General features: G+C 35.3%; 56 protein-coding genes, 1 tRNA gene, 1 pseudogene and 1 other annotated feature (2 of these 59 running past the window's edge). Of the genes and pseudogenes, 11 read left to right on the top strand and 47 right to left on the bottom strand.

Annotation, left to right across the window (positions count from 1 at the left end; all coding sequences use genetic code 11):
* On the bottom strand, window positions 1-1,465 hold the 5' portion of the coding sequence (ilvB, locus tag TX86_RS01265) for an acetolactate synthase large subunit (protein WP_042345529.1). The gene continues 257 nt to the left of window position 1, outside the view; the window shows 1,465 of its 1,722 coding nt (coding positions 1-1,465); the start codon lies at window positions 1,463-1,465; its stop codon lies beyond the left edge, outside the window.
* A gap of 118 nt (window positions 1,466-1,583) precedes the next feature.
* Window positions 1,584-1,824, bottom strand: a binding site (T-box leader).
* 262 nt (window positions 1,825-2,086) lie between these two features.
* On the opposite strand from ilvB, the gene TX86_RS01260 reads away from it, so the two are divergent.
* Window positions 2,087-3,040 carry a bile acid:sodium symporter family protein gene (locus tag TX86_RS01260; RefSeq protein ID WP_042345528.1) on the top strand — a complete coding sequence of 318 codons (954 nt, stop codon included), beginning with the start codon at window positions 2,087-2,089 and terminating at the stop codon, window positions 3,038-3,040.
* Between the two features lie 252 nt (window positions 3,041-3,292).
* On the opposite strand, the gene TX86_RS01255 is transcribed toward TX86_RS01260, so the two are convergent.
* Window positions 3,293-4,483, bottom strand: a complete 1,191-nt coding sequence (locus tag TX86_RS01255) for a saccharopine dehydrogenase family protein (protein WP_042345524.1) — start codon at window positions 4,481-4,483, stop codon at window positions 3,293-3,295.
* A 464-nt stretch (window positions 4,484-4,947) separates the two neighbouring features.
* Here TX86_RS01255 and TX86_RS01250 point away from each other — a divergent pair, with 464 nt between their 5' ends.
* The gene (locus TX86_RS01250; protein ID WP_081707519.1) at window positions 4,948-6,270 is read left to right on the top strand and encodes an MFS transporter; all 1,323 of its coding nucleotides are present in this window, start codon (window positions 4,948-4,950) and stop codon (window positions 6,268-6,270) included.
* A gap of 226 nt (window positions 6,271-6,496) precedes the next feature.
* On the opposite strand, the gene TX86_RS01245 is transcribed toward TX86_RS01250, so the two are convergent.
* From TX86_RS01245 to trpB, 15 genes and pseudogenes are all read right to left on the bottom strand, one after another.
* A complete protein-coding gene (locus tag TX86_RS01245; RefSeq protein ID WP_042350009.1) occupies window positions 6,497-6,964 on the bottom strand; it encodes an MgtC/SapB family protein in 468 nt (155 codons plus the stop codon).
* A gap of 110 nt (window positions 6,965-7,074) precedes the next feature.
* Window positions 7,075-7,863, bottom strand: a complete 789-nt coding sequence (locus TX86_RS01240; protein ID WP_042345522.1) for a DeoR/GlpR family DNA-binding transcription regulator — start codon at window positions 7,861-7,863, stop codon at window positions 7,075-7,077.
* Window positions 7,864-7,988: 125 nt separating this feature from the next.
* On the bottom strand, window positions 7,989-9,113 hold the full coding sequence (phnW, locus tag TX86_RS01235; RefSeq protein ID WP_042345520.1) for a 2-aminoethylphosphonate--pyruvate transaminase: 1,125 nt from the start codon (window positions 9,111-9,113) through the stop codon (window positions 7,989-7,991).
* Window positions 9,114-9,115: 2 nt separating this feature from the next.
* The gene (locus TX86_RS26535) at window positions 9,116-9,286 is read right to left on the bottom strand and encodes a hypothetical protein (RefSeq protein ID WP_154663028.1); all 171 of its coding nucleotides are present in this window, start codon (window positions 9,284-9,286) and stop codon (window positions 9,116-9,118) included.
* Between the two features lie 60 nt (window positions 9,287-9,346).
* Complete coding sequence (locus TX86_RS01230) at window positions 9,347-9,613, bottom strand: EutN/CcmL family microcompartment protein (RefSeq protein ID WP_042345517.1); 267 nt, start codon at window positions 9,611-9,613, stop codon at window positions 9,347-9,349.
* Between the two features lie 11 nt (window positions 9,614-9,624).
* The gene (locus TX86_RS01225; RefSeq protein ID WP_042345515.1) at window positions 9,625-10,425 is read right to left on the bottom strand and encodes a hypothetical protein; all 801 of its coding nucleotides are present in this window, start codon (window positions 10,423-10,425) and stop codon (window positions 9,625-9,627) included.
* Between the two features lie 34 nt (window positions 10,426-10,459).
* A complete protein-coding gene (pduL, locus tag TX86_RS01220; protein WP_439096716.1) occupies window positions 10,460-11,176 on the bottom strand; it encodes a phosphate propanoyltransferase in 717 nt (238 codons plus the stop codon).
* Between the two features lie 48 nt (window positions 11,177-11,224).
* Window positions 11,225-11,509, bottom strand: coding sequence for a BMC domain-containing protein (locus tag TX86_RS01215; RefSeq protein ID WP_042345511.1), 285 nt, complete (start codon window positions 11,507-11,509; stop codon window positions 11,225-11,227).
* 13 nt (window positions 11,510-11,522) lie between these two features.
* A pseudogene (locus TX86_RS01210) lies at window positions 11,523-13,000 on the bottom strand (acetaldehyde dehydrogenase (acetylating)).
* On the bottom strand, window positions 12,997-13,494 hold the full coding sequence (locus tag TX86_RS01205) for a BMC domain-containing protein (protein WP_042345509.1): 498 nt from the start codon (window positions 13,492-13,494) through the stop codon (window positions 12,997-12,999). Before TX86_RS01205 ends, TX86_RS01210 begins: the two are co-directional and overlap by 4 nt.
* Before the next feature lie 50 nt (window positions 13,495-13,544).
* A complete protein-coding gene (gene phnX, locus TX86_RS01200) occupies window positions 13,545-14,360 on the bottom strand; it encodes a phosphonoacetaldehyde hydrolase (protein WP_042345507.1) in 816 nt (271 codons plus the stop codon).
* A gap of 300 nt (window positions 14,361-14,660) precedes the next feature.
* On the bottom strand, window positions 14,661-15,458 hold the full coding sequence (locus tag TX86_RS01195) for a DeoR/GlpR family DNA-binding transcription regulator (RefSeq protein ID WP_042345505.1): 798 nt from the start codon (window positions 15,456-15,458) through the stop codon (window positions 14,661-14,663).
* Between the two features lie 80 nt (window positions 15,459-15,538).
* The gene (locus TX86_RS01190) at window positions 15,539-16,420 is read right to left on the bottom strand and encodes a LysR family transcriptional regulator (protein ID WP_042345501.1); all 882 of its coding nucleotides are present in this window, start codon (window positions 16,418-16,420) and stop codon (window positions 15,539-15,541) included.
* An 84-nt stretch (window positions 16,421-16,504) separates the two neighbouring features.
* Window positions 16,505-16,705: a cold-shock protein gene (locus TX86_RS01185; RefSeq protein ID WP_042345500.1), complete on the bottom strand. Its 201-nt coding sequence runs from the start codon at window positions 16,703-16,705 to the stop codon at window positions 16,505-16,507.
* Window positions 16,706-16,859: 154 nt separating this feature from the next.
* Window positions 16,860-18,026 carry a tryptophan synthase subunit beta gene (gene trpB, locus TX86_RS01180; protein ID WP_042345499.1) on the bottom strand — a complete coding sequence of 389 codons (1,167 nt, stop codon included), beginning with the start codon at window positions 18,024-18,026 and terminating at the stop codon, window positions 16,860-16,862.
* 258 nt (window positions 18,027-18,284) lie between these two features.
* Between trpB and TX86_RS01175 the strand changes: the two genes are divergently transcribed.
* Both TX86_RS01175 and TX86_RS01170 read left to right on the top strand, forming a co-directional pair.
* Entirely contained in the window at window positions 18,285-18,836 is a 552-nt protein-coding gene (locus tag TX86_RS01175; RefSeq protein ID WP_042345498.1) for a cysteine hydrolase family protein, read from the top strand.
* Window positions 18,837-19,224: 388 nt separating this feature from the next.
* Window positions 19,225-20,397: a C40 family peptidase gene (locus TX86_RS01170; RefSeq protein ID WP_042345496.1), complete on the top strand. Its 1,173-nt coding sequence runs from the start codon at window positions 19,225-19,227 to the stop codon at window positions 20,395-20,397.
* 119 nt (window positions 20,398-20,516) lie between these two features.
* Here the strand turns inward: TX86_RS01170 and TX86_RS01165 are convergent, their stop codons facing one another.
* Window positions 20,517-20,789, bottom strand: a complete 273-nt coding sequence (locus TX86_RS01165; protein ID WP_042345495.1) for a phage holin — start codon at window positions 20,787-20,789, stop codon at window positions 20,517-20,519.
* A gap of 296 nt (window positions 20,790-21,085) precedes the next feature.
* Here TX86_RS01165 and TX86_RS01160 point away from each other — a divergent pair, with 296 nt between their 5' ends.
* Window positions 21,086-21,466 (top strand): VOC family protein, encoded by a 381-nt coding sequence (locus TX86_RS01160; RefSeq protein ID WP_042345494.1) that lies wholly within the window; start codon window positions 21,086-21,088, stop codon window positions 21,464-21,466.
* A 173-nt stretch (window positions 21,467-21,639) separates the two neighbouring features.
* Here the strand turns inward: TX86_RS01160 and TX86_RS01155 are convergent, their stop codons facing one another.
* From TX86_RS01155 to TX86_RS01145, 3 genes are all read right to left on the bottom strand, one after another.
* Window positions 21,640-21,843, bottom strand: a complete 204-nt coding sequence (locus tag TX86_RS01155) for a hypothetical protein (protein WP_042345493.1) — start codon at window positions 21,841-21,843, stop codon at window positions 21,640-21,642.
* A gap of 190 nt (window positions 21,844-22,033) precedes the next feature.
* Window positions 22,034-22,843 carry a GH25 family lysozyme gene (locus tag TX86_RS01150; RefSeq protein WP_042345491.1) on the bottom strand — a complete coding sequence of 270 codons (810 nt, stop codon included), beginning with the start codon at window positions 22,841-22,843 and terminating at the stop codon, window positions 22,034-22,036.
* A 211-nt stretch (window positions 22,844-23,054) separates the two neighbouring features.
* Complete coding sequence (locus TX86_RS01145; protein ID WP_042345490.1) at window positions 23,055-25,013, bottom strand: oxidoreductase; 1,959 nt, start codon at window positions 25,011-25,013, stop codon at window positions 23,055-23,057.
* Window positions 25,014-25,373: 360 nt separating this feature from the next.
* Here TX86_RS01145 and TX86_RS01140 point away from each other — a divergent pair, with 360 nt between their 5' ends.
* The 3 genes from TX86_RS01140 to TX86_RS01135 all read left to right on the top strand — a co-directional run bounded on the left by TX86_RS01140 (window position 25,374) and on the right by TX86_RS01135 (window position 28,988).
* Window positions 25,374-27,137, top strand: a complete 1,764-nt coding sequence (locus tag TX86_RS01140) for a sigma 54-interacting transcriptional regulator (protein WP_052343495.1) — start codon at window positions 25,374-25,376, stop codon at window positions 27,135-27,137.
* 99 nt (window positions 27,138-27,236) lie between these two features.
* A complete protein-coding gene (locus TX86_RS26530; RefSeq protein WP_154663027.1) occupies window positions 27,237-27,389 on the top strand; it encodes a hypothetical protein in 153 nt (50 codons plus the stop codon).
* Window positions 27,390-28,988, top strand: coding sequence for a sodium:solute symporter family protein (locus TX86_RS01135; RefSeq protein ID WP_042345488.1), 1,599 nt, complete (start codon window positions 27,390-27,392; stop codon window positions 28,986-28,988).
* Window positions 28,989-29,137: 149 nt separating this feature from the next.
* On the opposite strand, the gene TX86_RS01130 is transcribed toward TX86_RS01135, so the two are convergent.
* The 12 genes from TX86_RS01130 to TX86_RS01075 form a co-directional block, all read right to left on the bottom strand.
* Window positions 29,138-29,211, bottom strand: a tRNA-Arg gene (locus TX86_RS01130).
* 153 nt (window positions 29,212-29,364) lie between these two features.
* A complete protein-coding gene (locus tag TX86_RS01125) occupies window positions 29,365-29,880 on the bottom strand; it encodes a YfcE family phosphodiesterase (protein WP_042345486.1) in 516 nt (171 codons plus the stop codon).
* Window positions 29,881-29,896: 16 nt separating this feature from the next.
* Entirely contained in the window at window positions 29,897-30,490 is a 594-nt protein-coding gene (locus TX86_RS01120) for an XTP/dITP diphosphatase (RefSeq protein ID WP_042345484.1), read from the bottom strand.
* Window positions 30,491-30,492: 2 nt separating this feature from the next.
* The gene (rph, locus tag TX86_RS01115; protein WP_042345482.1) at window positions 30,493-31,245 is read right to left on the bottom strand and encodes a ribonuclease PH; all 753 of its coding nucleotides are present in this window, start codon (window positions 31,243-31,245) and stop codon (window positions 30,493-30,495) included.
* 118 nt (window positions 31,246-31,363) lie between these two features.
* On the bottom strand, window positions 31,364-32,425 hold the full coding sequence (locus TX86_RS01110; RefSeq protein ID WP_042345480.1) for a GerMN domain-containing protein: 1,062 nt from the start codon (window positions 32,423-32,425) through the stop codon (window positions 31,364-31,366).
* Between the two features lie 238 nt (window positions 32,426-32,663).
* Window positions 32,664-33,458, bottom strand: a complete 795-nt coding sequence (racE, locus tag TX86_RS01105) for a glutamate racemase (protein WP_042345478.1) — start codon at window positions 33,456-33,458, stop codon at window positions 32,664-32,666.
* An 11-nt stretch (window positions 33,459-33,469) separates the two neighbouring features.
* Entirely contained in the window at window positions 33,470-33,913 is a 444-nt protein-coding gene (locus TX86_RS01100; RefSeq protein WP_042345477.1) for a MarR family winged helix-turn-helix transcriptional regulator, read from the bottom strand.
* A 238-nt stretch (window positions 33,914-34,151) separates the two neighbouring features.
* A complete protein-coding gene (locus TX86_RS01095) occupies window positions 34,152-34,376 on the bottom strand; it encodes a helix-turn-helix domain-containing protein (RefSeq protein ID WP_042345475.1) in 225 nt (74 codons plus the stop codon).
* Between the two features lie 151 nt (window positions 34,377-34,527).
* Window positions 34,528-34,980 carry an acyl-CoA thioesterase gene (locus TX86_RS01090; protein ID WP_042345473.1) on the bottom strand — a complete coding sequence of 151 codons (453 nt, stop codon included), beginning with the start codon at window positions 34,978-34,980 and terminating at the stop codon, window positions 34,528-34,530.
* A 131-nt stretch (window positions 34,981-35,111) separates the two neighbouring features.
* The gene (gene sdhB, locus TX86_RS01085) at window positions 35,112-35,876 is read right to left on the bottom strand and encodes a succinate dehydrogenase iron-sulfur subunit (RefSeq protein WP_042345471.1); all 765 of its coding nucleotides are present in this window, start codon (window positions 35,874-35,876) and stop codon (window positions 35,112-35,114) included.
* A 17-nt stretch (window positions 35,877-35,893) separates the two neighbouring features.
* Window positions 35,894-37,645: a succinate dehydrogenase flavoprotein subunit gene (sdhA, locus tag TX86_RS01080; RefSeq protein ID WP_042345469.1), complete on the bottom strand. Its 1,752-nt coding sequence runs from the start codon at window positions 37,643-37,645 to the stop codon at window positions 35,894-35,896.
* A gap of 79 nt (window positions 37,646-37,724) precedes the next feature.
* A complete protein-coding gene (locus tag TX86_RS01075; protein WP_042345467.1) occupies window positions 37,725-38,336 on the bottom strand; it encodes a succinate dehydrogenase cytochrome b558 subunit in 612 nt (203 codons plus the stop codon).
* A gap of 585 nt (window positions 38,337-38,921) precedes the next feature.
* On the opposite strand from TX86_RS01075, the gene TX86_RS01070 reads away from it, so the two are divergent.
* A complete protein-coding gene (locus tag TX86_RS01070; protein ID WP_042345465.1) occupies window positions 38,922-39,383 on the top strand; it encodes a YslB family protein in 462 nt (153 codons plus the stop codon).
* Window positions 39,384-39,657: 274 nt separating this feature from the next.
* Here TX86_RS01070 and uvrC read toward each other — a convergent pair whose 3' ends face one another.
* From uvrC to zapA, 12 genes are all read right to left on the bottom strand, one after another.
* The gene (uvrC, locus tag TX86_RS01065) at window positions 39,658-41,430 is read right to left on the bottom strand and encodes an excinuclease ABC subunit UvrC (RefSeq protein WP_042345463.1); all 1,773 of its coding nucleotides are present in this window, start codon (window positions 41,428-41,430) and stop codon (window positions 39,658-39,660) included.
* Between the two features lie 333 nt (window positions 41,431-41,763).
* Window positions 41,764-42,078 (bottom strand): thioredoxin, encoded by a 315-nt coding sequence (trxA, locus tag TX86_RS01060; RefSeq protein ID WP_042345461.1) that lies wholly within the window; start codon window positions 42,076-42,078, stop codon window positions 41,764-41,766.
* A gap of 177 nt (window positions 42,079-42,255) precedes the next feature.
* The gene (locus TX86_RS01055; protein WP_042345458.1) at window positions 42,256-43,233 is read right to left on the bottom strand and encodes an electron transfer flavoprotein subunit alpha/FixB family protein; all 978 of its coding nucleotides are present in this window, start codon (window positions 43,231-43,233) and stop codon (window positions 42,256-42,258) included.
* A gap of 34 nt (window positions 43,234-43,267) precedes the next feature.
* Window positions 43,268-44,041, bottom strand: coding sequence for an electron transfer flavoprotein subunit beta/FixA family protein (locus TX86_RS01050; RefSeq protein WP_042345456.1), 774 nt, complete (start codon window positions 44,039-44,041; stop codon window positions 43,268-43,270).
* A gap of 53 nt (window positions 44,042-44,094) precedes the next feature.
* On the bottom strand, window positions 44,095-44,871 hold the full coding sequence (locus TX86_RS01045; RefSeq protein ID WP_042345454.1) for an enoyl-CoA hydratase: 777 nt from the start codon (window positions 44,869-44,871) through the stop codon (window positions 44,095-44,097).
* A gap of 123 nt (window positions 44,872-44,994) precedes the next feature.
* Entirely contained in the window at window positions 44,995-45,588 is a 594-nt protein-coding gene (gene fadR / locus TX86_RS01040; RefSeq protein ID WP_042345452.1) for a fatty acid metabolism transcriptional regulator FadR, read from the bottom strand.
* 198 nt (window positions 45,589-45,786) lie between these two features.
* Window positions 45,787-47,484, bottom strand: a complete 1,698-nt coding sequence (locus TX86_RS01035; RefSeq protein WP_042345450.1) for a long-chain-fatty-acid--CoA ligase — start codon at window positions 47,482-47,484, stop codon at window positions 45,787-45,789.
* Window positions 47,485-47,734: 250 nt separating this feature from the next.
* Window positions 47,735-48,142, bottom strand: coding sequence for a DUF350 domain-containing protein (locus TX86_RS01030; protein WP_042345448.1), 408 nt, complete (start codon window positions 48,140-48,142; stop codon window positions 47,735-47,737).
* A 29-nt stretch (window positions 48,143-48,171) separates the two neighbouring features.
* Window positions 48,172-50,523, bottom strand: coding sequence for an endonuclease MutS2 (locus TX86_RS01025; protein ID WP_042345446.1), 2,352 nt, complete (start codon window positions 50,521-50,523; stop codon window positions 48,172-48,174).
* A 40-nt stretch (window positions 50,524-50,563) separates the two neighbouring features.
* Window positions 50,564-52,279, bottom strand: coding sequence for a DNA polymerase/3'-5' exonuclease PolX (gene polX / locus TX86_RS01020; protein ID WP_042345444.1), 1,716 nt, complete (start codon window positions 52,277-52,279; stop codon window positions 50,564-50,566).
* Window positions 52,280-52,423: 144 nt separating this feature from the next.
* The gene (locus tag TX86_RS01015) at window positions 52,424-52,966 is read right to left on the bottom strand and encodes a CvpA family protein (RefSeq protein ID WP_042345443.1); all 543 of its coding nucleotides are present in this window, start codon (window positions 52,964-52,966) and stop codon (window positions 52,424-52,426) included.
* A gap of 5 nt (window positions 52,967-52,971) precedes the next feature.
* Entirely contained in the window at window positions 52,972-53,232 is a 261-nt protein-coding gene (zapA, locus tag TX86_RS01010) for a cell division protein ZapA (protein WP_042345441.1), read from the bottom strand.
* A 223-nt stretch (window positions 53,233-53,455) separates the two neighbouring features.
* On the opposite strand from zapA, the gene rnhC reads away from it, so the two are divergent.
* Window positions 53,456-54,400 carry a ribonuclease HIII gene (rnhC, locus tag TX86_RS01005; RefSeq protein WP_042345439.1) on the top strand — a complete coding sequence of 315 codons (945 nt, stop codon included), beginning with the start codon at window positions 53,456-53,458 and terminating at the stop codon, window positions 54,398-54,400.
* 203 nt (window positions 54,401-54,603) lie between these two features.
* Here rnhC and TX86_RS01000 read toward each other — a convergent pair whose 3' ends face one another.
* Both TX86_RS01000 and TX86_RS00995 read right to left on the bottom strand, forming a co-directional pair.
* A complete protein-coding gene (locus TX86_RS01000; RefSeq protein WP_042345437.1) occupies window positions 54,604-55,452 on the bottom strand; it encodes a MurR/RpiR family transcriptional regulator in 849 nt (282 codons plus the stop codon).
* 179 nt (window positions 55,453-55,631) lie between these two features.
* Window positions 55,632-57,014: an aspartate aminotransferase family protein gene (locus TX86_RS00995; protein WP_230203552.1), complete on the bottom strand. Its 1,383-nt coding sequence runs from the start codon at window positions 57,012-57,014 to the stop codon at window positions 55,632-55,634.
* A 229-nt stretch (window positions 57,015-57,243) separates the two neighbouring features.
* Here TX86_RS00995 and TX86_RS00990 point away from each other — a divergent pair, with 229 nt between their 5' ends.
* Window positions 57,244-57,671, top strand: partial view of a dicarboxylate/amino acid:cation symporter gene (locus TX86_RS00990; RefSeq protein WP_042345434.1) — the 5' end (the start) only. Its footprint extends 841 nt past the window's final position; only the first 428 of its 1,269 coding nucleotides appear in the window; its start codon is at window positions 57,244-57,246; its stop codon lies beyond the right edge, outside the window.

Below are 57,671 nucleotides of genomic sequence, written 5' to 3'. Positions count from 1 at the left end.
ATTGGCGAACCATTCCAAGCGCATTATTATTTAAGATAACTATCTTAATTGGTAAGTTCATCTCTGCCATAACACCTAGTTCTTGAGATGTCATTTGGAAACCACCGTCACCTACTACAGCAATAACTGTTTTAGAGCGATCAGCTAATTGTGCTCCAATCGCTGCCGGAACACAGAACCCCATTGTCCCTAGACCGCCTGAAGTTACCCAAGCATCTGGTTTGTTTAATTTGTAATATTGAGCTGACCACATTTGATGCTGCCCTACATCTGTAACCACAATTGCATCGCCATCAGTTAATTCATGAACTAATTCAATAACTTTTTGTGGTTTTAGCACATCTGTTTTATCTCGGTCATAATGTAGTGGATAACGTTCTTTCCAACTATCAATCGTTGCTCTCCACTCAGAAGATTCAGACTTTTTGCCGTTTTGTTTAATTAAACTAATTAATGTTTCCTTTGCATCACCAACTACCGGAATAGCTGTCGGTACATTTTTGCCAATTTCAGCAGGATCAATGTCAATGTGAGCTACTGTAGCATGTGGAGCAAATGATTGTAAGTTTCCAGTTACTCGGTCATCAAAGCGAGCTCCTATACTGATTAATAAGTCACTTTCATAAAGTGCCATGTTCGCTGCATAAACACCATGCATTCCAGCCATACCTACAAACAATGGATGTTCTGCTGGGAACCCACCTAATCCTAATAATGTATGAACAACTGGAATACCTTGTTGCTCTGCGTATTCTCTTAATTGATCTGAAGCTTTAGCATGTAGCACACCTGCACCCGCAAGAATGACAGGTTTCTTTGCTGCACTTACTGCTTCAATCAATTTTCGAATTTGTAAATAGTTCGGTTTAATCGTAGGTTGATAACCTGGTAGATTAATTTCTGGATCTTCGTTTGCTTCTGCTTTCGTTAATGCAATATCTTTCGGAATATCAATTAATACCGGTCCTGGTCTTCCTGATGAAGCGATATAGAAGGCCTCTTTAATGATACGTGGAAGATCTTCTACATTACGAACTTGATAATTATGTTTCGTAATTGGTGTCGTAATCCCTAAAACATCGGCTTCCTGGAATGCATCTGATCCAATAACTGAAGTAGCAACCTGTCCTGTAATAACTACTAAAGGTAAAGAATCAATCATGGCATCCGCCAGCCCTGTGATGATATTCGTTGCTCCCGGCCCTGAAGTTGCTATAACAACACCTGGTTTTCCAGTTATTCTGGCATATCCTTCAGCAGCGTGAATAGCTCCTTGTTCATGACGGGTTAAAATATGCTTAATACCAGCATCGTAAATTTCATCATAAATTGGTAATACTGCTCCACCCGGATAGCCAAACATCACTTCAACATTCTGCTTCTTTAAAGCACTTAGTAAAAATTGTGCTCCCGATTTTGTAGTTGTTGTTTCTTTTTGCTCTGGCGTCGCTGTTTTCTGTGACACACAACCAACCTCCCCACAATTAATCTTGTTTAATGATCCTATTTTCCCATGCATCATCTGTGGTTTGTAGCAGCAAATATAAAAACCCCTTCACCCACAGATGCCTCGTTTAACAGGCTTAAGGGGTGAAGAGGTATAATTTAACCAATCCACGGTACCACCCTTATTCGTACAAAAATTGTACGCACTAGTTCTATTTGATAACGAGTGCTGGTAACACCCGTTCAGCTCTAATCCAATAATGTTTCAAGCCGACGCTCAGAGGTGAGTTCACTTTAAATTGATCATGCTGGTTTCCACCATCCCAGCTCTCTGTGAAGTCAAAATGTAAAGCTAATTGTCCTCTTCTACACTTATACATATTTAATTTTTTAAATATTTTTTATATTTATTTGTCGCTAATATTACGCTGATTTCTGGTAACCGTCAATAGAATTTTTATGAAATATTAGATAATTTCGATTAATTAGTTTTATGCATCCGCTTACAATCCCTCTATTATCAGATTCTATATTTATGAACTTTTTTTAAGTTTTTTTGATATTTATAAATAATTACTTGATAAAAAAAAGATTTTTCTGAATAATTAAAATATCGTTTTGATTAAGAAAGGAAAATTATATGAAAACATTAGCTGAATTTTTCTCTAAACAATTAGGATTACTTATTCTGCTTGTTTCCATCGCAACTTATTTCTCACCCGTATACTGGGATGCTCCTTCTTCAGTTCCTAGAATATTTTTAGGGATGGTGATTTTCTTTACTGGATTATCTATGAATACTAATGCTCTAAAAGAAATTCGCTATAAGAAAAAAGAATTAGCTATAACAGTTTTAATGAAATGGACTATAACAATAATTATTTCAGTTGCTATCGCACATATTTTTCTCTCTTCTCACGCTGAATTAGCTGCAGGTCTCATATTAACCGGGGCAGTTCCAAGTGCAACAGCCGCTACATTATATACCTTTCTAGCCGGAGGAAATATATCATTAGTAATAGCCGCCTCACTTCTAGATGTCGTTATTAGCCCTGTAGTTGCGCCACTTGCTATGATTGGCTTAGACACAGCAACTATTTCTCTTTCGTTTATTAGTTTACTAAAATCTTTTTTAATCATCGTTATCATTCCAATTGTAGCTGGTATAACATTACAACGAGTGTTCCCACAATTGCCTCAACATTCTGGAAACGTAACAAAGTTATTATCTCCAATTTCATTATTAATCGTAATTCATACTTTAATGGGAAACGGTAAATATTATATAGCCAAAGAAATTTCCCTCTTACCTATCATTCTTTTCGCAGTGTTATTACAAACTATTATTCCAATGATCATTTGTTATTGGATTGCTAAAGTTGTATTTCAAGATGAAGCTGATGCAAGAGCAGCATTATTTCAAACATCACTATGTAATTCAGCATTAGCTGGAATTTTAGCTTCAGAATATTTCGGCGGATTAGGTGCAGTACCCGCTGTAATAAACTTAATCATTAGTCTGTCCATAGGCGCACAAATAGCCAATCGTTTCACTAAAAAACAAACGAAGTTATCAAAAAAAGCAGTAGCCTAAAAAGAGCGATCCATATGTCAAATCTGACTTTTGGTTAGTATGTACAAAAAAGAAATTCTTTAATTTTCAAGTAGCTATAGATTTTTTCATCTTGACCAAAAGCGCCATAAACCATCCATTTCAAGTAACCTAACCTAAATTACGATTAGATGTAAACAAGTACGAAGCAACTTAAAAGCGTAAAGAGGCGTTCCAAAAGTGATTGAAAATCACTTTTAGAACGCCTCTTATTATTTCATTAGTTATAATTAATTATTGTTGTGTAGCTTTTTCTCTTTGCTCTTCTACATACGTAATTTCTTCACGAATGTATATACCTCTTTTTTCCAACTCTTTAAAAATTGCACTTGGATCAAATGCTTCTTCAGGAATAATAACTCCTGTTTTTTCAACTTCCCCTTTTGCAATTATTTCAGTCGCAATCGCCATCGGAATACCTACATTTCGAATATACGCGCGTAATTTCTCCCAGCCTTTTACAGACCCATCCGATGCCGGGTGTGTGTGATATAAGATATGCTGAACGGTTTTACCATCCTTCTTACCAATCACCTCAACATGCAATGAGTAACCGTAAAGGTCCGTTTCTTGCCCTTCTTTTGATTGGAATAAATATTCTGCAACACAATCCATAATGCCCACTTCAACATTTTCAATCTTAATTTTATCATTTCTTAAAATACCCCAATCATATAGGGCACGAATTAATTGCATATTTTTTTCTGGCCATGTCCCTCGAACTTCAATTAAGTTAACACCTTTATGAGATAGTGCTTGAGCTAACGTTTTTGTTTCAGCATGTGGAATAATATATTGAACGGTTTTTCCATATGGTTCAGGTAATTGAATTTCTCTCGGTCTCGCAAATGGAGGAACTTGTATAAATTCACCGTTTTCATATACTACTCGACCAGGTAGATCAGGGTCATATTCATACGTTGTTGTTTCCGCAATTGCTCGTGAAAATGCGATTGGACGAAAAGCTCCATGGCTTACACGGATAGAATCAATTGTATCTAGCTGATTGGCAGCACACATCGCCATCATCTGTGTTACACCTGGAGTCATACCGAAACCTGGTACACATGTTTTTTGATTTGCTTTAAACATTTCATTTGCTTCTTCTTCTGCTCCAAAGCCATTCAAGTTAATACCATGACAACCAGCTTCCGCAATAGCAGCTGTTGATAAGCCATTTAACGTAATAGTTGTTCCATCCATTACAATGTCATAACCCTTCATCTTGCTCACTGTATCTTCATGATCATGCACATTCACTTTAACAAAGTCGAGTCTTGGATCATCTAATTCCTTAATAAGAGCCAAACCAATCTCTTCATTAAAGTCACCAATTGTAATTTTTTCGAAGCTAGAGTATTCGACTAAATCACGAACAGCCTCACTACAAATTCTACCTGCTCCACCTAAACAAAAAACTTTCATTTACACTCCTCCAATAAATGTGATTTTAAATTTGTCAAACGAAAATCACCAATGATGTATTTACATAAGAAGAAATCATAAGAAAATCCTAATTTAGATGTAAAGTGATGTGCGATTGAATTTTCTGGATACAAATGGAGTATAACACAAAATGACTATTTTGTTTGTTTTTATTTTCAAAATAGTTGTTTTTCATTTTATTTAATTGCTATATTTACTAGTTCTATTTTACTATCAACAAAAACAATAAAACCCACACAAAACAAAAAATAATACAAATAAATAAAAATTAAATAGTCAACATTCAAACAAGATGATATAATTACCAAAAGTGTTAATATTCTGTGAATTTACGTGGTAAGGAGGGATAAGAACATCGACTAATAAAAGCATTTTTTTCGAAAAACAGATTATGTAAGCACTTTCAACAAAAAAAGCTACTATTATATTAAAGGAGTGAAAGTATGGAAGTATCAAAAAAAGTTAGAGTAAAAGCTTTAGTTGCTAGCCTAATAGGAAGTGCTATCGAATATTATGACTACCTACTCTATGGAACAGTAGCAGCACTTATATTAAATGATTTGTTTTTCCCCACCTTTTCACCATTAGTTGGCACACTCATTGCATTAGCATCATTTGGTATACCATACTTCTTTCGTCCGCTAGGCGGCATTGTTTTCAGTCATATTGGCGACAAACTTGGACGTAAACGTTCTCTGGTGCTTACACTAAGTTTAATGGGTGGTGCAACGATGCTTATCGGACTTCTACCTACCTACGATACAATTGGCGTATGGGCTCCTATTCTACTCATTACATTACGCTTAATTCAAGGATTTGCAGTTGGAGGCGAGTGGGGTGGCGCAGTTCTACTAGCGGTAGAGTATTCCGAAAACAAAAACAAAGGATTTAGTGGTAGTGTACCAATGATGGGTTCAGCTGTCGGTCTACTATTAGGAACTGCTTCTGTATCTCTGATGAGTCTATTACCAAATGATCAATTCCTTGCTTGGGGTTGGCGCGTTCCATTTGTTCTAAGTATTTTTCTCGTTTTTATCGGTCTTTGGATTCGAAATGGCTTAGAGGAAACACCTGACTTTCAAAAAGCAAAAGATGAAGGAACCATTTCTAAACTTCCTATCGCTGACACCCTTCGCTATCACTGGAAAGAAGTTCTACTTACTGCAGGCGCAAAAGCTGTAGAAACAGCTCCCTTTTATATCTTCTCAACATTTGTTATTTCTTACGCTACGACGAATTTAAACATGAATAAAGTACCTATTCTAAACGCAATTACGATTGGTACACTAGTTGCCACAATATTAATACCTATATTCGGAACGATTTCGGATCGCGTTGGTAGAAAAGCTATATTTATGTGGGGAACAGGTGGTATGCTAATATTCGCATTTCCATACTTCTTATTCATTCAAACAAAATCTATTCTTATGGTAACAATCGCCACAATCATTGGTTTTGCACTATGGGCTATGATTACTTCCGTATTAGGAACATTATTCTCTGAAACATTTAGTGCAAATATCCGTTATACAGGTATTTCTGTAGGTTATCAACTTGGGGCCGCTTTATTTGGAGGAACAGCTCCACTTGTTGCAGTTGCATTAGTAGCCGAATTTAATAGTTGGGTACCAGTTGCCATCTATATTATCTTTATCTCTTTAATGGCCATGATCTGTATGGCAATTGTAAAAACGAAACACACAATTACTAGCGTCACTGATACGCCAGCACCATTAAATGAAACAATTACTATAAATACGAAATAAAAGAGGCAGTCCTGAAAGTGATTTTCTATCACTTTCAGGAGGCCTCTTTACTCTTTTAAGCTACTTCATACTTATTACATCTATTGGTAATTTAGAAAAGTTACTTATAGATGGTTGATTTTGGACGCTTTTGGTATAGATGATATATTTCTCATCTATACCAAAAGGAAATCTCCATGACAATACCTTTCAAGCAACTCACTTGACCACAGTTCGTGAACATCTTCTAACCTTGAATACGTTTTACCTTTTGTTCACGAACTACTTCCTTTTTCTCGAAATACTCTCTTTCCTCTAACCATTTGCTGATTTTTGCAAATAAAAAGGTGATAAACACAGAAAAGATGACAATACCATAAAAACCTGCGCCAATTCCAATTCCAACGCCACCAGCAAAGAATACCATCGCTGCAGAGGTTAGGCCTTTTACCCTTAATCCCTCTTTCATAATAAGACCTGCACCTAAAAAACCTAGCCCAGATACAATTTGCGCTGCTAAACGCATTGGATCCATCATCGTACCGCTATCAGGTTCTTTTAGCATTACGGAACTATATATAGAAATAATTGTAATTAATGAACTAGAGACCGATACATACGTATAGGTTTTTAAACCTGCAGGCTTATGATTAGATGAACGATTCCAACCTATGACTAAGCCTAAAATAGCACTAATCGTAATTCTTAAATACATTTCACCATGTTCAAACACATATTTATGATAAAAATCTATTACATAATCCAACAAAAATCCCTCCTGTTAACCACTCCTTATCCAATATTTCCACGAGATAGACGCTTCAATTATTCTTCAGCTATTATCCAATTAATTTTATTTTTTTCTAAGCAATTAACCCAATTTAGAGGAGAATGCTTATCACATATAATCGTATCAATGACACTCATATCTGCTATTCGAAAATGCGTTTCATGCCCTATTTTCGAATGATCAAGCAGAATAAACGACTTGTCAGCATGTTCAATCATTTTCCTCGTAAATAATCCCTTTGTAGAATCATAGCTTGTTATTCCTCTGTCTATAGAAAGACCGTCCGTTGCAATAAAATATTTATCTACAAAAAAGTCATCAATCATATCTAAAGTAATTGCCCCTGCTGTTCGATAATGAGTAGAATTAATTTCTCCTCCTAAAAAAATAATGCGTCCCGTGAAATACTGATGGTAGTGATTCTCCATAAGTACTGATAACGCAGTAACCGAATTTGTTATAATTGTTACATTTGATTTATTACATAAATGCTTTGCTAATTGCATTGTTGTACTACCGTCATCTATGGCAATGACTTCATTATCATTAATAAGACTAGCTGCTTTCTTTCCTATTCGTTTCTTCTCATCCGCATACAATATTTCTCTTTCAATAGCCGATGGTTCATCGTGATAAAATGATACTTTCACTGCTCCACCGTATACTTTTTTTAATTTCTCTTCTTGTGCTAATTCTTCTAAGTAACGTCGTATCGTTTCTGTTGTCACTTTCAATTTAACTGCTAACTCAGCTACTTTCGCCTTGCCTTCTTCATCTAAAATCTCTAGAATTTTCTTCTTCCTTTCCTCACCAGCAACTGACAACGAATTCACCTCTAAATAGTAGTAATAAATAATTTACAAGATAATAAAGAACAAGAATGAAAAGTGGTTGATTCACTCTTCATTCTCCAGAGGGTTGCCATCGTCTATAAATCTATAGATTCACATTAAGCATGTGTATGCCAGTACATGCTTTCTTGAACAGCATCTATTAAGTTTGCAATATTAGTCTTGTATACTTCTCCTATATTTCCTATTCTAAATGTTTGTAAATCAGTTACTTTTCCTGGATAAATAACAAACCCTTTACTTTTTAACTTTTCATAAAATAGTTGGAATGTGAAGTCTTTATTTTCTGGATAATGAAAAGCTGTAATAATCGGTGATTGGTTCTCATCAGCTAGGAGGGTCTTAAATCCAAATTCTCTCATGCCATCTACTAGATCTCTATGATTTGTTTCATAACGTTCTTGTCTCTGTTCTACTCCGCCTTCTTCCTCAAGCTCATGTAATGCTTGATAAAAAGCACGTACTGTATGTGTTGGTGATGTAAATCGCCATTTACCATTATTATTCTCCATCGTTTGCCATTGATCATATAAATCTAATGACAATGATCGAGCTTGATTATTACACTTCTCAAACTCTTCAATCTTAGCAATTACAAATCCAAACCCTGGTACACCTTGAATGCATTTATTGGCTGAACTAATTAAGTAATCAATACCCAATTGATCGATATCCATTTGAATGCCACCGAAACTACTCATAGCATCTACAATATAAATTCTATTTTGCCCTTTAACAATCTCACCGATTTGTTTAATAGGATTAAGCATACCTGTAGTTGTTTCACAATGTACAACAGCTACGTGAGTAATCGCTAAATCATCTGATAATGTTTGCTGAATGCGCTCTAAATCCGGTGATAACATTTCATCACTTTCTAGTACAACTAAAGCAATACCTAAAGTATTCGCAATTTGTGCAATTCGTTTACCATAAGCTCCGTTTGCTATAACCAACAATTTACCATCACGAGGAATAACTGTTCCAATTACAGATTCTACTGAAAAAGTACCACTACCTTGCATTAACACAGATGTATATTTCTCTGTACGCTCCGTTGCAAGAGCAACTAACTTACGTCTTATTGATTGCACGATATTATTATAGTCATCATCCCATGTACACCAATCCTTCATCATTACTTCTTTCACACTATCAGTAGTGGAAAGTGGGCCTGGCGTTAACAATAAATATGGATTATTTGAATTTGTTTTAGAATTCATTATTATATTCCTCGCTCTCTTATTTGAACTAACAATGCCATATAATCATTACAATCCTCACATAAACCCTTAAGAATCGTTTTCTTCGCATAATGCTTATAATGTGGGTTCATTTCAAATGCACCTTCCCACCATCGATCGCCACATTGTGTACATACAACTATTTGCTTCATTAATGATTCCCCCATTTAACAGAGTCGTTATATAAAGAATGATTTAATCCACTCCCATATTTAAGAACAGGAATTATTTCTTTCAAATGAGTCTACAATCCCTACAACTACTGCATCTATGGGTACATTTCGATTATTAAATAAATGATGAGCAGGTGTTCCTTGTGTAATTAGGACATCGTCACCAGCACCTGCTCCTATTCGATCAGCTGCTATGATAACAGTATCAGACCCATTCATTGGCTCTATCATTAGCAGTTTGAGATTTTCCATCCCCGATTCCTTTTGAGTAGTCCAAACACTACCAACTACTTTTCCTAGCAACATATACGTCACCTTCAATTGTTAAAATGAACAGCTATTCCCTTCTCATTTAGCAAATCATAAGCTAAAGGTGAAACAATCGTTCCTTTTGACAATGTAATCTTCTCACTTAAATCATTTCCTTGTAATGATACCCATTCGGCAGATAATAGCTTTCCTTCGAAATCGACCTGAACTGAATCCATTCCACTTGCACTTTCCAGTGTGTCTTCCTTTACATCAGTTAGTCTTTCTATGGTATTCTTCGCGAATGATTGCTGTGGTAATAAATCGATTCCTAATGCAGTAAAATTACGTAAATAATCCTGAAAGAGTTTATCATAATAAGGCGGCAGCTTAACTGTTTGTAAACATTTTCTCTCAGATCGTTTAAGACCTGGAAGCGCTTCCCCAACAAGCACAAATTTATTTGCAATTAAGGCATAATGAATAATTTCAGATTTAATAGTACCTTTAATGCCTAAAACAAGTCGCGCAGCATTCTCCAAATCTATTTCAGGAATAATAATCCCATCATAATCTTTCACTAGATCAATGGGTGCAGGTGCAAATTCATCTGTAGCAAGTACTCGATTCGCTCCACTACATTCCACTTTATGCAGTCCCAACCACGATGACGTTTCTCCATCTAGAAACAAACAATCATATACAATGTTTGCCTTTCTCAACTCAATAAACTGATCACTAAATGGTTCATGAGCGGAGCTATCACAGAAAATGAACAATACTTTTCCCTTGCACCTCTGTCGCTCTTCTTCTTTCATCGCTTGTAATACTTCGATTACAATAGATTTAACCGTCTCTTTTATATCCATTCCAATAACCTCCCATATCAGGAAAGGAAATTACTTATACTTTAACGACTTGAACATATTCTCCGGTTTTCAAATTCGCAGCATTACCTTCATCCATATCAATATGAAAATCTAAGGAGTAATTTGGATGAACACGAACTTTAACATCACTAAATACTATTGGGCGTTCTCCCAAACTTTTTAAAGTGATACTCTCACCGTCTTGGACAATAAACTTACTTGCATCATCAGGTGACATATGAACATGACATTTAGCAATTATTACTCCTTTTGAGAGAACAATATGTCCCCCAGGTCCAATCATTGTAATACCTGGGGTTTCTTCAATATCACCTGATAGTCGAATTGGTGGCTGAATACCAAGTTGAAAACTATCACTTCTAGAAATCTCCACTTGCGTACTACCTCGACAAGGCCCTAAAATTCGAACATCTTTTATAAAACCTTTCGGCCCTAATAAAGTAATCGTTTCTCTCGCTGCAAATTGTCCAGATTGTGATAGATTTTTAAACTTAGTTAATTCATATCCTTCACCAAATAATGTAAACAGGTCTTCTACAGATAGATGAATATGTCGATTCGATACACCTACTGGAATGAACTGCTCTTCGATACTTTTTTCTTGAACTACATTGGAATTGGACCATTTGATTTCAATTCCTCGTTGTCTTAAAAAATCAATTGCAGCCGGTGTAATTTTATCTTGTTTACTTATCATGTAAGGGTTAGATAAATGATCATCTTTGTGCATGGCTCTTAAAGAAGATTCAGTAATTAATGCCATTGGTTATAATAAAGTTTACGCTTCCAATTTTGGAAGAATAAGCTCAATATCAGAATGAGGACGTGGAATAACATGTACAGAAACTAACTCACCCACTTTTTCTGCAGCAGCTGCTCCCGCATCAGTTGAAGCCTTTACAGCTCCCACATCTCCACGAACCATAACCGTAACTAACCCTCCACCAACATGAACTTTACCAATTAATTGAACATTTGCAGCCTTTGCCATAGCATCTGCTGCTTCAACTGCACCTACTAATCCTTTTGTTTCAACCATTCCTAATGCGCCCATATCTGCCATTGTTTATTCCTCCTTAGTTATTACTAAATTGAATTTCTCGTAATATATTTTTCACAATTTCTGCTATATCATCTTTACTAATAGATGGTGTAGCAGCTGAAGCAACTTGCTCCACTACTTGTTGCGGAATGTTTGCTTTTGTTATTTCACGAATTCCAAATGCTACACGTTTAATATTTAATAAATGTTGCGGACCAATATTGTCAGACGTACTATTGCTGCCAAAAGATCCACAACCTAATGTAAGTGAAGGTTGAATAGCTGTAGTAGCACCAATTCCCCCAAATGTTGTTCCAGCATTAATCACAGCTCTTGAAACAGATAAGTCTGCAACAAAATCTTCAATTACAGCCTGTTCTTCACAATGAATACCTGCTGTATGACCAATGCCTCCAAGCTCTAATAACTGTTGGCATTTCTGCTTTGCTTCATTTACACTCTCAACCGTATACAAAGCTAAAATTGGAGACAGTTTTTCCACCGAAAACGGATGAGATTTTCCTACCTCTGTCTCTTCAGAAAGTATGACAGTTGTATGATTTGGAACAATAATCCCTGCTAGTTCTGCGATTTGTTGTGGTGACTTCCCAACTATTTGTGGATTCAACGCACCATTCTTCAAAATAACCGATGCTACTCGATCTTTCTCATAATCATCGATGAACGCTGCACCTTGTCGCTTCAATTCAGAAACTACTTTTCTCTTAATTTTACGGTCTACAACAATAGCTTGTTCAGAAGCGCAAATCGTACCATTATCAAACGTTTTACTTTCGATAATTTTTTGAACTGCACTACTAATTTGAGCACTAGAGTGAATGTAGACTGGGACATTCCCAGGTCCTACTCCGTATGCTGGTTTCCCTGAACTATAAGCGGCTTTCACCATTGCAGAACCGCCAGTCGCTAAGATTACATTTGTTAATTGATGTGTCATTAATTCATTTACGGCTAACATTGTTGGATAACGAAGACACGAGATAAGTCCTTGAGGAGCTCCTGCTTGTATAGCAGCTTCTTGTAAAATTCTTGCTGTTTCAAAGGTACAATTAGCAGCTGATGGATGTGGACTAAATACGATGGCGTTTCTAGCTTTAATTGCAATTAAAGATTTAAAAATTGTTGTCGAGGTGGGATTCGTAGAGGGTACTATAGCAGCAACAATTCCAACTGGATGTGCAATTTCCCATAATTTTTTTCTTCATCACGGTTAATAATGCCTACAGTTTTCATTTCTTTAATAGAATTGTAAACATCTTCAGCCGCAAATAAATTCTTAGTCATTTTATCTTCTAATTTACCAAAACCCGTTTCTTCTACAGCTAATGATGCTAATCTACTAGCCTCTTTTCTTGCAACATTTGCCATTTGATGAACGATACGATCAACTTCTTCTTGAGTCATTTTACTCATTACTTGTTGCGCTTCTTTAGCCTGTTCAAGAAATGTTCTAACATCTTGCACGGATTGTAAATCTGCGCTTAACATCATGCTTCTTCGCCACCTTTCTTCTGAGCACTATCATTCAAAAGCTTAATTAAATCATCTTTTTTCGCAGAGTTTATTTCTTGAGTAGTTAAAGGAAATGATTCTACAGCACTTGCAATCTTTCTTAATTCTTGAATATTTTTTTTCGTCATCTCATTACTTTCAACCACTTGAGCTTTCTTTTGTTTTGCTTGATCTTCCGCTTTCTTTTCTTTCATTGCTTGTAAAATCATTTTTGGAACGTTTTCATCTGGTCGAGCTATGATATGTGAATAGAGGCATGTTCCCACTTTTCTTGCTTCACTTTCACCTATTGCAACTGCAGATTGTACGGAAGACACATCTCCTATAATAAAGACTGTTACAAGTCCAGCATCGGCTCCTTGATAGGTTAAAATTTTTACATCAGCCGCTTTCCCTGCCGCATCTGCTGCAGCAATAAGAGCTGGAAAACCATACGTTTCAATCATGCCTATCGAGTAATTAAAATGATCCATCCTTATTATTCACCCCTTTCAGTTATATCTTAACAACGCTTCTTACATGGTTAATTTCCTTGTAAAGATATACGAAGGTCGATTTTTGGAATAAGTTGGTCTAAATCTCCAATTTGATCAATTACATAATGAGCACCGGCGTCTTTAAATCTTTGAGCCACCACTTCCATCTTTTCTTCAAGCAAATCTGGAGGGCATTCTCTAACTTGTTGCTCTGTCATTCCTAGCTCACTACTTCCTTTAAGTACACCTACTACCCAAGTGCCAGCATTCAAACCTTCTTTAATATCACTAATCGTATCGCCCACTTTAACGATATGATTCATCGGATAAACACCTATATTAATTGCATTCTGATAAATCATCCAAGGATATGGACGTCCATTTGGTACATCATTTGGTGTTACTAATGAATCTGGTGCATATCCTTGATTTCTAGCTTCACGCGTTACAATTTCCATCATTTCAGCCGTGTAACCAGTCGTTGAACCAATTTTAAGATTCATTCTTCTTAATCTTTCTACCAGCTCAAGCGCTCCAGGAATTAACTTGCAATACTTTGGCAAAGTTGTTAATACCAACGGCTCAAAATCTTCATAAAGTTCGTCGATATCACGCTTCTCTGGAAACCTACCAAACTTTTCTTTCCATAGATTCGCTATACGTTCCATTTGGCACATTTCATTAATATGGTCCCATTTTAATAACCCCATTGGCTTTCGAGCTTCTTCATGTGTTACCTCAATCCCTCTTTTCTTGAATACCTCAAGAAAAACTTCCAACGGTGAGAAGCAACCATAATCTACCGTAGTTCCAGCCCAATCAAAAATAACAGCTTTTACATATTGTGGCGATTGCACATCCATACTTCTGTTTCCTCCTTACTTAACTTATTTCATTTACGGAAACGTCTTTCTAAGCTGTTTTTATATTCAGAATTTTCAAATCCTTAACTTGAAATCAGTATAACACACAAACTTGGAATTAATCCACATTTTTGTTGTTCTTTTATTGGTTTTTTATTGTTTTTATTTGCAATATATTCAAATTCCTTAATACAACGCCTTTTTTTAGACGTTTTCACAACAAAAAAATGGTTTCTATAATGTAATCTCTCCTTAAGATTACTTATAGAAACCATCGAGTTATATATGTAATGAAATCAATTAATTATTCTCTGATTCTGGAACAATCCAGTTTATATTTGATTTTTTTATCGCTTCACTCCAGTTGTCAGGTGCTGGCTGATCACAAATGATAGTATCAATATCCTCTAATTCACCAATACGGAAATACTTCTCTTGGTCAATTTTCGTGTGATCAATAAGAATAATGGAGTTATATGCTTGTTGAATCATTTTCTTGGTAAAAATTCCTTTTGATGAATCATAACAAGTTACCCCGCGCTCTAAAGATATTCCATCAACTGTAATAAAATATTTATCAACATAATAATCCTCTATCATCTTTAACGAAATAGAACCGGTTGTTCGATAATGAGTACTATTAATTTCCCCACCAATAAAAATGATTTTCCCTGTAAACAATTGTTGATAATGATTTTCTATTAAAGCAGAAAGAGCCGTTACGGAATTTGTAAGAACCGTTATATTTGTTTTATTTACTAGATGCTTTGCCAACTGCATCGTGGTACTTCCATCATCAATAGCAATGACATCGTGATCATTTATTATACTGACTGCTTCTTTTCCGATTTTTTCTTTTTCATCAATACGAATAATTTCCCTTTCAACAGCAGAAGGTTCACTCTTAAAGTAAGATACTTTAACTGCACCACCGTACACCTTTTTCAACTTCTCTTCTTTATCTAATTCTTCCAGATATCTTCGTATTGTTTCAGTTGAAACACCCAGTTTACTAGCCAAGTCATTTACTTTAACTTTACCCTCAACATCTAGTATTTCAAGAATTCTTTTTTTCCTCTCTTCCCCCGCCACCGACATGCATATCCACCTCATTGTTAGACTTTAATTATCTTAAGTTTACTAGAAATATTTTTCAAATGCTATAATCAGTGATGCTTTCATACAGATTGCTTTAATAATTCAATAAACAATTCAACTGCTTTCGTTTGAAAAGAAGATTTCACTACATATGAAAAATGCCTTTTCAAATAGTAATCTTCTCCTTTTACTACCTGTAATGTTTGTAATGCTTGTTCTTTGCGGAAAGATGCTTTAGAAATAAATGTAATTCCTAAACCCGCTTCTACTGATTCTTTAATAACCTGTGTACTTCCAAATTCCATTTTGTTTTGTGGGTTTATACCTAGTTTTCGAAACATCTTATCAGTTGCTTCCCTTGTACCCGATCCACTTTCTCTAATAATCCATGTTTCATCTTCTAAGTCTTGCAATGTAACTATTTTTTTATCACATATTCCTTTACATAATGCGGAGGCCACAATAAACAAAGTATCTTCTGCAAATTGTTCTATTGTAAGCGTACGCTGATTATCCAAATCACCTTCAATAATGCCTATATCCAAACTATTATTTTTAACTAGTTCAATAATTTCTTTAGTATTGCCAATGGATATAGTTGGTTTGATACTTGGGTAGTTTTCCTTCATTGCAGCGATAACATGCGGCAAAATATACTCACCAAATGTATAGCTAGCTCCTATTGAAATCGAACCCTTTGCTTGATTCGTTAAATCCTCAATTAAATGATGCATCTTCCCATATAGTCGAAGGATTTCTTTCCCCTTTATGTATACGATTTCTCCTGCTTTTGTTAATGAAATAATTTTATTTGTTCTCTCGAGCAATTTTGTGCCAACGGACTCTTCTAATGATTGTATGTATTGACTAACTGCAGGCTGCGTCATATATAGTTCTTCAGCAGCTCTGGAAAAACTTTTCAATTCAACTACCTTTATAAAAACATGTAATTGCTGTTTCATACTCCTCCCCCCCTATATAAAAATATATTGTAAACAACAAAAAAAGCAAATCCATAAGGATTTGCTTTATTTATTAGTTAATGATTAAGCTTTAACAACGTTAGTAGCTTGTGGTCCACGTTGACCTTGTTCTACTTCAAAAGTTACGCTTTGACCTTCGTCTAAAGATTTGAAACCTTCGCTTTGGATAGCTGAGAAATGTACGAATACGTCTTCTCCACCTTCACGCTCGATGAATCCAAAACCTTTGTCTGCGTTAAACCATTTTACTTTACCTTGTTCCATGTTTGTTGCCTCCTAGTGTGCTAACCACACAATGTAATACTATCCTTGCTCAAATCTATAGACGAGCTACTAAACTTATCAATCTAAACCGAACAAAAATAATTCTTCTTAAGAATAACAGAAACGCTAAATAAATGCAACCTGATATATAAGGTTATTTCTTCAACATGTTAAATACTTGCTCAACATCCTTATCTCCACGACCAGATAAATTAACAATAATCACATCATCTGCAGATAGCTCCTTAGCTAATTTAACAGCATAAGCAACAGCATGAGAGCTTTCAAGGGCTGGGATAATCCCTTCTGTTTTAGATAACACCTGGAATGCTTCTAAAGCTTCTTCTCCCTTAATTGTTACATATTCTGCTCTTCCATTTACCTTCATATAACTATGTTCAGGTCCTACTCCAGGATAATCTAAACCTGCAGCAATGGAAAACGTAGGTTTTGGTTCACCTTGTTCATCTAACAATGTTATACATTTAAAGCCATGTAACACAGCTGGTACACCTTGAGACAAAGTTGGTGCTTCCTCTGGTTCAACTCCAATTAATCTCACATTCTCATCATCAATATAATGAGCAAATGCACCAATTGCATTACTTCCACCACCTGTACATGCTACAACTGCAGTCGGAAGTTTCCCTTCTTTCTCAAGAATTTGACGCTTAGATTCTTCACTAATAATCGCTTGAAAATGTTTTACCATTGTAGGATATGGATGTGGTCCAACAGCAGATCCTAGTAGATAAAAAGTATTTTGATAGTTTTCAACAAGATCATCTAAAGCCGCATCAACAGCATCCTTTAATCGTCCTTGACCTTTCTCTACTGGCACAACTTTAGCACCTAATAATTCCATTCGGAATACATTTAACGCTTGACGCTGTGTATCTAATTTACCCATATAAATAACACAATCCATCCCAAACATTGCACATGCAGTTGCAGTAGCAACACCATGTTGACCCGCACCTGTCTCAGCAATAATACGCTTTGCACCCATTCTCTTCGCAAGTAAAATTTGTCCAATCGCATTATTAATTTTATGAGCACCTGTATGGTTTAAATCTTCTCGTTTTAAATAAATCTTCGCTCCGCCTACTTGCTTCGTTAAATTCTCTGCAAATGTTAATGGATTTTCACGCCCAACATACTCTTTTAAATAAAACTTAAACTCTTCTTGGAAAGTTGGATCATCTTTATAACGTAAGAAATTCTCTTCAAGTATATTCATGACATGCTGAAGGTCATCTGGTATAAAGCTTCCACCAAATTCACCAAAATATCCTTTAGTTTCTGAATTTGTAATACTCATTCTCATCTCGTCTCCTCTAAACTATAATTTCACTAAGCAAAACTCGTTAATGATATTATAGTGATTTTTTTCAGTATATTCAAACTTTTAGACAACTAGTACACAGACAAATCTCCTTAATTAAAAAGTGGTTATTAAAAAAATTTTTATATGATGTATTCCTATTTAATTAGTGCCATTATGCAGGATAAAATAGGGTATTTCATATATACTTATAACAAAGAATTCACATGCCTATGGAAAAAGGAGTGTTACCTAATGAACAAAGCTTTACTTAATATTGATTATACAGTTGACTTTATTGCTGACGACGGGGCATTAACATGTGGAAAACCTGGACAAGAAATCGAAGATCGAATTGTCTCTATTACACAAGAATTTATTAATCAAGGAGATTATGTCGTATTCGCTATCGATCTTCATACTAAAGATGATCCTTTTCATCCAGAAACAAAGTTGTTTCCACCACATAACATCAAAAATACAAAAGGGCGTCACCTTTATGGTAAATTAAATGATGTTTATCAAAAAGCGCAACAAGAACAGAAGAATATTTATTGGATGGACAAAACTAGATATTCAGCATTTGCTGGAACGGATTTAGAAATTAAATTGCGTGAAAGAAATATCAATGAAGTACACTTAATTGGAGTGTGTACAGACATTTGCATTTTACATACAGCGGTGGATGCTTATAATAAAGGATTTAAAATTGTTATTCACTCTAGTGCTGTTGCTAGCTTTAATCCTACAGGTCATGATTGGGCACTAAACCATTTCAAACATTCAATTGGTGCAACTGTACTATAGAAAAAATCTTTATTACAATTACTAAATAACCGAAAGAGAACCTCAATGAAAGGTTCTCTTTTTTATTTCAATAGTTATTGAATTCCCTCTGAGAAAAATGTCAAAAACAAGATAATCAAAAAATGACAATATTCTCCTTATACTTCCTATTAAAAATCAGTTTCTTTATATAAAGCCTTTATTTAATAGGTTTTTCTTCTATTACACTATATACCTCACAGCCTAATAGATTAATCAGAAATATTACAGTAATGTTACAAAGAACATATTTACATTACATATGTCGAAACACGGGCCTAAACCCTTGTTTTTCGACAGCAATACCAATAAAATTTAGTTTAGAAATTAGAAAAAAATTAATTTACATAGAAATTGGAGATTTTAATATATGAAGAAATCAGCAATGAAGAAAGTCGCTGCATTATCATTAAGCGCAGCTCTATTATTACAAGCAGCTCCAGCTTTCGCTGCACCAGTAACTACTCCTTCTACAACACTAGCTACTTATAATACTCAAATAGAAGATTTACAAACTAAGATTCGTAAAATTGATAATGATATCATTGAATCTATGGTAAAGATTCAAAAATTAAATACACAAGTTAAAGAAGGTCAAAAAAGAGTAGAAGACTCTAAAGTTGAAATTCAAAAACTTGAAGCATCTCTTGAGCGTTCTATCGAACTATCAAAAGATCGTTTACAAAACATTCAAATGAACGGTTCAGTAGAATTTAATCTTGTAGAAATCTTATTAACATCTGAAGGTGTATCTGATTTCTTCCAAAAAACTAGCGCTGTTTTAACAATCATGGAAAGCGACAAGCAATTAACTGATTCGTTAACGAAGAAAGATGAAGAACTTAAAGAGAAGAAAGCTAAACTTGATCAAGAACTTGTAACAATCAAGAATAGACAAGAAGCAGCTACAAAAGAAAAAGCTGCTATTGAAAAACGTAAAGCAACAATTCAAACAGAACTGAAAAAAGTTCAAGAAGCAAAACAGAAAGCTGAAGAAGAAGCAAAACGCATTGCTGAACAGCAACGTCGTGAAGCAGCAGCTCGTGCAGCACGTGCTCAAAGAGCTGAATCTCAGCCATCTCAAAATCAAGTTGAAAACAATCAACAAAGCTCTTCATCTAATCAAAATAACAGCAACAACGAAAGTACTAACAAACCAAGCAATACACCAGTTGTAAATGCACCTGCTTCAGGTAGTGCATCATCAGTTATTTCTATAGCTAAACAATATCTTGGTGTACCATATGTTTGGGGTGGAACAACTCCAAGTGGTTTTGACTGCTCAGGATTTACTAGCTATGTATTTAGAGCAGTAGGTGTTAGTTTACCACGAGTTTCAAGTGCTCAACAAAACGTTGGAACTCAAGTTTCAACTAGCAGCGTACAACCTGGTGATTTAGTATTCATGGGTAAACCAGCATACCACGTTGGTATTTATATCGGTGGAGGACAATATATCCACGCGCCACAAACTGGTGACGTTGTAAAAATCTCTTCATACAACCCATCTAAATTCTCTAGCGCTACTAGAGTGTTAAATTAATAGTCTAATATATCCAAAGCAGTGGGCTTCTAAATTTAGAATCTCACTGCTTTTTTATTTATGTTAATTTACGTATTCCCTCAATTTCAAAAAACAAAACACAAATCAATAGAATATATCTAATTTGGTTGCTTATAATTCTTCGCATTTTCACTATCAGCTACACCTTTTGTTGTCGGATCAACAACTCCACCAATCCCCAAAAATGTAATAGCAATGAAGTTTACAATGCCCATAAACCCATTAATAGCATTATTAGTAATTGAAAATCCCGTTGGAGCAATATATTCATTAATAAATGCAAGAATCATCTGAGCAAGTATAATAACAGAAGGAATGCCGACAGTAACAACCCATGTTGGATTTTTAAAACGTACTTTCCAGTTAATCATAGATATCCCCCTTTCAATATTATTACTAGTAATATATTGAAGCTTCTATGAAACTGTCTCATTGTTAAGCCTATATAAAAAAGTGGAATAAGCGGATTTTGTAACTAATTGTTGAAAATCCCCCCCTCTAACCTAGAGTAATGAAATTTCAAATATGCTTCGACAAACAGAACATACATTCTTTATTATATTTCTAATAAAGGTATTATGAAATGGGAATACTATATATTAACAATTCCACAACACTTTATTTATATTTCTTTATTAAAAATAATGACCAATGGAGGTACTTACATATGATAAACAAAATCGGGAAGGTTACTATTTATGTAAATGATCAAGCAGCAGCGAAAACATTCTGGACAGAGAAAATGAATTTTGTGGTTAAATTAGAGCAGCCAATGGGTCCATCAATGACTTGGTTAGAGGTAGGTCCAAGTGAGGGTGAATTCACAACTTTTATATTATATGATAAGACTCTTATGAAACAGCAAAAGCCAGATGCAAATGTTGAACATCCTTCCATCTTATTAAGTACCACTGATATTGAAAGCGCATATACACAAATGCAGGAGAAAGGTATAGAAGTAGGGAAAATGTTGAGAATGCCTTACGGAAATATGTTTTCATTCAAAGACAATGAAGGTAACGAATATTTATTACGCGAAGATAAATAGAAAAAACGTCACCAGTCCTTTTTGATTTAGAATTTGCTTCTTTTTTAATTCTAAGCAACTAGCAGAAACATGGCAGGTGTAACGTTAATCACCACACAAAATTAGATACATTCTTATCTTTTAAAAAAGGCTGTCCAAAAAGTAATTGCAAATCACTTTTGGACAGCCTTCATTTAACAAATTTCAAAATCCCTTACTTGATCATCCGGTTGAACTTCAATACCTAGAAAAACCAATTTAGATGGATTTGTTGGAGAAGAACTCACATATCCTCGCTCTTTCAAATTAACAATGATATTTTTATTCAGCTTAATATTTTTAGGATATATTCCTTCATTATTGTAATATTCAAATACTGCTTTTTTTATAGTTTCCATAATTTCGAACCTCCATACAATTCTAAAGAACGTTTGATGTACCGATAGTATATTTCACATTTACAGCTCTAGCAACACTATTCCAAACCTGTAAGAAAGTTCTCATTTTTAGCTAAGAATTACGGCCTCATACCTTCATAGCATCACATTTATCACATAAAATCTTCAATATTTACTATGGCGCTTCGTTTTACACTTCTTTCAAATACACAACATACCCAAACTCAGTTTTAATGATTTTCATTCCTTTTTCTGCGTCAGCTTTATTAGCAAATGTTCCCGTAACTAGTCGATACACATCACCCTCTTGTTTTATATAAACAACCTTGAAATACTTTTTCAAATTAGCTTGTGCCTTTTCTACTGAAGCTTTACTACTGAAAGTACCCGTTACTAATCTATAAACCTTACTAGGTCCAACAGGTTGTTCATCAATAAACCAAGACAACGGCTTATTCCCTATCAATTTATTCAAGTCTACATACCCAGTAACACCTGCTAACTTTCCCGTATCTGTATACTGCCATATATCACATGGTATAACAGGTTCATTGTTACCGTATCTTGGAATCCAAAGAAAATCTGCTTTAACCTTGGCCATTCCATATGGTTTGTAAAAGTGATTTCCTGTATATAGACCCACTTTATATCCCGCTAATTTACAATGATCAATAAATGCTTGAGATGCTTTTTGCAAAATCTCCACTGATGGACACGTTTGCTCTTCTACATCAAGCACTAGAAATCTCGCTTCCTTAGTAGCCGTTGCTAAAAAATCTTGTGCTTCTTTAATTGCATCAGAGACACTTACAAATTGAGCATAGTGATAGAGTCCATATGGAATTTTATTGGCTCTAACACCCGCTACATTCGCTTTATAATATCGATCCGTTAAATTGCTTCCATATTTAGTACGAATGATGACTAATTCTAATTCCTGACTAGCTTTCACCCAATTAATCACTCCTTGGTGATGAGAGATATCTGCGATTTTCTTCATATTCATACTTCTCCTTCAATTCATCTTCATCGCTGACTTTGGCTTGTCTTCAGTATTAGCATATGCTTCTTCTTTATCAGCGAATGGATGAATATCTAACCTCATATGCGAATTATACGAAAAAGAAAAGCGCCTGAACAATCACAAAAAACCAAAGCTTCAACCATATAGAGCTCTATTCAAGAGCCTATGGTTAAGCTTTGGTCTTCTTTTATAAATTCATCGCAGTTAGCATACCTTCATGCGTCGCTTCTTCTATTGTGCGAGGTCCAAGGCAATCTCCAATTTGTTTAACAATTGGAACAAGATTTTTTATATTTTCATATAAATCATCATGAGGAACACGACCAACCGCCAATACAATAGAATCCCAATTCTCTAATTGGACTTTTTGCTGATTAAATAGATTACGAATCTCAACTTGATTATCACAAATACTGCCAAGGTCATAATGTGGGAGTAGTTTTACATTCAAATCATATAACTTCTTTAAATATTCATTTCTTAAATATTGATGCACTGATTCACCGATATGCAATCTTGATGTTATTAACATCACTTCATGGCCTTTTTCAGCTAAATGAAGCGCTGCCTCCATCCCAGGCCAATCCCCACCAAAATCAAAGACTATAACACGTTTACCCACTTTCGCATTTTGTTTAAATAAATCATCAATCAATATAACACGAGCATCATCAATACCATCAATTACTGGTACATACGGTCTTGAGCCTGTTGCACATATAATCGCATCTGGATTCATTTGTGCAATTGTCTCAGTATCCACAACTTCCCCTAGTTTAAGCTGTACATTACTTCGACTTAATTTACGTGAATAATTGTCAATCATCGACTCCGCTAATTCATGGCGCATTGGTGTTTTGCGCATTGTTTGAAGTAATCCACCAATTGAATTATGCTTTTCAATTAATGTAACTTCATGACCTAAAGCGTCCGCTGTAATCGCCGCTTCTAAGCCGCCTGGACCTGCCCCTATTATAACAACTTGTTTCTTCTCTCTCGGCTTCTCTAACTCTTCAAAAACCCAAGCTTCTTTACCTGTTTTCGGATTTTGCACACAACCAATTGGCAAGCCTTTATGATAGTGTCCAATACATGCTTGCAAACAGCCAATACATGCATCAATCGCATGAGCTTCTCCTTGTAAAGCTTTATTAGGCATATCTGGATCAACAATCAAGGCTCTCGTCATTCCAACCACATCCGCTTTACCTGTGGATACAATCTGCTCAGCTTCTACAGGGTCAACAATTCTTGAACCGATAAATACTGGAACTGCTCCCGCCATTCGGATTTTAAAACCATGTGCCGATAGATAAGCATGTTTCATCGGAGATGGTGGAACGATATGCGTTGAGCCCTCATACGTACTTGAATTCCCCCCCGTAACATCGACAAAATCAAGACGTACTTTATCAACAAGATATTCAACTATTTGTACAGCATCCTTTAGGGTCGTTCCATCCATCGTTAATTCATCCGCACTCATACGAATACCAACTGTGAAATCTTCTCCTACTTTCTGCCACACTCTGTCAACAATATCAACAATAAAACGCATACGATTCTCAAAGGAGCCACCATATTGATCTGTTCGTAGATTTGTTAGCGAAGACCAAAATTGAGCCGGTAAATAGCCATGTGAACAGCAAATCTCTACCCCATCCAATCCACCTTCTTTAGCTAATTTAGCGGACTCTGCATAGCCTTCAATTACCTCTTCAATATCTTCTAAACTCATTGGTTTTGGCATAATACCAAAACGCAAACTCGGGACAGCCGAAGGAGCCCAAGCTGCATTTCGATAATCACTTGAAACAACTTCTCTACCACCGTGAAATAATTGAGAAAACACTTTCGTTCCATATTTATGTAATCGATTAGATAATCCTTTATATGCATCGACAATGTTTGGATCATACCCAGCAATTGTATGTGAAGTAAGGTTTCCTGACACATGAACAGCTGCTGCCTCAAGAACAATTAAACCTACCCCACCTTTTGCTCTTGTTTCATGATAAGCAATCATATCAGATGTAGGGATACCATCCTTAACATGGTTTGTTTGATGAGCAGTGCTTAAAATACGATTTTTCAATTCCGTATTACCTATCACTAATTTGGAAAATAAATGCTTAAATTGAGTCATAAAAAGTTCACTCCCTAATATTAGATGTAAGTATTGAGAAAAGTCTAGTGGTTAAACCATCAATATCTCCTCACTATAATAAATGCAATAATTATGCCAATCATTTTAGTAAATAACGTCACTTATTATAGTAAATAAGTTCTATATTACTCATTTTTTTACTGTTTTCAAAAGGAATTAACAGAATAATCTCGAAATAAAAGAGGGGCGAACCTTTTTAGGTTCAAAATAAGTTCAAAAACGGTTCAACTCTTTTTATCTTTAAAAGGAATTAGCCTTATTTATGAAGAAAATGCTCTAGCTCCATTTTGAATAACTGTAACAAAAACGGTTCAATTTTTTATAAGAAAGGATATACATATGGAATTAAAAAAAGATGCATTCATTGTGTTTTCCGACATTTCTCTTTTAGAAATCGAGTCACTGCTCAAAATTCAAAATGCTCCTGTTTTAGTAATGAAAAACCATCTTGAAGTCTTAGGAATTATCGATGAAAATACATTTTGGAGAAAAGCTTATTTAAAAGGTTTAGGTGATACAATAACTTCCTATATCAATAATTCTTTCTGCGTGGTGAACAATCTACAGGAACTAAAAAACGATGAGCTAAACCATTATGATTACGTCGTACAATATTTTGATAATCAGTATAAATGTTTCTCCATTGAAGAAGTGAAGCTAAAAAAAGCTCAACAAGAAAGAAGCGCCTTACTGAACTTACAAGCATCTCTTCAAGAGGAACTAGACTATACAAGAAAGAAAGTAAAAGAATTAACGCAAGTATTAAATTCCTCATTCGATGAAATCTTTGTAACAGACGAAAATGGAAGAACATTATTCGTTAGTGAATCTTGCAAGAAGTTAACTGGACTACCTCCTGAAGCATATATGTATAAAAATATTCACGATTTGTCTGCAAAGGGCATGATTGTAAATTCAGTCACTAAGCAAACAATGGAGAGCAAAACGATTCAATCGGCTGAACAAACCTATCCAAATGGCGTAACCGTTTTTAGTACAGCAACTCCGATATTCGATGAAGAAGGACAGCTCTATAGAATAGTGACTAACTCTAGAGATATTACAGAATTAGTAAACATGAAAAACCAACTAACTTATGCACAAACCAACTATCCTTTAGATTCAAGTGAATCTTTACGAGCTGAAGAAACTGTAAGTATTAACAACCTTATTACTAGCTCTAAAAAGATGATTCACTTAATCGAACTAGCCAAAAAAGTAGCACCTATGGATTCTTCAATCTTTATACATGGTGAAACAGGGGTTGGCAAAGGTGTATTTGCAAGAATTATTCATGATTTTAGTCCAAGAACGAATAATAGCTTCGTTCAAGTGAACTGTGGAGCTATTCCACCAGCCTTAATAGAATCCGAATTATTCGGTTATGAAAGTGGTGCATTCACAGGAGCAAAAAAGAGTGGCAAGCAAGGTCTTGTAGAAATGGCCGAGGGAGGTACCTTATTTCTCGATGAAATAGGTGAAATGCCCTTAGATTTACAAGTTAAGATTCTTCATCTCGTTCAAGATAGAACATATATGAAGGTAGGTGGCACAAAAGAAAAGAAAGCAAATATCCGAATTATTTCAGCCACCCATAAAGATTTAAAAAAATTAATTATCGAAAACAAATTCCGAGAAGATTTATATTATCGATTGCATGTCGTACCATTACATATTCCTCCTTTAAGAGAACGTAAAGAAGATATCTTATTATTAACTGAACATTTCTTGCAAGAGTTTAATAAGAAATACAACCAATCCATTCAAATAAACGATAGTTCTAAAATATTATTACAGCTTCAGGATTACCCTGGTAATGTACGAGAATTGGAAAACCTTATTGAGCAGATTGTTGTCATGGCGCAAAAACCGATTATTTCTATAGAAGACCTCCCTTTCCAAGCAAGTAACAGTAATCTAGACATTACTGATGAGTACGAAATCATGCCATTAAAGACCGCCGTAGAAATAACAGAGAAACAATTACTATCACAGGCTCTATCAGCTTATAAAACAACAAGAAAAGTAGCTAAAGTTCTTCAAGTAAGCCAAACAACTATTATGAGAAAACTGAATAAATATCGACTTGCGTATGAGGAATAATAATTTATTCCTCTTTTTTATTTCCATCATTTAGAAAATGGTATAGAACTTGCATTATAAAATTCACAAGTATTACTAACAATCATAAGGAGGAGAAACATGGGAGAATTAATTTTTAGTTTTGCATATGGAGGTTCAATTATTATTTTAGGATGGATTACTCGTGCGTTTTTAGTAAATATGAAAAAGAAACAAGATCAAATCCAAAAACAAACAGACAATAGAAATTTGACAAAGAAAGTAGGAATGTAAATGGCTTTTGTTATTGGTATTATTGTATCTTTTTTAGTTTACATCTCGATAGGGCTATTTCTCTTTAAGAAAGTATCAAACTCGGAAGAATATTATGTTTCTGGAAGAAGCGGCAATACTTTAATGGTAACAGGAACATTGGTAGCGTCTTTCCTAAGCACTGTATCCTTTATGGGTGAAGCTGGATTTTCATATGATGGCTATCCAGTTCTTCTTTTAATACTTGTTATTTTTAATGCAAGCGGATACATTCTTGGTGTTTTTCTATTTGGTCGATATTTACGCCGAAGTCAATCATTAACGGTACCTGAGTATTTTGGTAATCGGTTTAATTCTAAAAAGGTTCGTTTAGCGGCAGCTATTACAACCATTCTCGGTATTTCAGCTTACTTAGTTGCCGTAACACAAGGTGCAGCTGTTTTATTGTCTGAGGTTTCCGGTGTATCATATCCGATTGCTCTTCTTATTATGTGGATTGTTTATTCCTCATTTACCATTCTTTCTGGCGCAAAAGGAGTAATGGTAAATGATACAATTATGTTCTTCCTCTTCTCAGTCGCTACATACCTTAGTTTTCCTTATATTATTAAAGCAGCTGGAGGTTTCCCAGATGCCATTACAAAAGCTGCACATTTATCTGCACGACCAGACTTATTAAGTTGGCACGGCATCACTGGTCCCGCTGCTACGATGGGAACACCAGGTGAAGCATTAGCATGGGCTGTTATTATGGGCCTAGTATGGGGAGCTGTTATAGCAGTAAGTCCATGGCAAAGTAGTCGTTATTTAATGGCCAAAAATGAACATGTAGCTATTCGATCAGGAGTATGGGCAACTGTCTCAATCTTTACGATTTATTTATTCCTTCATATTAGCATTTCGACAATCACTACAATTAAAGCTGATATTACACCTTCTGAGAAAGTGTATATATGGGCTGCAATGAACATTGTACCTAAATGGCTTGGCATCATAATTGTAAGCGGTATTATGGCAGCCGCTTTATCCTCTTGTTCTAGCTTTTTACAATTAATAGGAAGTAGCATTACAAGAGATATTATGGAACAATCTCGTAAGAAAGAATATACTGATCAACAACTTTTACGTACAAGTCGTATCTCTATGATTATTATTAGCATCATTATATTACTGATAGGTTTAATGCAACCGCCTGCTGTTATGTGGATTGGCTACTTCGCCGCAACATTATTTGCTGCATCTTGGGGTCCAGTCGCTTTCGCTAGTGTATTCTCTAAATCACTTACGAAAGAAGGCGCTTTTTGGAGCATTGTCTCTGGATTTTTAGGCGTCATTATCGGTGAAGGTATAGAAAAATCTGTTACTCTTCCAGTCTATTTCAATCCAGTTATTATCGGATTACTTTGCAGCATCATAGCTCTTATTATTGGTTCAAAATTCGGTGTCATTACGGCTGAAGAAAAAGTATTCCAGGCTAGACTTTTAAAACAACCTATCGAAGAAAACGAAAACAACGAGATGAAAATCACTTTGAGATACCCTATTTATTTAATGATTAGTGGCGTCATGATTATTGCAACTACTTTAATATTTTATTATTGGCCAACCACTTTAGGATAATTATAAAAACAGCAAATACTTCAAGCAATCAATTTAATTTTTTTGAAGTAAATAAAATTATTTCTCACCTAAACCGCTGTAAAAGGGTTTAGGTCTTTTTTTCAAAATAAAAAGACAACCTATTCAGGTTGCCTTTACGTCCTATATGACGTCCTGGGAGGGATTCGAACCCCCGACCGACGGCTTAGAAGGCCGTTGCTCTATCCAGCTGAGCTACCAGGACATATGTATAAAATATCTTTTTTTAAAAGTGAAATTATTTAAGGACATTTATAATTATAGTAAGATATGCTGGTAAAGTCAATAGCTTTAACCCTTTTTCACTTTTCTTATATAACAGGGAGAAGCTTCTCCCTGTTGTTAATTATACATGATATTAACTCATTTGATAAGTAGTTGATAATTTTTTCAATAAATTATGCTCATGATCATAAAAGTTTACCTTCACTTGCTTTCCTTCAATCTCAAGAATCACATATGTTTTTTCAACACGTCCACGTGGAAGTAAAATGCTACCTGGGTTAATATATAAGACTCCATCCGTACCTAGCATACTACCAGCGCTATGAGAATGTCCAAATAAGACAATATTAGCTTGTACTTCTTCAGCTTTATAAGAAAGGTTTTGCAATGTCATTTTAATATTATAAAGATGACCATGTGTTATGAAAAAGCAAAAACCTGCTACATCCTTTACTTGCTCCGTTACAAAATCTTGTCCATAATCACAATTGCCTTTTACATAAATGAAGTTTTTTAATGCTGGGTCATTACTATTTAATTCCGAGTCACCACAATGAAACATAGCAACCGTTTCATTTTCATATTTTTCTTTCAGCATTAATAAATCTTTTGTTTGCCCATGACTGTCACTGACAACTAGAATTTTCACAATGTCCACATCCTTTTTAGGAAAAATGGTGAAGTTCTGCTTGTAAGTTTTTCAATGCATTCGCACGGTGACTAATTGCATTCTTTTCACTTGATTGTAGCTGTGCCATTGTTCGTTCTAGTGAAGGAACATAGAAGATTGGGTCATAGCCAAAGCCATTCTCCCCTTGTCGAGCTGATGTAATAATACCTTCAACCGTACCAGCCACCGTCATCGTTTCTTTACCTGGCGCAGCAATTGCTAAAGCACAATAAAAGCGAGCCGTTCTTTCTTCTGCAGGTACATCTTCTAGTTCAGCTAAGACTTTATCAATATTTGCTTCATCACTCTTTGCTTCACCCGCATAACGTGCAGAATATACGCCTGGTCGCCCATCCAAAGCATCAATAATCAAACCAGAATCATCTGCTATTACCATCGTATTAAACTGCTCACAAAGAGCCTCTGCCTTCAGAATAGCATTTGCTTCAAATGTTGTTCCTGTTTCTTCTACATCCTTAGCGTCCTCTAAATCAAGCATCGTCAAAAATTCGTAACCTAGAGGTGAAAAGAGCGCCGCAAATTCCTTTGCTTTCCCTTGATTCTTTGTAGCTATAATAAGTTTCTTCACAATTACTTACCTTCGCTTTCCACGATTAGATTTGCAATATCTCCAAGTGCTTCTTTTTGTGCAATGAATAATTCATTAACACCTGTATTCGCAAGGTCGAGTAATTCTTGAAGCTGTTTGTACGTAAAGGTAGATTCTTCACCAGTGCCTTGAAGTTCTACAAATTCTCCCGCTCCAGTCATGATTACATTCATATCAACCTGTGCGCTTGAATCCTCAATATAATTTAAGTCTAACACAGCACCATGCTCTTCTGTAATTCCAACACTTGTTGCAGCCAAATAATCTTTAATTGGGAAAGTAGTTAGTTTCTTCTCTTTATACAATTTCTCGAACGCAAGTGTCATTGCTACAAATGCACCTGTAATAGAAGCCGTACGTGTACCACCATCTGCTTGAATAACATCACAGTCTACCCACATTGTTCTTTCACCCATCGCTTCAAGGTCTACAACAGCACGAAGCGCTCTACCGATTAAACGTTGGATTTCCATTGTACGTCCTGTAATTTTTCCTTTTGCAGCTTCACGAATATTTCGTTGTTCCGTCGCACCAGGTAACATCGAATACTCCGCTGTAATCCAGCCTTTTCCTTCTCCCCTCATGAAATGAGGAACTCTTTCATCTATAGACGCTGTACAAATCACTTTTGTATCTCCAACTGTAATTAATACTGATCCAGCAGGATGCTTAATATAACCCGTTTCAATATGTATTGGTCTTAATTCTGTTTTTTGACGTCCATCATGACGCATATGTATTCCTCCTCATGTTTTATATTAGAAGCGTGTTCTAACATAATCTACAATAAATAAGAGGCGGCTATTCAGCCAACCTCTTAACTTTATTATTTAGTATATCAAAAAAAGCCAATTACAAACTAGTACTGTTGACTTTTTCAGGTCTACTTACCGGCTCTGATAAATCTTTGCCATCTTCTGTCTTTAATGAAGCCTTCCCATTCACTTGCACTTCCACACTTTTAATGCCTTTTTGTTCAGTTAGTGACAATACAAGTGCATCTAGTAATCTTTGTGATACCGTTTGCTCTTTGAAACTTCCATAAATACTTTCGTTAAAGTTCAATACTGCCTTTCCACCCTTAATAGTTGGATCACTAATTAACGATAAATCTGACATAAATTCTGTCACTAGATTAGCAGAAGGATCTTGAGCTAACTCCTTCACAACTGCTTTTGCCACATTGTCTTCAGACGCACTGATTCGTTTTGTTACAGGAACGTAATAGTAATTATTTTCCTTACCACCTAAGTAATAGACAGTCAGAGGTGTAGTATTTGTAATATCGGAAACATTAGATGTATCCATATTAATACCACTTGCTCTAGAAAGCGTCTTAGATATAGGTGTTTTATTAACAGGCATCTCTGTTAATCTATGTCCATTGACTTGTAACTTAATATCTTTTACTACATCAAATTGTGTTAATGTCCACGTTATTGCATCTAGTATTCTTTTTTCATCTTCTGCTTTATAATTCGCAAACTCCTTTGAGAAATCTACAGTCGCTAAGCCTTTCTCATTAATATCAACATCAACTTGTGTATCAGCAGGTAAAACCGCTCTGAAACCATCTGGTAACAGATTAGAAACAGGTCCATTCGCCACTAAGTATTGCAATGCCTGTTTAGCTACTGCTTTTGAATTCGGTAATGCCATCGATTGAGGAACAACATATCCATTCTTATCAATTAAATACAGCTCAGTCATCACACTCTGATCAAGCCCTGTATCCTGAGTCTTTACTGTTTCCTTATCACTTTTATTTTCTAGTGCAGCACCATCATCAACTATTGTTTCTTTTTGCGGCGGATCAATCTCTTTCTTCCCTTCCCCAAATAACCCGCAGCCCCCTAGTAAAACAGACGATGCAAGTAATGTTGACACAATTGCCACATTTGTTTTTTTGGACATTTTTTTCCCTCCAAGAATAGTTTGTACTACTATGTATACGAGCTCTCCGCGTAAATAGACCAGTACCTAATAAAAAAAGAGGATGCCCAATAAACTATATAATTTATATATAAACAAATTATACTTCTCATACTAAGCAAAAATGAGATTTAAATGAACACGACTTCGAATGGTACAAAAAGCGTAAAAGGGCGCCCTAAAAGTGATCTTCAATTACTTTTAGGGCGCCAAAGCTTTATTAAAGCTTAATAGAATATACGTGCTTCAAATCTTGCTGTAACCAAGATGAAGCAATTCGATGAAACATATCTTTAGAACCTGTTGTATAGAAATGATGTTCTTGTCTTTTTTTACTATTATTTAATAATCCATAATGTTCTAATATGACACTTGTTTCCCGGGCTGTTTCATCTCCAGACGAAATCACCTTCACTTGTTTACCAAGTGTAGTAGATATGATTGGTCCTAATAAAGGATAATGTGTACATCCCAAAATTAACGTATCAATACCAGTCCCCTTCAAGGAATGCAATGTTTCAGCGACTACCTTCTTCGCAATTGAACTAGCATATTCTCCACTCTCTACAATCGGAACAAACTTTGGACATGCCAAACTAAGAACGTTCACATCTTCATTAATAGCTTGTAATGCTTCTTTATAAGCATTACTTTTTACAGTGCCTATCGTACCGATAACACCGATTTTCAAATTATTCGAGTGTTTAATGGCAGCTCTTGCTCCAGGTTGTATAACACCCAAAACAGGTATGTTAAGCTCCCTCTTTATGTCATCGAGTGCAGCTGCTGTTGCAGTATTACACGCAATGATTAGCATCTTAATATCCTTCTCAAGAAGAAAATTTGTCATTTCCCATGTAAATGCACGTACTTCTTCCTTTGTTCGCGGTCCATATGGACATCTTGAATTATCCCCTAAATAAATAATTTGCTCATTTGGAAGCTGACGCATTACTTCTTTTGCTACTGTTAATCCGCCAACGCCTGAATCTATTATACCTATTGGTTGTTTCAAAAAAATTCGCCTCATTCTTCCTTCATATCTTGATGTAATTTATGCAAACTATGTTTAAGAGAAGAAATATCCTCTATACTATGACTTCCTAACACTGTTTTCAAATATGCTTGACGCTTAGCAATCACTTCATCAATGATTCGCTTTCCTTCTTCAAGAAGATGTATTCGAACAACACGACGGTCATTCTCATCCTTCACGCGCAATACTAGTTGATTTTTTTCCATTCGATCAATTAAATCCGTTGTTGTACTACACGCTAAATACATTTTATTCGAAAGCTCACCAATTGTCATATCTCCATCTTCCATTAACCACTGCAAGGCTACAAATTGTGGAGGTGTAATCGTGTAATTACTAAGCAACTCTCTTCCTTTCTGCTTTACAATGGACGAGATGTACCTTAATTCTTTTTCAATAGAAGCAACCAATTGATCTTGATTCTCTGTTACCATTTTCACATCTCCAAATCATTACTTACAAATATTATGTATTATTTTCACTTAATTGAAAAGAAAATTCAAGTTATGAGCCTTTCAGTATATTCCTATCTAGCATTCATTTACATAAAAAAAGAAGCAGAAAAGTTCAACATAAAAATGGAAGCCATTCAATGTTTATTTCTGCTTCATACAAAAAGATATTTTTCAAAGAACAACCTTCTACCGTTAAACTTCAAGAAAGAAATAATTGTTATAAATGAAGTTCTCCCATACGAAGGAGCTCGACAACAGCTTGTGAACGACCTTTAACCCCTAGTTTCTGCATGGCATTCGAAATGTGATTCCGAACAGTTTTCTCGCTTATAAACAATTCACCTGCAATTTCTTTAGTTGTTTTATCTTGTACTAACAACTCGAATACTTCTTTTTCTCTTTTTGTGAGTAGTGGCTTATGAGTGAATTCATTCTCCTTCAAGTATTGTAACCCTCCTTGCATTGACCAGCTGTAACCTAGGAATGGGTATAGATTTAGTCAAAATATCTTATGTAACATGAGGGTAGGAAGTGACGAAATTCCGCACTACTTTTTATATTTTATTAATCATTCTTATCGAGTGAAATATTTATTATCTCTGTTCTTTGTAAATAGACTTAATCTCATCAGTCCAAGGGATGGATTTACCAGTGATACGCGATATTTGAACAACCATTCCTCTGCCAGTAAAGACAATTTCTCCGTTATCTCTTCTGCCCATATAGTGAAGATCCACGGATGAATTTCCAATTCTATCTGTTTTAACATATAAAGTAATTTGTTCATCATAGTACACTTGTTTTAAATAATCGCATTGAACATCAGCAACTACAATCAACGTCTCATTGTCAGTATCTAGCCATTTCTTCATTAGTCCAAGGTGATTAAAAAATTCAACTCTAGCTAACTCAAAATATGTAATCGGTACTGTATTATTTAAATGCCCAAACATATCCGTTTCCGAAAAACGGACTTTAACAGTATGAGAAAATCGAAAATCTTGCTGCCACAACTCCATGTCATCAATATAAGAAATTCTAGTCATCATAATCCTCCAGCCTACAAAGATAATTTGCTCAATTGAAATTTTCTTTCATCTTCCACCGAGCATTTAATTGAACCAGATAAATTTTTTCTTTTTAAAAGCCCCCAAGCATAGCTTGAGGGCTTTTAATATTAATAGTTATTGTCACTACCGAAGAAGTTTTTAAATGATTGAATTGTTGTATCACGATTTAGCGACGCAATTGAAGTTGTTAAAGGAATACCTTTTGGACAAGCTTGAACACAATTTTGTGAGTTACCACAGTTAGCTAATCCTCCATCTCCCATAATTGCTGCTAAACGATCTGCTTTATGCATTTCTCCAGTTGGATGCGCATTGAATAAACGCACTTGAGAAAGAGGAGCAGGTCCCATGAAACTTGAATGATCATTTACATTTGGACAAGACTCTAAACATACACCACAAGTCATACATTTAGATAATTCATACGCCCATTGACGTTTCTTCTCTGGCATACGAGGTCCTGGTCCTAAATCGTACGTACCATCGATTGGAATCCATGCTTTTACCTTTTTCAAAGAATTAAACATACGAGAACGATCGATTTGTAAATCACGAATGATTGGGAATGTACTCATTGGAGCAAGACGAATTGGTTGCTCCAATTGATCTACTAGCGCTGTACATGATTGTCTTGGTTTTCCGTTGATTACCATTGAACAAGCACCACAAACCTCTTCAAGACAGTTCATTTCCCATATAACTGGTGTTGTTTTTTCACCTTTTTTATTAACAGGATTACGTCTAATTTCCATTAATGCAGAAATTACGTTCATATTTTGACGATAAGGTACCTCAAATTCCTCTGTATAAGGGGAACTGTCCGCATTATCTTGACGAGTAATAATAAAGGTAACTGTTTTTTGATCAGCCATAATTTAGTTTCCCCCTTTTAATGAGATTTTGTATAGTCACGTTTACGTGGTTTAATTAATGAAACATCAACATCTTCATAGCTAATTTCAGGCTTCGCATTATGTCCTGTAAATCTAGCCATAGTTGTTTTTAAGAAGTCTTCATCGTTACGTTCTGGGAAGTCTGGTTTATAGTGCGCACCACGACTTTCGTTACGTCCATAAGCACCTAAAGTGATTACACGTGCAAGTTGAAGCATATTATCTAATTGACGAGTAAATGCTGCACCTTGGTTACTCCATTTAGATGTATCATTAATGTTAATTTTCTTATAACGCTCCATTAACTCTTGAATCTTATTATCAGTTTCAAGGAGTTTATCGTTATAACGAACAACAGTAACGTTAGCTGTCATCCATTCCCCAAGCTCTTTATGAAGAACATAAGCATTTTCATTACCGTCTAATTTCATAACGTTATTCCATTTTGTTTCTTGCTCTTTAACGTGACGATCATATACAGATGAAGAAACCGCATCGCTGCTCTTCTCTAATCCTTGAATGTACTTAACTGCATTTGGACCAGCAACCATACCACCATAAATAGCTGATAGTAATGAGTTCGCTCCAAGACGGTTTGCACCATGTTGAGAATAATCACATTCTCCAGCAGCAAATAATCCAGGAATATTTGTCATTTGATTATAATCAACCCATAATCCACCCATTGAGTAGTGAACAGCAGGGAAAATTTTCATTGGTAATTTACGTGGATCTTCACCTGTGAATTTTTCATAGATTTCGATAATTCCACCTAATTTAACTTCTAGTTCATGTGGATCTTTATGAGAAAGATCTAAATAAACCATGTTTTCTCCATTAATACCTAGTTTTTGATTAACACACACGTCAAAAATTTCACGTGTTGCGATATCACGAGGTACTAGGTTACCGTATGCAGGATATTTCTCTTCCAAGAAATACCAAGGTTTACCATCTTTATAAGTCCAAATACGTCCACCTTCACCACGAGCTGATTCACTCATTAGACGAAGCTTGTCATCCCCAGGAATCGCTGTTGGATGGATTTGAATCATTTCACCATTTGCATAAGCTACACCTTGTTGGTAAACAATTGAAGCTGCTGAACCAGTATTGATTACAGAGTTTGTTGATTTACCAAAGATGATACCAGGACCACCAGAAGCCATAATTACAGCATCACTTGAGAATGCTTTAATTTCCATTGTTGTTAGGTTTTGTCCAGTAATTCCTCGACAAACACCTTCATCATCAACGATTACTCCTAAGAATTCCCAACCTTCATATTTTGTTACTAGACCAAGAGATTCGTAGCGACGAACTTGTTCGTCTAACGCGTACAATAATTGCTGACCAGTTGTTGCACCAGCGAATGCTGTACGGTGATGCTGAGTTCCACCGAAACGACGGAAATCTAATAAACCTTCTTCAGTACGATTGAACATAACACCCATGCGGTCCATCATATGTATAATTGATGGAGCTGCTTCACACATCGCTTTTACAGGTGGTTGATTCGCTAAAAAGTCTCCCCCATAAACTGTATCATCAAAGTGAATCCATGGTGAATCTCCTTCACCTTTAGTATTCACGGCACCATTCATTCCGCCCTGAGCACATACTGAGTGAGATCTTTTAACAGGAACTAATGAAAATAGTTCAACTTGTTTGCCCTCTTCCGCAGCCTTGATAGTAGACATTAATCCAGCTAAGCCACCACCGACAACGATAATTTTACCTTTACTCAATCTTACTCACTCCCTTTAAGTTGCAATCTGTTTACTACTTCATGTGTTGCTGAAATTCTAGTAATACAAATCTACTAGATTATACAAACGCAAGTAGCGCCATTACGCCAACTACTGATAGTAAAACAAAGATAATCATTGTTACATACGTTGAAATTCGTTGTGAACGTGGAGATACTGTAATTCCCCATGTAATACAGAATGTCCATAAACCATTAGCAAAGTGGAAAATTGCTGAAATAACACCAACAATATAAAATGCTAGCATAGCTGGATTCGATAAGATATCAGCCATCATATTAAAGTCTAATGTTGTGTCATAAATTGCCTTCGCAAGTCTTGTCTCCCATACATGCCAAATAAGGAAAATGAATGTAAGTATTCCTGTAACACGTTGTAATAAGAACATCCAGTTACGGAAGAAGCCAAATCTTCCATTGTTAGGTTTTGCTGTAAACGCAATATACACACCATAAATTGCATGATATAAAAGTGGTAAGAAAATTAAAACTACTTCTAACACGATTAGATACGGTAAACTCTCCATAAACTCTACCGCTTTGTTAAATGCACCTTCACCTTTAGTCGCCATGAAGTTTACGGTTAAATGCACTACTAAAAACAAACCTACCGGAATGACCCCTAGTAAAGAGTGCAGCTTGCGTTTTGCAAACTCATTATTCCCTGCCATCATGTACCCCCCTTAAAGTATTAAGTCTTTTTTGTACTAACGATACGCAACATAAAACGATTGTACCGCTAGCGTATACAATTGCTAAAAACTATCTATATTAAAAAGTTATAGCCCCATGAAATTACTGCTTCTAGATCAAAACTAGACAAAAAAATCAGATAATCGCATATTTCGAGATTTTCTAACAATTGTATGACAAGTTTATTTTACCCCCTTAAAGTAGCCCCGTCAAGAAAACGGATACAGCAAAAGTTATAGAAAACAAGAAAAACTTCTATTCGCTAAAGGGTTAAATGGAAAATGCAGCACTTGAATAAAGCTATACTTATTAGACCTATCACCTATAAATATGACACAAATTTCAGAAAACTCAACTAAAAAACTCATCATACTTCCATATTTCTACATGTTTCTCTTATTACCCCTACATATCCTTATTATTATAATATTATTAATTGTGATAGTTTCTTAACTTGATAGTTATATAAAAATAGAAATCATTCTCTATGAAAAGTTGCAAAGAAACAGTTCTAGATAACACTAAAATTGTATATAATGTAACTTAGGAAAGAGGGGTACTACATGCCAAAAGATCAAATAATAGAAACTGAACAAACTAGATCATCCGAGACTGAAACTGTTTCTATTTTTAGTAAAGAAATATTAAGAGATATTGTACTTCCAGATTTATTAGGGAAAGAGCATTCCGAAATTCTTTATTGGGCTGGTAAACAATTAGCTCGGAAGTTTCCGTTAAGCAATATGGAAGAAACGATAGAATTCTTCACAAATGCTGGTTGGGGCACACTTGAAGAATTAAAAAGTTCTAAACATGAAGCAGAATATATACTACACGGCAGTTTTGTTGCTAGAAGATTTGCCCTAAACGAAGACTGTGAATTTCAATTAGAGGCTGGATTTCTAGCTCAACAACTGGCAATACAGAATAAACGCATCACAGAAGCGGCTACTGAACAAAAAAGAAAAGCTAATAGAGTAAAGTTTCTAGTAAGATGGGATACAAAAGATTCAATTGAAGAATAAGAAAAGCGTAAGCGCCCGTTTTGCGACGTATAGATTGGAGCACTTCGACTGAGATAAAGTCAACACGAAGAGGCAGTAGCCTTTTTCGTGTTGACTTATCGTAGGGAGATGGGCGAAATCTACTAGTCGCTGGGCGCTGGAGCTAGGCACCATACAAAATTTTATACTTTCTATCTGTTAAGAACAGCGTAAAAAAGCATCCATAAAGCGATTTTGAATCGCTTTATGGATGCTTTTTTACGCTTGATTCACTTATTTATCAATTACAACACAATCATTCTTGTAACTTCTTTACAAGATCCATAGCTATATTCTGTGGCATTCCCATTGAAGTAAAATCTTCAACCGTTGCTTCCTTCATAGCTTTTAATGAGCCAAAATGCTTTAAAAGCGCCGTTTTCCGCTTTGTTCCAATACCAGGGATTTCATCTAATTTTGATTGAAATGTATTTTTCCCACGTAATTGACGGTGAAAAGTAATCGCGAATCGATGGACTTCATCTTGTATTCGTTGAAGTAAATAAAACTCTTGGCTTTGCTGATCTAAAGCTGCAATCTCTAATGGATTTCCTATCAGTAAATTAGATGTACGATGCTTCTCGTCTTTTACTAAACCAGCAATTGGTATATTTAGTCCAAGCTCGTTCTCTAATACATCACGAACCGATTCAATATGACCTTTACCACCATCAATAATAACTAAATCGGGTAATGCCAAGCCTTCCTTTAACGCTCTCGAATAACGTCTTCGAACTACTTCTCTCATTGACTCATAATCATCTGGACCTTCTACCGTCTTAATCTTATATTTTCGATATTGCTTCTTATCAGGTTTTCCATCGATAAATACCACCATTGCTGAAACTGGATTCGTTCCTTGAATATTTGAGTTATCGAAAGCTTCAATTCGATGTGGCGTATATATACCCAATAACTTACCTATGTTTTCAACCGCTTTAATTGTACGCTCTTCATCTTTTTCTATTAAAAAGAACTTCTCTTTAAGAGCATTTTTAGCATTTTTATTCGCTAGCTTTAATAAGTCTTTCTTTTGTCCACGTTGTGGTTGTAATATTTTTACTTGCAATAACTCTTGAGCTAAATCAGCATCCACAGAATCAGGCAATAAAACTTCCTTAGGCTTAAAATGATTTTCTTTATCATAAAATTGACCTAAAAAAGTTAAGAACTCTTCTTCTGGTTCATCATATACAGGAAACATCGAAACATCTCTTTCAATTAACTTTCCTTGTCGAATAAAGAAAACCTGTACACACATCCAGCCCTTATCGAATGCAAATCCAAATACATCTCGATCTGTGAGATCTGAACTTATCATTTTTTGTTTTTCCATTATCGTTTCTATATGAGCAATTTGATCACGATATTCCTTCGCCCTCTCAAAATCCAACTCTTCAGCAGCAGCCGACATTTTCTCTGAAAGGTCATTCTTGATCTCTTCATATCCACCATTTAAAAATTTGGTAATTTGCGTCGTTATCTCTTTGTACCGATTTTCATCAATATTTTTAACACATGGCGCTAAACATTGACCAATATGATAATATAAACAAACTTTATCAGGGAGATTCGTACACTTTCTAAGAGGATAAATACGATCTAAAAGTTTTTTTGTTTCGTTAGCAGCACTCGCATTCGGGTATGGACCAAAATATTTTCCTTTACCCTTCTTTACTTTACGTGTAATGATTAAGCGCGGATGCTTTTCATTCGTTAGATGAATAAAAGGATAGCTTTTATCATCCTTCAACATTACATTAAATTTCGGATCGTATTTCTTAATTAAATTTAACTCTAATAGCAAAGCTTCAATATTAGAAGAAGTAATAATATATTCAAAGTCTTCGATTTCATTAACGAGACGAAGTGTCTTTCCATCATGTGATCCTGTAAAATAGGAACGAACTCGGTTTTTTAGCACTTTGGCCTTACCAACATATATAACCGTTCCTTGTCGATCTTTCATGAGATAACAGCCTGGTTGATCAGGCAACAACTCAAGCTTAGCCTTTATAATCTCATTCACCCGTTTCGCTCCCCTTTTAATCTATTTAGAACTTTTGTTCTCCAATCTATTATACATCCCACAACCCAAAATCAAAACTTTGATATAAGAAAAACCGTCACCGGTCTTTTTTGATTGGTGATTACTCATCTAGTATTACCTCCAATCAAAAAAAGCCATGCGGCAGAAATAAGACGAACTGTTCTTGAAAACCTTCTTTTGGTTTTCAACACAGATTGGCTAATTTCCGAGCATGGCAGGTGTAAGGTTAGACACCAAACAAATTTTCATATTCTCTTTTCTTTTTAAAAAAAGACCACCCATTAAAAGGTAGTCTTTTAGTAGCTTCATTAATTAAGCATGTCTTTTTACTAATTCAGCAAGAGCTTCTTTAGGTTGGAAACCAACTACTTTATCAACGATTTCTCCGTCTTTTAGAAGGATTAATGTTGGGATGCTCATTACGCCGTATTTACCAGCTGTTTCTTGGTTTTCGTCTACATCCACTTTTACGATTTTCACTGCATCGCTTAATTCACCATCTAACTCCTCTAATACTGGAGCGATCATTTTACAAGGTCCGCACCATGGAGCCCAAAAGTCTGCAAGTACTAAACCTTGAGAAGTTTCATTTGAAAAAGTTTGATCCGTAGCATTAACGATTGCCATACGAATTACCTCCTAAATAATTACTAAAATTCTAATGATAGTATAACACTGTTACAATCAAAGTTACCAATGATTTGTTCAACAGAACCTTATTGTATCATACCCGTTAAACCAAATCATAATCCTTTATGTATAAAACTATCCTCCACATATTTGTGAAGGATAGTTAAAACTAAATTATGCGTTTACTTTTAATTTTTTTAATTCTTCAGTTAACATTGGAACAACTTCGAATAAGTCACCAACAATACCATAATCCGCAACTTTGAAAATATTTGCTTCTGGATCTTTGTTGATAGCAACGATTACTTTACTATTTGACATACCCGCTAAATGTTGGATAGCTCCTGAAATTCCGCACGCTATGTACAAATCAGGTGTTACAACTTTACCAGTTTGTCCAATTTGTAATGAATAGTCACAATACTCAGCATCACAAGCTCCACGAGAAGCACCTACTGCACCACCAAGTACATTAGCTAATTCTTTTAAAGGTGCGAAACCATCTTCACTTTTCACACCACGGCCACCAGCAACTACAACTTTAGCTTCTGATAAGTCAACGCCTTCAGTTGCTTTACGAACAACATCTTTAATAATTGTACGTAAATCTTTAATTTCAACTGAAACTGATGTAACATCACCTGAACGAGACTCGTCTTTTTGTAATGGTGCAATATTATTTGGACGAATTGTCGCAAATACTAAACCATCAGTAACGATTTTCTTTTCAAATGCTTTACCTGAATAAATTGGACGAACAAATACTAAATTTCCACCCTCTACTTCAAGAGCTGTTACATCTGAAATTAAGCCAGAATTTAATTTTCCAGCAATTCTAGGAGCTAAATCTTTTCCTAGAGCTGTATGACCGATAACGATCCCCTCTGGACTTTCAGCATCAACTACTTGTAATAATGCTTGAGCAAATCCATCAGAAGTATACTGTGCTAAACTAGCGTTTTCAGCTGTTACAACACGATCTGCTCCATATTGAATGAATTCATTAGCTAAAGATTGTACAGCATCACCAATTAATACACCGACAACTTCTCCACCTTCAGAAGCAACCTTTGCTGCTGCAACTGCTTCAAAAGAGACATTACGTAGAGCATTATCACGAACTTCACCTAAGACAAGAATTTTTCTAGCCATCTATTTTGACCTCCTATTAACTAACGTGTTGGATTTAAATTACTTTTGCTTCGTTGTGTAAAAGACTTACTAACTCTGAAACTTGTGCATTTAATTCACCTTCAAGAACTTTTCCGCCTTCTTTAGCAGCTGGAAGGAAAATTTCAATTGTTTTTGTTTTCGCTTCTACATCATCTTCTTCAAGATCTAAATCATCTAACTCTAATTCTTCTAATGGTTTCTTCTTCGCTTTCATGATCCCTGGTAGAGATGGATAACGAGGTTCATTTAAACCTTGTTGAGCTGTTACTAGAAGTGGAAGGCTTGTTTCAATTACTTCTGAATCACCTTCAACATCACGGACAACGCTTACATTCGTTCCATTAATATCAAGTTTTGTAATCGTAGTTACATAAGGAATGTTTAAACTCTCAGCTACGCGAGGACCAACTTGTCCAGAACCACTATCGATTGCCACGTTACCTGCGATAATAAGATCCACTTCTTTATCTTTTAAGTAAGTAGATAGGATTGTAGCTGTAGTGAATTGATCACCATCTTCTACGTCATCTTCAACATTTATTAGAACTGCTTTATCAGCTCCCATCGCTAAAGCTGTACGAAGTTGCTTCTCTGCTTCTTCATTTCCTACTGATACCACAGTTACTTCTCCACCATGTGCATCTCTTACAACAATCGCTTCTTCAACTGCATACTCATCGTATGGGTTAATGATGAACTCAGCACCCTCTTCATTGATCTTTCCGTTTGCAAGAGTAATCTTTTCTTCTGTATCAAAAGTTCTTTTTAATAAAACATAAATGTTCATTGCTTAACCTCCTGTATTGTTTATTATGAAAATTTAGATAATTCAACTCATACTTATTTCCCTATAAATTGAGGTTGTCTTTTCTCAATAAAAGCGGATATACCTTCTTTAGCATCTTCAGAAACAAATATATCACCAAATGATTCTGCTTCTTTCTGAACACCTTGATAGAATTGTTCATGCTTAGAATAGTTTAATAACTCAATAGCTTTCTTGAGTGCAAGAGGGCTTTTAGTTGCTATTTTACTAGCAAGCTTTTGGACAGCAGCTTGAAGTTCATCTTCATCAGGAAACGCTGCATTAGCTAGACCCCATTGAACAGCTTCTTTACCTGTGATTGGATCACTAGTAAATAACATTTCTGCAGCTTTAGCTGCACCTACTAATCGTGGTAAGCGCTGTGTTCCAGCAAAACCAGGAACCAGCCCTAATTGTAATTCTGGCAAACCAATCTTAGTTGTCTCCGTCACATATCGGATATGACAAGCCATTGCAAGCTCTAAGCCACCACCAAGGGCTGCTCCATGAATAGAAGCGATAATTGGTTTTGAGAACTGTTCCATTCTTTCAAATAGTTCTTGTCCTCTAGCAGCAAGCTTTGAAAATTCCTCACCTGAAGAAATAGTAGTGAATTCTTTAATATCAGCTCCTGCTGAAAAGAATCTACCTTCCCCTTGAATCACAATTACACGTACTTGGCTGTCATCTTCTAAAATATCTAGTACTGACGCCAATTCTTGTAATACTTGAGATGATAACGCATTGGCTGGCGGGCTACTTAGCTTAATCGTTGCCACATTAGCCTCAATGCTATAAGTCATTAATTGCATCCAATTCCCCCTTTATTCATAGTGCAATTCTTATTATACAATATTAAGTATATAAGTTAGTATTTAACAATACAAAACTTTTTGAAAAAAGGGCAACAATTTTTTTTGAAGCCCTTTCACATTCTATTCACTTTTTCCTTGTGAAAGCCCCGCGATAAACAGGGTATGTACCTGACGAGACAGACTTCGAAGATCATACTTTTGTTCATTCATTACCCAAGTTGTCACTACTTCATCAAGCGTACCAAAAATCATTTGTCTTGCTAGCTTATAATTTAAGTCTTCCTTAAATTCTCCACTTTCAATTCCTTCTTGAAGAATGCTGTCTACCACAACTAAATAGCGTTTTAGAACGGCATTGATTTTTAGACGAAGATCTTTACTCGATTGTCTTAATTCGAGCTGTGTCACTATGGCAAGATTTGAATCGCTTGATAAAATTTCAAAATGCTTATCTACTAAAACCGCTAGCTTTTGAGAAGCACTCTTTTTACCTTGTAATTCACCTTCGATTTTTTCAACAATCTCTCCCATTTTCTCTTGAAAAACAGAAATTAGAATGTCTTCTTTGTTCTTGAAATATAAATAAATTGTTCCATCTGCTACACCTGCTTGTTTCGCAATCTTTGAAACTTGTGCCTGATGATAGCCATGTTGAGCAATTACGATTACCGCAGCCTCAATAATTTGTTTATACTTCGGTTTATTTTTTTTCAAAATGTCCTTCCCCTTTCAGAGAAATGAATGAATAACCATTCATATTTTTATAATAGTATGCCCACATAATGAAGTCAAGCAAAATGTTGAAAGGAGAAGGCTCATTTATTCAACTGCAATCAATTATACGATGTTGTTGCAAGCATGTCCAAAATGACGTCTACGTAAGAGCCATGAATCTGCTCTTAACGATTATTTTTATGCTTGCTTCCTTTTCTCATCATCAGATTTATTCTTTTCTTCATCCACTAAAGCTCTTCGTAAAATTTTCCCTACTGCTGTTTTAGGTAATTCACTACGGAATTCATACATTCTTGGAACTTTATATGCAGCTAAATGTTTACGAGCAAATATATTCAATTCTTCTTCTGTCACACTTGTTCCTTCTTTTAAAACAACATAAGCTTTTACTGTTTCACCTCTATAAGGATCAGGAATACCAGCAACTACAGCTTCTTGTATATCTTCATGCTCATATAACACTTCTTCCACTTCTCGCGGATAAATATTATATCCTCCTGCTATAATCATATCTTTCTTACGATCTACAATATAGAAATAACCTTTCTCATCCATATACCCTAAATCACCTGTTAAAAACCAGCCATCTTTGAAAGCGTTCTCAGTTTCTTCCGGTCTATTCCAATATCCCTTCATTACTTGTGGACCTTTAATCGCAATCTCTCCCATTTCATTAGGAGGTAATGGTTCTCCCGTTTCCATCGAGAGTATCACAGAATCTGTATCAGGAATTGGTACTCCAATACTTCCCCTTACTCTTCGTCCCCATAAAAAATTATTGTGTGTAACAGGAGAAGTTTCTGTTAATCCATATCCTTCAACTAGCTTGCCCTTTGTTATATTCTCAAATTGTTCTTGTACTTCTACTGGTAAAGGCGCAGAGCCGCTCATACATGAATCTATAGAAGATAAATCATACTTCATTATATCTTTATGATTTAATAGTGCGATATATATAGTTGGTGCTCCAGGAAATAATGTCGGGCGCTGTTTATGAATGGTTTTCAAAGTGGTAGTGGCATCAAATTTAGGTAAGAGAATCATCCGATTACCTTGCATAACAGATAGAACTAGTACTGCAGTCATACCATATACATGGAAGAAGGGAAGAATACCTAGTATAGACTCTTTACCTTTTTCACATTTATACATCCATGCTTGACACATCGTTGTGTTGGAAATGAGGTTTTTGTGAGTGAGCATAACACCTTTAGGGAAGCCTGTTGTACCACCAGTATATTGTAATAATGCTAAGTCTTCTTCAACATTTACATCTAGAGGAATTTCAGTTGCACTGGATTCCTGTAAAATTCGTTTAAATAAGTGTGTTGAACCTTCATGATTCACATTTACAACGATACCATATTGTTTCTTTTGCATATAAGGATAAATCAGATTTTTTGGGAATGGTAAGTAATCTTTAATTGCGGTAACAATAATATGTTCTAAATCAGTATTGCTTTTAACCGAGGAAACCTTCGGGAATAGAATATCTAATGTAATAATGACCTTTGCTCCAGAATCTTTCATTTGATATTCAATTTCTCTCTCCATATATAGTGGATTTGTTTGAACGACAACACCACCAGCGAATAAAACACCAAAATAACCAATAACAGATTGCGGAGTATTAGGAAGCATTATTGCTACCCGATCACCTTTTTCAATACCCAACTTTTTTAAATAATTGGCTAGTTTTAACGCTGAATCATATAGTTCACGATACATCATTTCTTTCCCCATAAAATGTATAGCTGAGCTATCTGGTTGTTTTGTGGCCGCTTCTTTTAAATAATTCTGTAGTGGCTCTGTGCCATAATCCAATGTTTTTGGAATCTCATCAGGATACTGATCCAACCAAGGTTTATCCCTCATTCAAACGCCCCCTTTAAATTTTCTGAACATTCTCTTTAATTATAGTATATGGAAGTTTTTGTTACAATAAAATAAAAAAGAGCAATCCGTATCGTAACGAATTACTCTCTCCTCTTAAACACCTACAATGAGAAAAACTACCCCAATTAATATAAAACATGAAGCAACCGCAATTAAAACCTTTGCTAAAGTCTCCACATGTATTCTCCCCTTTGCACACATTCACAATCGGTGGATTAAAAGTTTCCTTTTAGGAAATCCCTGCTCCAATCACGTAAGAAAACCCGATAGAAATGACCATTGATATTAAGCCAACTGCACGGTTATCATTTTTAATCTCTTCGTCAATCTTAAATCCTGGAGTAAGAAACTCAAAAATGAAATAACCAGCAACTAATACAACAAATCCGAATACTCCCCAATAAATCATATCTAGAAGGCTATCGTGCTGCATAATGGAGTGTCTAAAAATATTTGCAATCCCAAAGATTTTTCCGCCTGTTGCCATAGCAACAGCCACATTTCCTTTTTTTATTTCTTCCCAATTACGATATTTCGTGACTAGTTCAAATAATGCTAGGAATACAACTGCACAAAGAACGACTACACTACAATAGGCAGCAATATATACATACTCATTTGACCAAAATGCATTCATATGTCATTCTCCCAGCTCTAAATTTAACATTACTTAAATTCAACAATTGTAACCCCACTTCCACCTTCACCTGCTTCACCAAAGCGAATACCTTTAACAGATCGATGGTTCTTTAAATATTCTTGTACTCCAGTTCTAAGTGCACCGGTACCTTTTCCATGAATAATTGATACGCGTGGATACCCTGCTAATAAAGCATCATCGATATATTTTTCAACACGTATAAGTGCATTTTCATATCTTTCGCCTCGTAAATCTAGTTCTAAGCTAACATGAAAGTCTTTTCCTTTTACAATTGCTAACGGCTTCGTTTCTACTACTTTCTGTGGCTTAATATATTCCATATCTTTTTCTTTTACTTTCATTTTCAAGATACCGATTTGTACAAGCCATTCTTTCTTGCCCGTTTGTTCCAGTAAAGTTCCTTTTCCGTTCAGACTCAGCACCTTCACTTCATCGCCAGCTTCAAAAACATGGTCTTGTTTTGGCAATGGTTGAACTTTCTTAGATAGCGTCGGAGCTGCATTTTCTAACTTCTTGCGTGCCTCAATTAGTTCATGCTCTTTGACATCAGCTAATTTATGCAATCTTAAATCACGAAGCTCAGAAATGACTTCTTCCGCTTCTAGTTTGGCTTTTTCTACGATTTTCTGTGCTTTTACCTTAGCAGCTTCTATTTCAGCATCTTTTTCCTCATAGAACTGTACTAATTCTTTTTGTAAATCACTATGAAGCTTTTCAGCACTACGTAAATAGTCACGTGCTTCTACTCTTTCATCCTCAGCAGCTTTACGGCTTTGTTCTAGGGATGCAATCATATTCTCTACTTTATTTGTATCTTCGCCAATATAGCCTTTTGCGTCGCGAATAATTCTCTCAGGTAAACCTAGTCGCTTTGAAATTTCAAAGGCATTACTTCGACCTGGAACACCAATTAATAACTTATATGTTGGACTTAATGTCTCTACATCAAATTCAACACTCGCATTAATAACACCTTCACGATTGTAGCCATATGCTTTTAACTCTGGATAGTGAGTTGTCGCAATGATACGTGCAGAACGCGCATGTACTTCGTCGAGAATAGAAATGGCTAACGCAGCTCCTTCTTGAGGATCTGTACCCGCTCCTAATTCATCGAATAAAACTAATGTATTATGATCCACTTCATCTAATATTTCTACGATATTCACCATATGAGAAGAGAATGTACTTAAGCTTTGTTCAATGGATTGTTCGTCACCAATATCAGCAAATACTTTTTCAAACACACACATTTCCGAGCCATCTAATGTAGGGAGTTGTAAACCCGCTTGTGCCATCAGCGTACATAATCCAACAGTCTTTAAAGTAACAGTTTTCCCCCCAGTATTTGGTCCTGTTATAACAATTGTCGAGAAGTCTTCCCCTAAGAAAATATCATTCGCCACAACTTGGTTACGATCGATTAGAGGATGCTTTGCTTTAAATAGCTTCATGCGACCTTCATTATTTAATTTAGGCTTCGTCGCTTTTATACTGCTTGCATAACGCGCTTTCGCAAAGATAAAGTCCATCTGTCCCATCACTGAAACATTATGTAATAGTTCTTGTGTATATTCACCAACTGTTACAGAAAGCTGAATTAAGATGCGCTCAATTTCTTGTTGTTCACTAGCTCTTAGCTCCTGCAATAAGTTATTTAATGTAACAATGGCTTGTGGTTCAATAAATAATGTTTGGCCTGATGAAGATTGGTCATGAACAATCCCACCATAAACACCTTTATATTCCTGTTTAACAGGAATAACAAATCGATCATTACGAATGGTAATAATACTATCTGACAGCATTTTCTGAGCAGATGATGAACGAATCATGCTTTCTAACTTCTCACGTACTTTTGCTTCATTAGCTCGCAATTGTGTACGCAATGTTCTTAGCTTTTCGCTTGCACTATCTAATACTTCTCCACCATCACCAATTGCGTTAGAAATCAGTTTCTCTATATCAAATAAATCACATAAAGTAGACATATATTCTGCAAGTAATGGTAATTCTAGTTCACCATCTAGCATTTCATCAATAAATTTTTGCAGCATACGACCTGCTTTTAAAGTTGAAGCAATTTCTCTAAGCTCACTAGGACTTAACATTCCACCAATTCTTGCTCGTTTCGCATGAGGTGTAATATCAAAAATTCCATCTAAAGGCACACGACCTTTTAAACGAATAACAGTTGCTCCCTCATCCGTTTCTTCCTGCCATTTCACTACTTCTTCAAATGAAGGTGATGGCATTAAATCTTTTATCTTTCTTCGTCCTAAAGACGAAGAGGCAAATGAATCTAGTTGGTCTCGAATTTTATCAAATTCAAGTGCCTTCATAGTTTTATTATTCATGGAGAATAATCCCCCTTACAATACTTGTTATTTTTCTAAGTTAGTCATTTCGTTTTAAAAAAGTAAGCACTTCTTCTACATTTTGGCTATTTAAAACCGTACTTCTTGCTAGCTGCGCCTTCATAGCTGTTGACACGCCAATGCTCATATGATCAAGCATTTCCATATTATGAGCATCTGTATTAATCATAATCTTTACACCAACTTCTTGAGCTTTCTTCAAATTCTCAGCAGATAAATCTAGTCGATGTGGATTCGCATTTAGTTCAAGAGCTGTATTCGTTTCCTTCGCTAATTGTATAAGGGCGTCCATATCTACATCATAGCCATCTCTTCGACCAATCAATCTACCGGTTGGATGGGCAATAATGTCAACATGCGGATTTCTTAAAGCCGTTGTTAAACGTTCCATAATTACTTCACGACTTTGTGAGAAGCTTGAATGGATACTTGCAATCACAATATCTAGTTCTTTTAATAACTCATCATCAAAGTCAAGCGTTCCATCAGGTAAAATATCCATTTCAATACCTGATAGTATAAGAATATCATCGTATTTTTTATTATACTCTTTTATTATTTGTATTTGTTCTCTTAATCGCTCTTCTGTTAAACCATTTGCTACCTTTAAATATTGAGAATGGTCTGTAATAGCCATATAACGATAGCCTTTTGCACGACACGCTTCAATCATTTCTTCTATTGAATAAGCACCATCACTCCACGTAGAGTGCATATGCAAATCGCCTTGTATATCACCATGTACAAGAAGCTCCTCTGGCTTATAACGTTCCACTTCAGTACCGTCTTCACGTGCTTCTGGTGGGATGAAAGGCACACCAAAATGTTTGAAAAATGCTTCTTCACTTTCAAACGTTTGTATCTCACCCGTCTCTACATTTTCAACACCATACTCACTAATCTTTTCACCACGTTCTTTAGCCAATTGTCTCATTCGTACATTATGATCTTTAGAGCCAGTAAAATGATGGAGTGTTGTAATAAACTCTTCTGGCTTCACTAAACGAAAGTCAACTGAAACATCATATTGATATTGGAGAGTTACAGATACTTTTGTATCTCCAGCTGCGATAATATTCTTTACGTTTGAGATGCTTAAAAGTTTCTCTCTTACTTGATTTGGTTCATTCGTAGCAATAATAAAGTCTAAATCCTTCACTGTTTCTCTCATTCTACGCAGACTACCAGCTCTAGAATATCGAACGGCTTCAGGAATTGTAGCTAAAAAAGCTTCAATTTCACTAGCAATGGGCATAACAAAAGAAAGCGGTAATCTTTCTGGTCCAGATCCTTGCTCTTTAAGTGCGACAAGTATTTTCTCTTCTGACTTAGCTCCAAAGCCCGCAAGAGCACTCACTTTTTTCTCTTCACATGCTTTCATTAATTCTTCGCGGTTCGTAATTCCAAGCTCCTTATAAAGCTTTGCAATTTTTTTGCCGCCAAGACCTGCAATTTGCAATAATGGTACTAATCCCTCTGGTACTTCCGCTTGCAGTTGTTGTAATGTTTCTGATTGACCAGTTGTTATGTATTCTTGAATAACAGCCGCTGTTCCTTTACCAATACCAGACATTGTTGTAAAATCATCAATTTCTTTCAAGCTTCGCTGATCATTTTCAAGACTTGCAGCCGCTTTTCGAAATGCTGAAATCTTAAAAGGATTTTCTCCCTTCAATTCCATGTACAGAGCTATTTGCTCAAGCAATTTAATAATATCCTTCTTATTCATTGTCATCTATAATCACCCTACTCAATGGATTACTATTTCATAAACTATTTACATTTTTCATTATAAAGATACATTCACTGAAAATAAATCACAATAAAAAAAGCTGGTCCAAAAGAGTTAAATCATTGTTCTAACCCTTTTGGATCAGCTCTATGCTGAAATATATGAAAACCAAAGATCTTTAATTTGATCTGATAATATCGGAGTATACTTAATCATCATTTCCGCAAAAAACGACCCTTGAATACCATCTTGAATGTTCTGCACTGGTAATAATGCAGCTAGGTATAAAAGAATAAACATGATAAGATACGTTTCAAGGAACCCAAGAATTCCTCCACCCCATCTGTTTAATGTTTTAAGAATTGGAAATGAAGCCAAGAAATCAAACATCGACCCAAGAATCTGCCAAGCGATCTTCACCACAAAGAAGATAATAATAAAAGCTATCGCATTGTAGTATGCTTGATCAATACCTACTTTATCAAATAACATCGTAATAGATGATGTATCAGCTACTGATGGGAATGGTATCCACAATTCTAGCTTTGGAGCAAGGTCGTCGTAAAAAATAACAGCGACAATAAATGCAACTATAAAGCCTGTCATATGTATTAATTGGAGAATAAAGCCTCTTCTTAATCCGACAGTAAGACCGATTAAAAAGACGGCCAAAATTATTATGTCAAGCATCGTGTTCAATCCTTTTCGTTCTTTTGTTCTCTTTGAATGTCTTGTAATTGCTCTTTCACTTTAAGATAATCATGTATAGCATTCACCGCTGTAAGAACTGCTAGTTTACTAACATCGAGATACGGATTCTTCTCACTAATTTCACGCATCTTATCATCAACGAGAGAGGCAACTAGTCGAATATGGCTGGAAGATTCCGTGCCGACAATGGTATATTGCTGGCCATATATATCAACTGTTATTTTATTTTTATTATTGTCTGACAAAATCATACCCCCCACTTCCAAAGAATCCTAATCTCTATAATACCATGAACATCTGAACCTTGAAAGAAAAAAACATAACTTTAACGAGGCTGTAACAGACCGACTAGATATATTGATTATAAAGAGCTATACTCATCATTAACTGCATTTTTCATTACAGAAATTATTCAAAGATATTAAGTTTTAATTAAAAATATAATACATGTACAAAGGAGACTAACTAATGGCAAACGTCGTTTTACAAATGACTCTTTCTTCCATTTCCGAATTAAAAGCTCATTACCAAGCCAAAATTTCACCTACTGTTCCACCAGGTGGTGTTTTCGCTGCAAAAGTTGATCGTTGCAATATAACAGCTTACAAATCTGGGAAAGTGCTGTTTCAAGGAGCTAATGCAGAGAAAGAAGCAGGACTCTGGAGTTCTAAAGCTAGCACACCAAAGCCAACTACAGCTACTAAAAAAAGCTCAGTGAAAAATCATGCTTATACTCCACCTAGCAATATCGGCGAAATGAGCATCATTGGCTCCGATGAAGTTGGAACAGGCGACTACTTTGGTCCAATTACTGTCGCTGCTGTATATGCTGATAAAGCCTCCATCCCACTGTTGAAAGAATTAGGTGTAAGAGATTCAAAGAATATTAAGGATCCTGAAATCCTTCAAATCGCATCACAATTAAAGCATGCTGTTCCTTTTTCCCTACTTGTCCTAGATAACGTGAAGTACAATACCTTACAAGCAAAAGGTATGTCGCAAGGCAAGATTAAAGCATATTTACATAATCTAGCGCTCAAGAAATTAATCGAAAAAATTAAGCCGACAGAAGCTGAGGCAGTACTCGTCGATCAGTTCGCAAAACCAGATGTATTCTTCGGTTATTTAAAAGATCAAGAGCAGTTTCAAGCGAAGAAAATTTATTTAAGTACTGGAGCCGAAAGCGTTCATGTTAGCGTTGCTGCCGCTTCCATTCTAGCGAGGGCTGCCTTCGTCAAAAAATTCGAAGCACTAAGTAAAGAAGCCGGCTTTACCATTCCTAAAGGAGCAGGACCCCATGTTGATGTTGCCGCCGCTAGACTAATAAAAGAAAAAGGGATGGAAAGCTTACAATCCTTTACGAAGATGCATTTCGCAAATACTGATAAGGCGAAGAAATTGTTGAAGAAATAAGGTTTAAAATAGAGAACAAATAATTCAGTGGTTTCTAGAAATTAACCAGTGACTTCATGATAGAATCCCGTCAATGCACACAAAAAAAGAGTTTTGTTTTCTTAAACAAAACTCTTTTTTTTACATTTTCAATAAAACACCCATTTTAGATACTATCTCGCTTAATTTTGAAAAAAGATGGATTGCAACTAATCAGAAAACTATCACTTATAAAACACATCAAATTCCTCCCACATTTCTTCTAGCCCTTTAAATTTTTCATTTATATTACCTTGATTTTCTCTACCAACCGCTACTAAGAGCGCGTTAATAAGACTTAGAGGTGCAACAAATGAATCAATAAAGGTCGGCATATGGCTTGATGCAGTTAATACAACATCCGCATATTGAATTAGTGGAGATAAATGATTATCTGTTATTGCAATTGTATTTGCTTTTTTTTTCTTTGCATAAGAGAAAATATCAATTGTACTCTTTGTATATCGAGAAAAACTTATCCCTATAACTAAATCTTCTTCTCCAAGTGTATACAATTGTTCAGAGGCAAATTCTGTCGAATGAATTAATTCAGCTCTCCTAACCAAAAATTGCAAATAATATTGCATAAATATACCTAATGACAAGGCACTACGATTAGCAACTATATAAACATTCTTTGCATTACACAACATTTTCACCGCTTGCCGAAATGAATATAGGTCAAGAGATTCAATAGTAGCTTTTATATTTTCAATATTATCTAGAAAGATATTGTATACTTCTTGATCAGCATCTTTATACACTTCATTGGACATCTTTAATCTTTCAGTTGTAGTTAATTGCTTCTGTATCGACTGTTGCATTTTTTGTTGTAATTCAGGATATCCTGAGAAACCCAGAAATGTAGCAAACCTCACTACAGTAGCATCACTTACATCAGTCATTCTTGCTAATTTTCCAACTGTAAAAAAAGGAATATTATTTGGATTTTCCAATATATATTTAGCTATTTTCAACTGGGACTTACTCATATCTTCCATTTTTTCAGCAATAAGTTTATATATATTTTCCATATGCACCTTTCATCGTTACTTAATATTCTAGTTTTCATTCAAATACTATGACAAAAAGCTATCCTTTAAGAAAGCATGTAATTAAAATATCAATTAATCTATCAATATCCTTATTTTAGCATATCCGCAAATGTTCACCTATTAAATAATTATATACAATACTTTTTTTAAATTAAAAATTAAACAAGTGATTTTAATACTTTTTCATAAGCTTCAAGTGTTTTATTTACTTCTTCTTCTCCATGAACAGTAGAAATACTATAGCGATTTAATGGTTTAGTATATATTCCTTCATTTAATAAACGGAAGTCCAATTCTTTACGTAATTCAAAATTTGATTTTTGTAATTGACGATAGTTAGTAACTTTACTTTGTTCCGTAATAATTACATTAAAGATTGAACCCAATCCTATTGCTTGCATACTTATTCCATATGCATCAAACAAATTACTCAATCCTTTTTTTAGTTGATTCGTAACAATAAAAACATTATCAATTTCTCGTTCCAAATGCTTTATTGTTGCTAATCCAGCAGCGAGAATTGTTGGATGCCCATTATATGTTCCACTATGGAATAATACTTCCTCAGCTCTTGATTTTTTACTCTGACTAGAATCAAATACATCGGAATAATTGATAGGTGCCAGAATAGACATAATATCTTTTTCCCCACCAACAATTCCAACAGGAAATCCTCCACCTACGACTTTACCTAGAGTTGTAAGATCTGGATTTATTCCATAAACAGATTGTGCACCTCCAAGCCCTAAACGAAACCCGGTTTTCACTTCATCAAAAATAAGTAAAATCCCTAAATCTTTAGTGATTTTTCGCAATCCATCCATGAAAGATTGTTCAGCCGGGATAAATCCCCCTTGAATTGGCTCCAGAATGACTGCCGCAATTTCATCCTTTCTCTTGCTTAAAATCTCAGAAGCTGCTTCTAGATTGTTGAAAGGCAAAATAATGGTATGTTCTTTATAATAAGAATCAACCCCTTTTGATTCAATCACAGCTTTTGGTTCATGTTCACTTCCAGCAGCCTCGATTGCTGGATTTACACTGAGAAGAACCTGATCGTACCCGCCATGATAATGACCTTCAAACTTAGCAATCTTTTGTTTTCCTGTATAAGCATGAGCTATACGAATAGATAGAAGGGTAGCTTCTGTCCCCGAGTTAGTATATCTAATACTCTCCATACTTGGATATAATTCCGAGACCTTATTTGCCATATCAATTTCAAGCTGATGTGGTGTACCAAACAAAAACGTTCCATCTTCTTCAATTTGAGAATTTATTGCCTGAATAATTTCTGAATGTCCATGACCTAGCATTAACGCACCATACGAAAGAAGATAATCAATGTACTCATTCCCATCAAGGTCATACAAATATGCTCCTTTTGCCTTTTTCATAATAATCGGATATGGATCAAAAGCTTTGATATTTGCTGTAACCCCACCAGGCATAATTTCTTTTGCACATTTGACAAACTCTTTTGATTTTGGAGATCTCGCTATATATTGATTCAATGAACTATTACTTTTTATTGCGCACACAATTACCCACCCCATTTTATTTTAAATAACCCTATAAATATTTTAAATAAATGTGTAATTCAGAATAAATCAAATATAACTAATTTGCAATAATTATTTCATAAATTAAATAAAAAGAAATATATATTTCTTTTTATTAGGAAAACAATGAAATAATTATTGCATTTTCAGAAAATTTAAGTAATAATGATTGCATATTCAGGAAAATAATTACAGAAGGAGGAGTTGAATGAAAAAAAGATTTGCGTTATATATATTAATCGCCACAGTTTTAGGGGCTCTTTTTGGACATTTCTTACCCGAGGCAGGTATAGCAATTAAACCAATAGGTGATGCTTTTATTCGATTAATTAAAATGGTTGTAATCCCGGTAATTGTAACAACATTACTTGTAGGTATTACTAATGTTGGGGACATTAAACGCATGGGTAGAATAGGAGTTAAAACAATCATTTGGTTTGAAATTATTACTACACTAATCCTTTGTATCGGACTCGCTGTCGGTAATATACTAAAACCAGGGGAGGGTATTGATTTAAGTAATCTTCCCAAGGCAGATATTTCATCTATCTCTGAAAATACATCCATTATTATGGATGAAACCACTTTACTTCTAAATATTATTCCAACCAATATAGTTGATGCACTTGCTAAAAG

The sequence above is a fragment of the Bacillus massiliigorillae genome (genome assembly GCF_000380245.2).
Taxonomy (GTDB): Bacteria; Bacillota; Bacilli; order Bacillales; family DSM-1321; genus Bacillus_AD; species Bacillus_AD massiliigorillae.
Note: the sequence above shows the minus strand (reverse complement) of the source record. Positions and strands in the feature narration are given on the sequence as shown.

Coding starts and splice junctions, on each gene's coding strand:
- TX86_RS01070 (WP_042345465.1), top strand. CDS start 38,922: ATGCCAAAAGATCAAATAATAGAAACTGAACAAACTAGATCATCCGAG.
- TX86_RS01160 (WP_042345494.1), top strand. CDS start 21,086: ATGATAAACAAAATCGGGAAGGTTACTATTTATGTAAATGATCAAGCA.
- TX86_RS01260 (WP_042345528.1), top strand. CDS start 2,087: ATGAAAACATTAGCTGAATTTTTCTCTAAACAATTAGGATTACTTATT.
- TX86_RS01225 (WP_042345515.1), bottom strand. CDS start 10,425: ATGGATATAAAAGAGACGGTTAAATCTATTGTAATCGAAGTATTACAA.
- TX86_RS01055 (WP_042345458.1), bottom strand. CDS start 43,233: ATGGCTAGAAAAATTCTTGTCTTAGGTGAAGTTCGTGATAATGCTCTA.
- TX86_RS01190 (WP_042345501.1), bottom strand. CDS start 16,420: ATGAAACAGCAATTACATGTTTTTATAAAGGTAGTTGAATTGAAAAGT.
- TX86_RS01140 (WP_052343495.1), top strand. CDS start 25,374: ATGGAATTAAAAAAAGATGCATTCATTGTGTTTTCCGACATTTCTCTT.
- TX86_RS01045 (WP_042345454.1), bottom strand. CDS start 44,871: ATGCAATTAATGACTTATAGCATTGAGGCTAATGTGGCAACGATTAAG.
- TX86_RS26530 (WP_154663027.1), top strand. CDS start 27,237: ATGGGAGAATTAATTTTTAGTTTTGCATATGGAGGTTCAATTATTATT.
- TX86_RS01035 (WP_042345450.1), bottom strand. CDS start 47,484: ATGAGGGATAAACCTTGGTTGGATCAGTATCCTGATGAGATTCCAAAA.
- phnW (WP_042345520.1), bottom strand. CDS start 9,113: ATGAATTCTAAAACAAATTCAAATAATCCATATTTATTGTTAACGCCA.
- TX86_RS01195 (WP_042345505.1), bottom strand. CDS start 15,458: ATGTCGGTGGCGGGGGAAGAGAGGAAAAAAAGAATTCTTGAAATACTA.
- TX86_RS01050 (WP_042345456.1), bottom strand. CDS start 44,041: ATGAACATTTATGTTTTATTAAAAAGAACTTTTGATACAGAAGAAAAG.
- polX (WP_042345444.1), bottom strand. CDS start 52,279: ATGACAATGAATAAGAAGGATATTATTAAATTGCTTGAGCAAATAGCT.
- TX86_RS01250 (WP_081707519.1), top strand. CDS start 4,948: ATGGAAGTATCAAAAAAAGTTAGAGTAAAAGCTTTAGTTGCTAGCCTA.
- trpB (WP_042345499.1), bottom strand. CDS start 18,026: ATGAGTATTACAAATTCAGAAACTAAAGGATATTTTGGTGAATTTGGT.
- TX86_RS01110 (WP_042345480.1), bottom strand. CDS start 32,425: ATGTCCAAAAAAACAAATGTGGCAATTGTGTCAACATTACTTGCATCG.
- sdhB (WP_042345471.1), bottom strand. CDS start 35,876: ATGGCTGATCAAAAAACAGTTACCTTTATTATTACTCGTCAAGATAAT.
- pduL (WP_439096716.1), bottom strand. CDS start 11,176: ATGCACAAAGATGATCATTTATCTAACCCTTACATGATAAGTAAACAA.
- TX86_RS01090 (WP_042345473.1), bottom strand. CDS start 34,980: ATGACTAGAATTTCTTATATTGATGACATGGAGTTGTGGCAGCAAGAT.
- rnhC (WP_042345439.1), top strand. CDS start 53,456: ATGGCAAACGTCGTTTTACAAATGACTCTTTCTTCCATTTCCGAATTA.
- TX86_RS01255 (WP_042345524.1), bottom strand. CDS start 4,483: ATGAAAGTTTTTTGTTTAGGTGGAGCAGGTAGAATTTGTAGTGAGGCT.
- TX86_RS01000 (WP_042345437.1), bottom strand. CDS start 55,452: ATGGAAAATATATATAAACTTATTGCTGAAAAAATGGAAGATATGAGT.
- TX86_RS01230 (WP_042345517.1), bottom strand. CDS start 9,613: ATGTTGCTAGGAAAAGTAGTTGGTAGTGTTTGGACTACTCAAAAGGAA.
- TX86_RS01145 (WP_042345490.1), bottom strand. CDS start 25,013: ATGACTCAATTTAAGCATTTATTTTCCAAATTAGTGATAGGTAATACG.
- TX86_RS26535 (WP_154663028.1), bottom strand. CDS start 9,286: ATGAAGCAAATAGTTGTATGTACACAATGTGGCGATCGATGGTGGGAA.
- TX86_RS01075 (WP_042345467.1), bottom strand. CDS start 38,336: ATGGCAGGGAATAATGAGTTTGCAAAACGCAAGCTGCACTCTTTACTA.
- TX86_RS01030 (WP_042345448.1), bottom strand. CDS start 48,142: ATGAATGCATTTTGGTCAAATGAGTATGTATATATTGCTGCCTATTGT.
- TX86_RS01245 (WP_042350009.1), bottom strand. CDS start 6,964: ATGTATTTAAGAATTACGATTAGTGCTATTTTAGGCTTAGTCATAGGT.
- TX86_RS01205 (WP_042345509.1), bottom strand. CDS start 13,494: ATGGATCATTTTAATTACTCGATAGGCATGATTGAAACGTATGGTTTT.
- TX86_RS01215 (WP_042345511.1), bottom strand. CDS start 11,509: ATGGCAGATATGGGCGCATTAGGAATGGTTGAAACAAAAGGATTAGTA.
- trxA (WP_042345461.1), bottom strand. CDS start 42,078: ATGGCAATCGTTAATGCTACGGATCAAACTTTTTCAAATGAAACTTCT.
- TX86_RS01185 (WP_042345500.1), bottom strand. CDS start 16,705: ATGGAACAAGGTAAAGTAAAATGGTTTAACGCAGACAAAGGTTTTGGA.
- TX86_RS01015 (WP_042345443.1), bottom strand. CDS start 52,966: ATGCTTGACATAATAATTTTGGCCGTCTTTTTAATCGGTCTTACTGTC.
- TX86_RS01150 (WP_042345491.1), bottom strand. CDS start 22,843: ATGAAGAAAATCGCAGATATCTCTCATCACCAAGGAGTGATTAATTGG.
- TX86_RS01175 (WP_042345498.1), top strand. CDS start 18,285: ATGAACAAAGCTTTACTTAATATTGATTATACAGTTGACTTTATTGCT.
- phnX (WP_042345507.1), bottom strand. CDS start 14,360: ATGGATGTGCAATCGCCACAATATGTAAAAGCTGTTATTTTTGATTGG.
- TX86_RS01135 (WP_042345488.1), top strand. CDS start 27,390: ATGGCTTTTGTTATTGGTATTATTGTATCTTTTTTAGTTTACATCTCG.
- TX86_RS01170 (WP_042345496.1), top strand. CDS start 19,225: ATGAAGAAATCAGCAATGAAGAAAGTCGCTGCATTATCATTAAGCGCA.
- TX86_RS01155 (WP_042345493.1), bottom strand. CDS start 21,843: ATGGAAACTATAAAAAAAGCAGTATTTGAATATTACAATAATGAAGGA.
- TX86_RS01025 (WP_042345446.1), bottom strand. CDS start 50,523: ATGAATAATAAAACTATGAAGGCACTTGAATTTGATAAAATTCGAGAC.
- TX86_RS01100 (WP_042345477.1), bottom strand. CDS start 33,913: ATGGTAACAGAGAATCAAGATCAATTGGTTGCTTCTATTGAAAAAGAA.
- rph (WP_042345482.1), bottom strand. CDS start 31,245: ATGCGTCATGATGGACGTCAAAAAACAGAATTAAGACCAATACATATT.
- TX86_RS01165 (WP_042345495.1), bottom strand. CDS start 20,789: ATGATTAACTGGAAAGTACGTTTTAAAAATCCAACATGGGTTGTTACT.